This window comes from Mameliella sp. CS4 (assembly GCF_019392335.1).
Taxonomy (GTDB): Bacteria; Pseudomonadota; Alphaproteobacteria; order Rhodobacterales; family Rhodobacteraceae; genus Antarctobacter.
The window spans coordinates 1-53393 of the sequence record NZ_JAHXRQ010000027.1; the positions used below are offsets into that span (position 1 = coordinate 1).

Genomic DNA, 53393 nt, shown 5'->3' on the forward strand with positions numbered 1-53393 from the left:
TCTGTTCTCCTCGTCGTTTTGAACGTTACGAGAACAAACTCTACTTTTGAATGGCCCAGTTCTTTGGGGGCAGGTCACACTCACTACCCCTTCCTCCTCCGCTTCACATTCCCCCCACGCTGCCCCGGCTTCCCCGCCGTTGACCGCCCCTTGGACTTCACCGCCGCGTCTGACGCCCGTTCAACCGCCTGCTGACGCGCCAGCGGGTCGTCGTGGACGGCGAGGTCGACCGCCTCCAACCGCTTGATCTCGTCCCGCAGGCGTGCGGCTTCTTCGAATTCCAGGTTCTCGGCGGCCTTGCGCATGTCGGTGCGCAGCCCGTCCAGCACCGCCTGCAGGTTCGCGCCCTGTCGTTTCGGGTCGATCTGGGCGGTGACGCGGTTCATGTCCACGTCTCCTTTGTAGAGCCCTTGAAGGATGTCCTCGACGTTCTTCTTGATCGTCGCCGGCGTGATGCCGTGTTCCTCGTTGTAGGCGACCTGCTTTTCGCGGCGGCGGTTGGTCTCTGCCAGCGCGCGTTCCATCGAGCCGGTCACGCGGTCGGCATACATGATCACGCGGCCATCGGCGTTCCGCGCGGCCCGCCCGATGGTCTGGATCAACGAGGTTTCAGAGCGCAGGAAGCCCTCCTTGTCGGCGTCCAGAATGGCGACCAGCCCGCATTCGGGGATGTCGAGGCCCTCGCGCAGCAGGTTGATGCCCACCAGCACGTCGAAGGCGCCTAGCCGCAAATCGCGCAGGATCTCGATTCGTTCGATCGTGTCGATGTCCGAGTGCATGTAGCGGACCTTGATGCCCTGTTCATGCATGTATTCGGTCAGATCCTCGGCCATCCGCTTTGTCAGGGTCGTGGCCAGCGTCCGATAGCCCGCTGCCGTCACCCGCCGTACCTCGTCCAGGAGGTCGTCCACCTGCATCTCGACGGGGCGGATCTCGACCTCGGGGTCTAGGAGGCCGGTGGGGCGGATGACCTGCTCGGTGAAGACGCCGCCGGTCTGTTCCATCTCCCAGGCGGCGGGCGTGGCCGAGACGAAGACCGATTGCGGGCGCATGGCGTCCCATTCCTCGAACTTGAGCGGGCGGTTGTCCATGCAGGAGGGCAGGCGGAAACCGTGTTCGGCCAGCGTGAACTTGCGTCGGTAGTCGCCTTTGAACATGCCGCCGATCTGCGGGACGGAGACGTGGGATTCGTCGGCGAAGACGATGGCGCTGTCGGGAATGAATTCGAAGAGGGTGGGGGGCGGTTCGCCCGGCGCGCGGCCCGTCAGGTAGCGCGAGTAGTTCTCGATCCCGTTGCAGACGCCAGTTGCCTCCAGCATTTCCAGATCGAAATTGGTGCGCTGTTCCAGCCGCTGCGCTTCCAGCAGCTTGCCTTCGCCCACCAGTTGATCGAGCCGCTGGCGCAGCTCTTTCTTGATGCCGATGATGGCCTGGTTCATCGTCGGGCGCGGCGTGACGTAGTGGCTGTTGGCGTAGATGCGGATACGGTCGAATGTGTCGGTCTTTGTGCCGGTCAGCGGGTCAAACTCGGTGATGTTTTCCAGCTCTTCTCCGAAAAAGGACAGTTTCCAGGCCCGATCTTCAAGGTGCGCGGGCCAGATTTCCAGGGAATCGCCCCGCACGCGGAAGGACCCGCGCTGGAACGCCTGATCGTTGCGTCGGTACTGCTGGGCAATGAGGTCGGCCATCACTTTCCGCATCTCGTATTCGCGGCCCGTATGCAGGTCCTGGGTCATCGCGCCATAGGTTTCGACCGAGCCGATGCCGTAGATACAGGAAACCGAGGCCACGATAATCACGTCATCACGTTCCAACAGCGCCCGGGTGGCCGAGTGGCGCATCCGGTCGATCTGTTCGTTGATCTGGCTTTCCTTCTCGATATAGGTGTCGCTGCGGGCGACATAGGCCTCTGGCTGGTAATAGTCGTAGTAGCTGACGAAGTATTCCACGGCATTGTCGGGGAAGAAGCCCTTGAATTCGCCGTAAAGCTGCGCGGCCAGCGTCTTGTTGGGGGCAAGGATAATTGCGGGGCGCTGGGTTTCCTCGATCACCTTGGCCATCGTGAAGGTCTTGCCCGTGCCGGTGGCACCCAGCAGGACCTGGTCACGCTCACCCGCGTTCACGCCACCTGTGAGTTCGGCGATCGCGGTGGGCTGGTCGCCGGCCGGGGCGAAATCGGTCTGCATGACGAACCGCTTGCCCCCTTCGAGCTTTTCACGCTCTCGGACATCTGGGGCTGGCGCATGCAGCAGCGCGGGCATCTGTTCGGGGGAATTGTTGTGCATGGGGAGGCTCCGTTCCCTGCGGAATATGTCGCGCCAAGGAGGGCCCGACAAGGGGAGGCCCGCGTCCGGTGGAGAAACGGGCGCCGGATTGCCGTGGAAAAGCCTGCGCCCTGCAGGCCTGACCAAGTGGCCCTGAGGATGGGCTGGCGCGCCGGACAAATGCACTCGGTTCTGGAGAAAACCTCTTTCATGCGGTTATGCGTTTGCGGGCAGGCTGCGAAAACACCTGTCGACGCCGGGTAAGGTGCGCGGCGACAGAGGAAGATCTTTCAACCCTGGCGGGAGTTGGATAACCTTTGGAGAATGGGAGGCTCCCCTCCAAGGAGAGGGGGGCGCAATAAGGGGAACCGAGAATGGGTAGGTTGCCTGACTGCAGAACAGAGGCCACGGTCGAAGTTGCCGGGGCCGAAGGATCGGTGATCCTGATGGTCTGGCGGTTCGGCGATGGCCGCAGGCTTTTGCGCGGTCAGCCGACGGGCTACATGCGCCACGAAGAAGTGGCCGAGGCGATGAGATGTCTTGTCGAGGATCCTCGGTTCGGTCCCGGCCTTCCGACGCTATGGGACTTCCGCGGTCATGACTTCTCTTTCTATACGGCGTCGGAATTTCGCTCCCACGCCTTCATCATCCCCCGGTTTCCCGCCAGGTCCGGCGTCCGGCGCGGCTATTTGGTGGACAGCGAGACCGGTTTTGGAACCCTGCGGATGTTCCAGGGCACCGCAAGTGGCTACAATTTCGAGGATCAGGACAATCTGATGGTATCCTACAACCTTGAAGAACTGGTTGACTGGCTGCTGGCCTGACCCCGGCGGAGCGTCGCGCTGCGCAAGGGGGAAAGATAGATATTGCGTTAATGCGCGACCGAAATATATCTTTTCGCAAGGCAAGCAGAGCTTTTGATCCGGGCGGGCCCGCATTCGCCCATCCCTCGCTCCCCGCGTCCCTGTCCTGGTCATTGCCTGCTTGTCCCTTCCCGGAAAAATGTGACAAAGGGCGCGCTTGCAGACCTTGTGTCATCACCGCATATCACGCAGAAAGATGGCGAATGACAGGAGGTGCGCCATGCGGGCACGCATTTATCAGCCGGCCAAGACAGCCATGTCCTCGGGGCAGGCCAAGACCAAGACCTGGATTCTCGACTTTGCGCCGGAGTCTCCCCGGTCGGTTGATCCGTTGATGGGCTGGACCTCGTCCCAGGACACGCAGTCCCAGGTGCGCCTGCGCTTTGAGAGCAAGGACGCGGCGGTGGCTTATGCCCGGGAACACGGCATCGATGCCCAGGTGTTCGAGCCGAAAAAGCGCAAGCCCAACATTCGTCCGCGCGGCTATGCCGAGAACTTCGCTGTGGACCGGCGATCTGCCTGGACCCATTGAAGCTGAACAACGGGCGTGCCTGAGGACGTGATATGTCGGATGCTGCGTCCCTCCGGGTACAATCATCCTGAATGGCAAGATGACAACGCAGCGGGCGGCCCGAACGGTCGCTCCTTTTGTTTCACGCCCGACCGGAGGCCTTGGAATTGAGCATCACGCATCTTGTCACCCACTCCGGCGGTTTCCACGCGGATGAGCTTTTGTCCTCGGTGATTCTGACCCGGCTCTTTCCGGACGCAAAGCTGGTCCGGTCGCGAGACCCGAAGTGGATTTCGCCGGGTTCGGACAGGGTCGTTTATGATGTGGGGCGGGCCTATGATCCGGCAGCAGGCGTCTTCGACCATCACCAGAGACCGAATCCGCTGCGCGACGACGGCCAGCCCTACAGCTCTTTCGGGCTTATCTGGTGTCATTTCGGTCACGACTATCTGCGAGCGCTTGATGTGCCCGAAGCGGATGTCGAGAGCATTCACCGCGCGTTCGACCAGGGCTTTGTCCTGCCGATCGACCTGATGGACAACGGGGCGCTGGAACCTTCGGTGGCGGGGCCTCTGGCGGGGATGACCCTTCCTGTGCTGCTGGAAACCCTGAAGCCCACCTTCGACGAGCGAGGCGCGGACCTGGACGACCGGGCATTCCTGCGGGCGCTCGAGGTCGCGCGGGCTTTTGTCGAGGCAGCGGTCCGGGGCAAGGCCGCAAAGCGCCGGGCCGAGGCCATCGTCCTTGCCGCCATCGAAAAGGCGGGGGCCTCGCACATTCTGGAACTGCCAATGGGGATGCCCTTCCGCGCGGCAGTCGAGAAATCCGGCGCGGATCATTTGCTGTTCGTCGTCCATCCGCGCGACAGCGACTGGGCGCTGACCACCATCCGGAAAAGCGGCGACACCTTTGAGAGCCGCGCCGACCTGCCAGAGGCCTGGGCCGGTCTGACCGACGCGGCGCTTGAAGCGGCCAGCGGCGTTTCGGGTGCCAAGTTTTGCCATAACGCGCGGTTCATCGCCGTCGCGTCGACGCGCGAGGCCGTCATGCGCATGGCAGAGCGCGCTGTGGCCGAGGTGGCCTGAAGCACAGTTTGGGCAGGCCTTTCGCGGCTCAGGACACTTCCGTCGCAAGTTCTGGCGCGTTGACCGCGCTCTCTGGCTGCGGATCGGAGGGCGGGACAAAGGCGCCCGTCACGGTGCCTGAGGCAAAGTCATGATCACCGGTCAGGGCCTCGGCGGCATCAAGCGGTACGGTGGCGATCTCCGATCCCGTTCCGGCAAAGCCTGACAGGTAAGGACCCAACGGGCGATCAACCGGGTCCGCGCGGTGGATTGGCTTTCGCTTTGCGCTCTGCGATGCCTGCGCCTAGGCTGCCGCGAAACCGCGTCCAGCTGTCATTCCGCGCCAGGCCGGTTCCGATTGTCCCGACACAGCCCGAGGTTCCTTTGTCCCGCCTGACGTCCCCGAAACTCGCCGAAGTTGCCGGCCCCTCTGCGCAGGTCGAGGCTCTCCTGGCGGCCCATCATGCGTTGATGCGTGCGCAAAGCCCCGAAGAAAGCTGTCACGTCATGACGGGTGAGGATCTGCAGGCCGAAGGCGCCAAGGTCTTTGCCCTGTTCGAAGAGGACGGAACCGCCCTGGCGGTTGGCGCGCTCAAAACCGTGGTCGAGGGCGCGGCGCCCGCGTCTCTTGCAGGCTGCGGCCCGGTCGTTGAGCTCAAGAGCATGCATGTGGCTGCGACGGCCCGCAGTCGCGGGTTGGGACATCTGCTGCTGTCGGGAATGATGGACATGGCCCGCGAAGCCGGGGCCGGCGGCGCCTGCCTTGAAACCGGAACAGCCCCTGAGTTCGCGGCGGCACGCGCGCTCTACCTGTCACAGGGGTTTGAGCCGTGCCCGCCATTCGGCGGCTATCAGCTGGACCCGTTGAGCGTTTTCATGTGCCGATCATTGTGAATACTTGCCCTGCCCGGGGAAAGTCTGCAAAACCGGGCGCAGCGGTCCCTTAGCTCAACTGGATAGAGCAGCTGACTTCTAATCAGCAGGTTGAGGGTTCGAGTCCTTCAGGGATCGCCAAAGTTTCTGCAGGCATATGATGCGGCCTCATTTTTTGGCCTGTTTTCCGCCCGGAGCGAATTCGATGTGTTCCTGTGCCTCGGACAGCGTTTTGTGACCACCCCTGCCATGATGACCTGACCCGATGCGCCCTGATCGGGTGACCTGCCCCCCCCACGACGTTCTGAAACTGTCGCGAACCTGCCAGACCGGTTGCGCGGATGCGGGCGGCATTGCAGCTACTGGCTTTTCTTTCGAAACTGACGGATGCTGGCGCAGGGAGGAACGTCAGCGGATATGCGTCTGCTTCTGGTCGAAGATACTGCGGATGTCGCGGACGCCATTGTCGCAAGCTTCGGGCATCGCGGCGATGCCGTGGACCATGTGGGTTCGGTCGACGAGGCCGGAGGCGCGCTTGCAGTGCAGGATTACGACGTCATCATCCTTGATATCGGCCTGCCCGACGGGTTGGGCACAGAGGTTCTCGCAAGCCTGCGCAATCGCGGCAAATCAACACCGGTGCTGATGCTGACCGCACGTTCCGACATCGAGGACCGCGTCGCGGCGCTCGACAAGGGGGCGGATGACTACCTGATCAAGCCATTCGATCTGCGCGAATTGCACGCCCGTGTACGGGCGATGCTGCGTCGGCAGGACGTGGATCGCTCAGGCGTCATCGAGTTCGGTGACATCACTTTCGACCCCGCCGGCCTGACGGTCGAGGTCAAGGGCCGCCCGGTGTCGCTGGCCCGGCGCGAGATCAACGTGCTGGAAATCCTGCTTGCCAACCGCGAACGGGTGGTGCCGAAGGACAAGCTACTCGACCGACTGTATTCCTTCAACGATGAAGAGGTCAGCCCGAACGCTGTCGAACTTTATGTCGGCCGGTTGCGCAAGAAGCTCTGCAACAGCCAGATCACCATCAAGACGTTGCGTGGGCTTGGCTATCAGATGGTCGATGAAGACTAGGGCGCGGGCCGGAGCACGGCTGACCGGGTCTCTGAGTTTCCGGCTCGGCGTGGCGCTGGCCCTGGTGCTCGCCATTGGCGGCGTGGCGGTGTCGCTGGCGGCCTATGCCTATGGCCGCAGCGCGGCGCAGCAATCCTATGACAGGCTGCTGGTCGGAGCGGCCAACCAGATCGCCGGATCGCTGGGGCTGCGGGACGGCGAGGTGATCGTCGATATCCCGGTCTCGGCCTTCGAGCTGCTGTCGCTGGCCCCAAGGGACCGTGTGGTCTATGCCGTGTTCGATGACCGGGGGCGGCTGGTCACCGGCTATGACACGGTGGCGCTTCCCGAGGGCGACGGCCGGTTTTTCAGCGGCAGCTTTGCCGGGGAACCGGCGCGGTACGTGCATGTCAGACGGCAGATTGCCGAGCGCTCTTTCCTGGGTGCGGTGGACGTCGTCGTCGGTCAGACCACCGAAGCGCGCCGCGAACTGACGCAGCAGATCACGCGAAATGCGCTGTTGGCGGTGGCTGTGGTCGGGCTGGTAATTTCCGGGCTTGCGGTTCTGGCGGTGAACTCCGCCCTGCGTCCGCTGCACCGGATCGAGCGCGATTTCGCGCTGCGTTCCAGTCGCGACCTGACACCGGTCGACGTCGAGGTGCCGCAGGAGATTGCCAGCCTGGTCGCGGCTTTGAACCGCTTCATCGGACGGATCGACCGCCAGTTGCGGGTCATGCGCACGCTGATCGCCGACGCCTCGCACCAGCTGCGTACGCCGATTGCGGCGCTCCGGGCGCAGGCCGAGCTGGCGCGAGAGGCCACCGATGCCGAAGACCAGCTGCGTATCGTCGAAAAAATCCACGAACGGTCGCGCAACCTGAGCCGGCTGACCGACCAGCTTCTGAACCACGCGATGATCATTCACCGCGCCGACAGCGTCGACTTGGCGCCGGTGGATCTGCGGGTGGTGGCCAGTGACGCCGTGGACCAGTTCGATCAGACCCTGTCGGGGTCCGAACGGGTCGTGCGGATCGATCTGCCCGAGGCGCCGATGGTCTGTGACGGCGACGCATTATCGCTGGTCGAGGCCTGCAAGAACCTGATCAACAACGCGACCGCCTATGGCAAGCCGCCGATCACCGTCTTCGTGCGCGACGACGGCGCGGCGCTCAACATCGGTGTGCGTGATAGGGGCGACGGAATGGCGGAAGGTTTGTGGGCAGATGCGGGCAAACGCTTTGCGAAACGCTCCGGCGTGTCCTCGACCAGTGCCGGGCTTGGGCTGTCCATCGTCAGCGCGGTGGCCCAGGCGCATGGCGGTCGGATGACGATCCGGCGCCCCGCCGACGATCGCTTCGAGGTCTTCCTGGAGCTGCCGAAAGTCAGGGAGGCGGAGCCATGAAACGGATTGCCCTTGTGATTGCGATGCTTCTGGCTGGCGCAGCGGCGGCCCAGCCCGTCCCCGAAGCCTTGAAATCCTATGGCCCCGCCGATGCCGGGCGTCGTCTGCTGGTGCGCGGCACCACCGATATCGCCCGGTTCGAAACGGTGCTGCAACTGTTTGCGTCCCGCCCGGGCGGGCTTGGCATCGACTACGAGCAATGGGGCTCGAACGATCTGTTCGAGGTGACCCTGACGGATTGCAAAAGGGGCGGGCAGGCCGCCGACATGGTGATCAGCTCCGCCGTCGATCTTCAGGTCAAGCTCGCCAATGACGGCTGCGCCAGGGCGCATCGGTCGACCGGAACCGCCTCCCTGCCGCAGGTCGCCAACTGGCGTGACGAGGTCTTCGGCATCACCCGCGAACTCGCGGTGATCGTCTATAACAGGCGCCTGATCGACGACGCAGAGGTGCCGCGCTCGCGGTTCGACCTGATCGACCTGCTGCGCCCCGAGGACAGCCGGTTTCGCGGGCGGGTCGCCACCTATGATATCGAGGCCTCGGGGCTGGGGTATCTTTTTGCCTTTGCCGACGCGCAACAGGCCACGACCTTCGGCAGCCTGATCGAAGCCTTCGGGCGCAGCGGCGCGGTTGCCACCTGTTGCTCGTCCGAGATCATCGACGGCGTGGCCGACGGCACCTACCTGATCGCCTATAACGTCCTCGGCTCCTATGCGCTGGCCCGGGCCGAGGAAAACCCGGACATTGCCGCCGTGGCGCCCGACGACTACACGCTGGTCCTGTCCCGCGCCGCGTTGATCCCCCGGCAGGCCGCAGAGCCGGAGCTGGCCGGGGCGTTCCTGGATTTCATGCTGTCCGAGACCGGTCGGTCGGCCCTGGAGGCGGCACACCTGATCGTGAGAACCGACGACCGGGCACCTGCCGCCCTGCGCCTGCCGGAGACGCCGGAAACAAGCTTTCGGCCCATTGCCCTCACGCCGTCCCTTTTGGTGGGCCTCGACCAACACAAGCGGCGGGATTTCGTCGCGCTCTGGCGGTCGACCTTCCCGAATGAAACCGGCGGCACCGAGGCGCGGCCGAAATGATCACGACGACCGGTCTGGGGGTTGGCGGAAACGGAAGAACCCCTGCTGCCAGCAGATCGCCAAAGCCGACGGTAACCGTCAGATGACGACTTCGGGCCCCAAGTTGACATGTCAGGTAGTGCGGGGAATGCTGTCGCATTGGTGAACTCTTACCCTGATACGATCACTGGTAGATGTTACTGTGGCGCGATAACTTTCCGTAGTTCATCAAAACCGCAAGCCGTGGCTTACTGCCATTGCGACGATTGTCGCCGTGCAACGGGTGGACCCGTTGCGGCCTTCGCAGCATTTGATGTGAACGCGGTTGTGTTCAAACCGAACAGGGGAAAAGCGTCAGTATAAACCCAGGCATTTTACGGACTTTTTGCGACAGCTGCGGTTCGTCTCTGGCAGGCATTTACGACTATCTGCCAAATCAGGTTTTCATTTCACTGGGCGTTATTGATCAAGCGGGAAGCCTCTCACCCGAAGTCCATGCACACGAGGGCGAATGCCTTCCTTGGCTACATATCGATGATGATCTTGAGCGCTCGGATGCGACAGCGACTGCGTTCTTGAAAGCACCTTGAAATACGAGACGATGGTTTGAGTAGTGTCCCCTTCGTCCCGCGTAGCTGCCATACGCCAAAGCACCCCGCAGGCAATTCGGGACCTTTCGAATTGCCTGCGTTGTTCCCCTAGTTCTCGGCCACCGGCCTTGGCCGACCGTCCGTGTCCAGCGCGACGAAGGCGAAGGTGGCGCAGGTAACCTTCTCGCTGTCCTCGCTGGCGCGACTTCGTCGCCAGGCTGTCACGTGGATATTCATCGAGGTCCGCCCGAGGCGCGTGATCTCGGCATAGAGGGACACCTCATCGCCGACCCTCACCGGTCGATGGAACTTCATTCCATCGACCGCGACCGTTGCGGCCCGGCCGCGCGCGGTGAGTGCGGCAAGGTTGCCCGCCGCCAGGTCCATCTGTGACATGAGCCAGCCACCAAAGATGTCGCCCGCCGGGTTGGTGTCTGCCGGCATGGCGATCGTGCGGATCGCGGGGCTGCCGGCCGGCGGGGTGTCCACGCCCTCCATCAGACCACGTGCCCACAGGCCGAGGCCGGCGTCCGGGTGTCCATGTTCCGCCCCCGGTTCAGGTGGTCGTCGATTTCCGCAGCAGAGCCGATCATCCGGCCATAGAGGAACACCGTAAAGGCGGCGTTCTCCAGATCGTGCTTTTTCAGCGCGCCGGACTGGTAGTCCTTCCACAAGAGCGACAACAGCAAGGCGGCGATGACCGCGTCGACATTGACGCAGAACACATAGCGCGACGCGCCGGTATCGTAGAGCGCCTGCACCAGCTCACGGTAGAAGGCGTGGAAGATATTGTAGTCGCCCCGCTCTTTCATGAACCCGGCAATGAAGCGTTCGCGCGGGTCATGGTTGACCGGCTTGCCCTTGAAGATCGGGTGATGGACGCCAGGCAGCGCGCGCACCTCGGATCCAAGCTCCTTGGCCTCGGCCTTGGCACGCTTGTAGTCCTTGGCAAAGTCGCGGGCCATCTGTTTCAGGTCGATGCCGTGGTTCGGATCAGTCGGATCCGTCAGCCCCTTGCCCTCGAACTCTTGCAGCAGGAAGGCCATGCCTTCAAAGCCGTTGCCGCCGTGGCTGTAGCCGCAATGGCTGAGAAACCCGAGCATCGCCTTGTTGATCTGCACGCGATCGGGCGTTTGCGGGCCGTCTGCGGCCACCGCCCCCTTGGCGCCCTGGGCCGAGATCGAGCCGGGACCGTTGGAGATCAGAAGCCCGACGAGGATCTGCAGCGGCAGGGATTCCTCGGGCGTCGGTTTCTTGCCGGTCATCGCCAGGTAGCAGAGATCGGCCATGGTCCATTCCGAGAACCGCTCTTCACGGGGGATGCCGCAGAGCGATCCGGACTGGTGATGCGTCCCGGGGATCGTCGCGCCGACCATCACACCGTAGAGCCGCAGGTACCACGGCAGGGTATGCGCCGTCAGCTTGGTGATCCGCTTGCGCATCAGCGGCCCCCAGGAAATGGTCAGCGCAATCGCCGCCAAGATCGCATCGCGGTTGAGCCTCGCGTCGAGACCGCCGAGGAATTTCAGGAAGACCGACTTGCCGCCCCGTGCCGCGACCGCCTTCAGCATCGCCTCGGGACGTGGGTCGTCCTTGTCCTCGGGGCCGGCCAGAAAGAGCGCACGAGACTGTTCGTCCAGCGTGATGCCGGAGGTGTCGAAATCCTCGTCACTGCCGTCCTGCAGCCCGGAATGGGCGAAAAGCTCGATCAGCATGTCCGTGCAGTTCAGCGCGCGTTCCAGCCGGTTCGGCCCGACGATCGCCGCAGCCGTGGCCATGACGGCATTCGGCGCGTTTCCAGCCTCGCGGGCGGCATCCGCCGCCACCAGGATCGGATCGCCCACCAGGTTGACCTCTGCCGCGACGGCCACGTCCAGCAGCGCGCGGCCATTCTCGTTGGCGATTTCATGCACCAGCGGCAGCGCGAAATTGGCCTCCAGCGGCTCCAGCGCGAGATCGAGAACGGAATGCCCGTGCACGCTCGTCACCTGGCTTTTCGGGTCCATCACCGAGGCGCCGGATTTGTCCTTCATCGTCTGGCGAGCGACCATTGCGCCGATATGCTCCTTCAGTGCCTCGACCTGCTCGTCATAGGGAGCCGAGGGCTTCACAGGCTTCAGCGCCAGTTCCTCGGGCAGGTTCAGACCGCGATCATTGGCCATCCACGGTTTTAGCGCCAGACTGCCGGTCGACGGAAAATCGGGCGTTTCGCCGTTCAGCTCCATCACCGCCGTCAGGGCCGCCGGAATGTCGGAGATGTTGTTTACCACGGCGCCCTTTTTCGACACCACCGGGTTGTCGGGCGTGTAGACGCCTTCTGTGCCGAAGGCCTCGATAAACCAGTTTTCCTTGTCTTCGGCCTTGTCGCCGGTGCCGGCCATCGCCCCGGCATGTCCGACCGCACGCGTCAGTTTCGATTTCCAGCGTCCGACCACGCAGGCGACGGTCGGCTTGCCAAAATCAATGTCGTGCTCGTAGTAGCCACCCGGCTCGACATAAAGAACCGCCGCCTTGGTGCGGTCGTCGTTCTTCAACGCATGGGCGAAATCGCGGGCCGCGTAATGGATGTAAACGTCCTTGCCTGACGAGATCAGCGTCGTCGTGCCCCAGCCCTCAGTCGCGAGATACTGCGCGATGGTGGTTGTGAAGCCGCCGGAGTTGGAAAAGATCGACACCGATCCCTTGAGCAGCGACTCGTCCGGGTGGTCGCCACCAAGCGCGCCGCCGATCCGCACCCGGTTCCAGCTGTCGGCCACGCCAAGGCAGTTGCCGCCGACGATGTCGATGTTGTTGGCCTGCGCCATGGCGCGGATTTCGCGGGCGTCATGCACCGCGATCTTCTCGGTGATGATGACGATCTTTTCGAGGCCGCTGTTCACGCGGATCAGTTCGGCCACGCCGTCGCGCACCCCTGAGGGTGGCAGGTAGACAACGCCGACATTGAAATCATGCCCGGCGTCCAGCCCCTCACGCACGTTGTTGTAGACCGGTATGTCGCCTGCGGGCGTCTTCAGCACACTGCCCGCCTTGCCGGGGGCGGTGCCGAACACCACGTTGCCGCCGGAAAAGGCGTGGCTCGTCGGCGTCACCTGACGGGATTCGCCGCCCATGATATTGAGCACGCAAACGCGATCTTCGCGCGTGGCCATGTCGCTCAGCGCGTTGATGCCGAGATAATAGGGAAAGCCCTGAATTCTCTGCTTGTTCATTGTCTTTCCTCCCCCTCAGGCCGCAGCCGAAATGCCAAGGTGGCGCGCGATCTCTTCGCGTCCGCCATCGCGCATCCACAAATCGACGTCCTTGGCATAGTTCACCACTTCCGAAATCGCGCTGTCGAAGCCGAAGAACCGGTAGGGCAGGCCAAGGCTGTCGAGCGTATCGGCCAGGTTGCCAAAGCCGCGCACGAGGTTTGGCCCGCCGCGCCCCACCACGACATAAAGCGGAACCGGCCCGCGCGTCGCGAAATGCTCGCGCAGCGCGTCGCCCATGCCCCGGAGGGTTTCGAGAATGTCGGTGTTGTTCGACTTGCCGCCGATGATGAACAGGACGTTGGTCTGGGCAAGGAAATGCTTGTAGCAGATCGAGGCGACGGATTTCATCTTTTCATACGGCGGGTTGCCGCCAAAGTCTGATGAAATGATCGCCGCATCGCCCAGCACTTCGGTCACCAGGCTGTTGGCTCCGCCGCCAAAGGTGGGCGCAAGAATGGTGCCCTTTTCGTTGATCACGAAGACATCCGACTGCCCCTGGTGGGTGCGCAGCTGGTTGACCTCTTGTTCAAAGGGCGAAATGTCCGAGGCGAACAGCTGATCGGGCAGGCCGAGCCGCGCCACGCGCGGGTCGTCGCGGTCAAAGCCGCATTTGAAATCGCAGGCGACGGGCATCAGGCGACCGTTCTTTCCGGGGCGCATCCGGATCGGGTTCAGTTCCAGCGTGGTCATGCCGTAGTGGTGCATCAATTCCCAAAGCTTGGGCAGTTGCTGCACCAGCGGCGAGATGATCTCCTTCGGCGCGCCGATATCGGTCAGCGCATTGGCGACGACAAAAGCCTTGAGCCCGGTCAGCGCGTCGAAAGGCACCGTGACGATTTCGTCCTTGCCCAGTTCCTCGATATCGACCCCGCCGCGATGGGTGAGCGTCATGGTCGGCGCGCGAAACTGGCTGTCGTCGGTGATCGAGAAATAGACCTCGTGCTCGGCGGGCACACCGGCCTCGAAGGTCACGCCATTGGCCTTGGCGGTGACGTTGCCGTGCTTATGCTCGGCGAAATAGAGCCGCTCCTTCTCGGCCAAGGCCGATTTCAGATCACGCACCATGCCGACAAGGCCGGCCTTGCCTTTCTTGCCGATGGCGCCCTTGAAGATCGGTTTCACGAACACCAGCCCGTGCTTGTCCAGAAACGCCTGGATTTCATCCTCGCTCGCACCTGGTCCCAGCACCTCCGAGCATGGGAAATCCACGTGTTTCAAAAGTCGCGACCCGTGCAACAGTCCAGTGATTTGCATGTGACTCCTCCTCAAAGCCCGCGGCTCCCCACCGCGCCATTCGAGGCGCCTTTTAGGGGGCCAAGCTGTCGCCTACCTGTCAGGAAGGCTGACCCGCCGCTGTGGGGGCTGCAAAAGCGGAGGATGGGACAGACACCATGCAATCCAGATCGCACTCGGTTCTTCGGCGCAACCGTCCGGATGTCCCGCTGAGTTCGATTTGGCATGGGGAATCCTTCGCAAATCCAAGGGGATGCGGACGTAGGATTTTCTCAGCAAGAAACCTGAGGAGATTCTGATGAAGATGACGAGATTTGGCGAACCACGGATCCTTGCGATCCTGCGCCAAGCCGGGGCGGCGTTCCGGTTGCCGAGCTTTGCCGTGAGCATGGCATCGTTTTGCAAATGCCCGCGACGTATGGCGGCGTGGCCGCGTCGATGATCAGCCAGATGACGAGCCCGGAGGATAAGAACAGGCGATTGAAGGCCATGTTTGCGGACCCGCGCATGCAGGCGGAATAAACCTGGTCGATGGACTTCATGGCCGATCGGCTGACTGACGGACATGCCTTCCGGCTGCTGAACGTGCTGGACGCCTTCAACAGGGACGGTCTGGGCATTGAGGCAGATTTCTCATTGCCCGCGGAACGCGTCATCCGCAGCCTGGAAACATCATCGAATGGCGCGGCAAGCCCAAGACGATCCGCGTGGACATCGGCCCCGAATACATCGGTGGCACCTTGATGGAATGGGTGACCCACATCCAGCCCGGGAAGCCGCAACAGAACGCCTAGGTGGTGCGCTCGGACGGTCCGGTACGAAAGGTTGAACCTCTACATCTTCGAAACTATCGAAAAGGCGCAGCCGATTGCCATTGAGTGGCCCTGGTCCTGCGACACCGAATGCCCCAACATGGGCAACGGCGGCATGACCGCTCGCAGGGAAACTGAAGAGGGCAGCGAGAACTCCACGGCCAAGCCCCGGAAGAACCGGGGGATGACCGTGTGGCGGTCGGCCTTGAGGGCGGGAAGGTGCGGTGCCCCGACCTTGTCCGGATCGAGCCGGATGGTCGGGGAACCGCGCTTCCCCAGGGCCGCGTTTTCGGACGGCCAGATCCCCGTCCTTTGGCTCGGGGGCAGGGCTTTTACATATCCCCTACCACGCCGGGCACAGACGATGGCACGCACTTTGGCCTTTGTGCAACAGGGCCCCGACCGAGATCTCTGGGTGTGATGGCCTGTCCGTGCAAGATCAATCGTTCAGCACCGCCATGCTGTCTGCCTCCCAACCGATCCAGATCGGATCGCTGCCGACCGACTGGCCGATCTCGGCATCCACATATGCCTTCAACAGGGCGTCTCCCTTGTCTCCCACGGCAATCTGCATCGCCATGCGGGACCCGAGGAACGTCTTGCCGACGACGCGCCCCTGCACCGCGTTCGCGGTCTGCGGGCGATCGGCATGGAACCCCAGTTTCTCAAGCCGGACCGAAGCGGTGATCGGCTTGCCCTCGGTCGGGACGCCGCCGGGTGCGGTGCCCTTGAGCGTCGTGCCTTCCCAGTCCATGACAACCTTGTCGCCTTCGGTGCCGCGCATCCAGCCGGACAACAGGTTCGTCTCGCCGATGAACTCTGCCACAAAGCGGCTGGCCGGGCGGAAGTAGAGTTCTTCCGGCGTGCCGTCCTGTTCGACCCGGCCCTTGTTCATGACAACGATGCGGTCCGACATGGTCAATGCTTCTTCCTGGTCGTGAGTCACGAAGAAGAAAGTCTTGTTGGTGCGGCGCTGGATCGACTTCAGTTCCTGTTGCACCTGGCCGCGCAGTTTCGCGTCCAGCGCCCCCAGCGGCTCGTCCAGCAGCAAGAGCGAGGGGTCGGGCGCCAGCGCCCGGGCCAGCGCCACGCGCTGCCGCTGGCCGCCGGACAGTTGCACCGGGTAACGGTCGGCATAGGACTCGAGTTCGAGAAAGGACATGATCTCGTCCGAACGCCGCTTGATCTCGGACTTGCCCATTCCCTTGAGTTCGAGCCCGAAGGAAATGTTCTTGGCCACTGTCATGTGCGGGAACAGGGCATAGTCCTGAAACACCATGTTCACATGGCGTTTCTCGGGTGCCTGGTTGGTCACATCCTCACCGTCGAGGATAACGCGGCCCGTTGTCGGGCGTTCGAAGCCGCCCAGGATCCGGAGCGTCGTGGATTTACCGCACCCCGAGGGGCCGAGGAAGGTCACGAACTCGCCCCGCGCGATGTCCAGCGTCAGGTTGTCCAGCGCGACGGTCTCTCCAAAATGCTTGGACAGGCCCTCGATGCGCACAAGAGGTGTCTGGTCGGTCATGGATCAGGATTCCTTGTTCATGCGGCGCGTGAAACGCTCTGCCCAGACGCCGATCACGGCGGTCAAAAGCAGCGCGACGGTCGCGATGGCGTTGATTTCCGGGCTCATGCCCGATTTCAGCTTGGCAAAGATCAGCACCGGCAGCGTCGGTTCGTAGCCGCCCAGGAAGAAAGAGCGCACGAAGTCGTCGAACGACAACAGCAGGCAGAAGATCGAGGCGCCTAGGATGGCGGGTACGAGATAGGGCAACGTGATCCGGGCAAACGCGATGAAGGGATCCGCGCCCAGATCGCGGGCGGCTTCGATCTGGCTCTTGGGCAGGGTGGACAGGCGCGCCATGACCACCAGCACCACGAAGGGCACATTGTGCACCGCGTGCGCCCAGATGATCGCGCCCATGCCGGGCTCGATCCCCAGATAGCGGGCATAGATGCGGAAGGCGATGGCCGAGATGATGCCCGGCACCAGCGCGGGCAGCACCGTCAGGCCGAAGGTCACGCCACGGCCCACAAACTTGCGTCCTTCCAGGAGCACGGCGATCCATGTGCCCACCACGACGGAAATCAGCGTCGACAGAACCGCAATGGCGACCGAATAGCCGAAGGTCGACAGGACCTGGGCGTCCGAGAAGACACCGGTGTACCAGTCCAGGGTCCAGGACCGGATCGGGAAGCCGATGAACTTGGAGTCCTTGAACCCCATGAGCACCATCAGGATCAGCGGCACAAAGACATAGAGCACGAAGGCCCAGTAGACACAGCTCAGGAAGATGCGGTTGCCGCGAAACAGTTCGACACGGTTGTTCATTTCTTGTCTCCCTTGCGCAGGCTGTTCATCAGTTTCTGGAACACCGTGGTGATGATCAGGGCGGCCATGAACATGATCGTGGCGAAGGCGGCCCCGGTCGGCCATTCATCCCCGGCAACGTGGAAGAAGCCCGCGATGGTTTCGGCAAAGACCGTGGTCGACGGCCCGCCCAGCAGAACCGGGGTGGCGTAAAAGCCGGTCGAGATCAGGAAGACCAGTGTGCAGCCCGAGGAAATGCCCTCGATCGTCAGCGGCAGCGACACGCGGCGGAACCGTGTCCAGGCGCCCGCGCCCAGGTCGGCAGCGGCTTCGTTCATGCTTTTCGGAAGTTTCTCCAGCGCCGAATAGAGCGGCAGCAGCATGTAGAGTGCGGTCAGGTAGACGATGCCCACTCCCATCGAAAAGCTCGTGTACATGAAGGGGATCGGCCGGTCGATCAGGCCGAGCGTCTTCAGCGCCAGGTTCACGGCGCCGGTATTTCCCAGCAGGATCATGATGGCATAGGTGCGCACGATTTCACCGACCCAGAAGGGGATCAAGAGCAGCAGAAGGAACAGCATCTGGTTCTTGCGGCTGACGTGCCGGGCCAGGAAATAGGCCACCGGATAGGTCAGGACGAGCGTGCAGAAGGTAAAGACGCCGGCAAAGATCAGCGTGCGGAAAAACGGCTGCCAGAAGATGCTGTCACCGAAGAAACGGGCGTAGTTTTCCAGCGTGAAATGCTGCTCCACCCCGGGCGCGACCGGGTAGGCATCAGTCAGCGACACCCGCAGCATCTGCAGCATCGGGCCAAGGTGCTGGGTCAGGATCCAGAGGATCGGGAAAGCGGCAAGGATCAGGAACTGGCGGCGCGGCGAGGCTGTCGCCAGGTGCATCAGCGCATGGTACGGCCCCCAAGAGGCCAGCCGGCCCCAGAATGTCCTCTCCGAGGTCTCTTTAGCCATAGCTCGCCCGTCCTGCTTTTGCGCGGATGCGTCATAGGTCATGAGGTCGTCTTTCGGAAAATCAGGGTTCCTGACCCGCGACTTGCACGGGACAGGAACGGGTTTCGTCAGGGGATCAAGCGGCTTTGATGGCCTCGACGGCCGGATCGACCAGGCCGTATTTCATCTCGTTCGCCTCGGCGCGGAAGAACTGCAGGTTCGCCAGCTGTTCATCCGGGAAGGAGGTCGATTTCTTCTCAAGGTCGGTCAGATGGTTCGTCGCGTCCTTGTAGGTCGAGATGAAGCCCGACGCCTTGGTCATTGCGGCGCCGATTTCGGGCGACGACAGGATGGCATCAAGGAAGGTATAGGCGTTGTCCGCGTTCGGTGCGTTGTTGGCGATGTTGTAGGTGTAAACAAAGCCGTAGGACCCTTCGCGCGGGATGGTCATGGCCAGCGGGAAGCCGTCATTGATCAGCGCCGCAGCAGGGCCGTTCCAGGAATGGCCCAGCATGATGTCCTGGTTGACCATCATCTGCTGGAACTCGGCGCCGCCATCGTAGTACTTGCGCACCAGCGGCTTTTTCTCGATCAGGAACTGCTTGGCCTCCTCGACGATAGCGGCGGCCTTTTCCGGGTCATCGAGATAGGCGACCATGTTGCCGTCATATCCCTTCATCAGCATGACGATCGACATCATGTCCTGGATGATATAGGCGGTCTGGCCCTTGTACTTGTCGCTGAACAGCGTGTCCCAGGTCAGAGCCTCTTCTTCGGTGACATATTCGGTGTTGTAGGACAGCACCTCCATCCCCGACAGGATCGGCGCGCCCCACTTGTTGCCGTTGATCGTCGACCAGTCCGATTCCGAGAAGGTCGGGTTGATCTTGTTCCAGTTGGACAGGCGGTCGGTGTCTAGGGGCGCCAGCAATTCGCTGTCGATGAACTGCAAAAAGCGGTGCCCGGCGACCGTCATGATGTCCACGGTCGGGTTCGGCTGTTCGGCGGCCAGCAGGTTGAACTGCTTGCCCTGGTCATCCACGAGGCGGACGTTGACCTTGATCCCGGTCTCGGCCTCGAACTGCTCCTTGAAGGCGTCGGGTACGAAGTTGTTGTAGGTCCAGATGTTCACCTCGCCGCCCGACTGGGCGGAAGCGCGGCGCAGGTAGGCCGGCGAAGCCAGTGCAGCACCGGTCGCTGCGGCCGTGCCCAGAAAGCGGCGGCGGTTGAGGATCAGTTTGGTCATTGTTGGTCTCCTTGTTGGTCGGATGGTTTTTTTGATTACTCGTTACCGGAGTCAGGCGGTGTTTTCGGGCTGCCGTAGCAGGCCGGTGTTCGCCGCCTGTTTCAGATCGTCAAGGCTGTAGCTGTCCAGATCAAGTGCCTTTAGGATCTCGTTTTCAGCTTCGAAATCCCGTCCGTACATGGCCGAGAAGATGCGGATGCCCGCCTCGTGCAGCGGCGCGGGATGTCCGGTCAGCCGTCCCAGCGCTGCGGTCAGCACCAGCCCGTAGGGCACGTCCTCGGTCACGTAGCGGCTGTCGGCTGTCGCCGGTCCGGTTCCGCCATTGCCCTGTGCATGCATCTGCTGGTTCATCTCGGAAATCGAGGCGACGGGGACGTGAAACGACAGGTGGAAATGCTCGAAGATCGTCTTGACCTCCAGTCCCAGCGCCTTTGCGATCTCGAGCCGTTCGAGATCTAGCTCTTCCAGCAGGCGGCCGACGGTCGGCGTGACGTTCTGGCCCTGGCTCCAGGTTTCGCCGCGTTCCATCCGGGTGATGTTGCCAAGGGCAATCCCCATGTGGTTCTGCGGGTTGAGGTTCGACAGCGAGATCGCCAGCAGGCCAGCGCGCGGCTGGAACCGGTCGCCAAAAAGCGCCTGGCAAAGCTCCAGCGCCTCGGCCGAGCGGTCCTCGGGCACAGTGCAGAGGTCCACCTTGCTGCGCACGGTGTTGACCTTGACCTCGGTGCCCGATTGACGCCGCCCGGTGCAGATCGTCGTGCCCCAGGCGGTGATCGGCACGGTCACGCCACGCTCGGCCAGAAGCTGCATCAGGTAGACCGCGCCCAGCGAGGCATGAGAGGAGATGATCACCTGATGGCGCGGTTCGATATGCGGGGCCAACGCGTCCAGCACCGTCTTGTGGCCGTAGCCGGGCAGGGCGAGGATCAATACCTCATTCTCGCGTGCCAAGGTCTCGGCGCTGTCGGCGATCCGCGGGGTCAGCGAGGTCTCGGCCGCGCCACTCGCGATCAGCGGAGCGCCCGCGGCCAGATCGACCGTGCCAGCTCCCGAGGGCGACCACAGCATCGGATCATGTCCTGCCTCGTGCAGCACCGCTGCCGTTCCGAAGGCGATCGAACCCGCGCCCGCCAATCCAACTTTCTTGCTCACATCCACACCTTCATCGCTTGCGGTCTTTCATCCCACACTACACCGGTTTAGCGGAATGTCATCCGCTATCTGGGAATTCATGGATTATTTTCCGGCATCTTCGAGCCGCACAGGATCGCCCAGCACATGCATCAGCCTGTTGGCCCAGCCGAACAGCGAGGCAGAAAGGATCAGATCCAGCACCTCGGCCTCGTTCAGCCCGGCCTCCTTCAGCGCCTGCATGTGTTCCGGCCCGGCCTGTGAGGGGCAGTCCGACAGCGCCACGGCAAAGTCAAAAATGGCCCGGTCACGTGTACCCAGATCGGCCTTGGCCCCATCGCGGAACAGCTTGTCCGTCACCTCGGTCGATTTCTCGATCTGGGCGTGGCGCATGGCATGAACGGCGGCGCAATAGATGCAGTGATTGACCATCGAGGCGCCCAACGCCCCGAGTTCCCGTTCAGACCGGCTCATCCCGCCTTTGTCGTACATGATCGCGTTGAAGAGCGGCGAGCGCACCTTCAGGCTTTCAACGTCATGCGCCAGCGTCAGGACATACTCTGAAACCTTGGTGTTCGACGGGGTGACCTTCAGCGCATCCAGTTGCTCGTCCGAGGCTTCCTGCAGGTCGACGGGCTTCACGCGCGGCTGCCAGTGCGGCACGTTGCGGGTGAATTTCGTGATCACTTTGGTCATGCGGACATCCCCTTCATCAGGCGCAGCCCGGCAATGACCCGAATCTGGTAGGCGAGAAAGGCATTCAGCTCGGCCAGTCGGACGATATCGGCATCCGCCACGCCCGCAGATTGCAGCGCTGAGATGTCGGCACCCGCGACCCGGCGGGTGTCAGCGGCAACCTTGTCCATGAAGCCGACAACCTCGGCCAGGCCCTGCGCGGTGCCGTTCCCGGTGGGGTCGACCAGGGCGGCGAATTTCCCCGCATCGGCCGCATAACGCGCAGCAAGCTCGGCCTCATCGTTGAGTTTTGCGATCCGCGCGGCCAGTGCTGCGCGCAGATCATGGCTCCACGGTCCGGCATCCTTCGGGCGCAGCACCGCCTCTTCGGCGGCCTGCGTCATCTCGAAGATGTTGGCGCGTCCCTCGACAGCGGCCTGCACTGCCGTGCCTGCCCCGATGCCGGCGCTGTTCAATGCGGTCGTATCCAAAGCCATCAGGCCACTTTCCCTTTCTTGTCATCACAGGCCAGTTCGGTCGGCGTCCATTCGCTGCCGTCCAGTTCCGGCTTGTCGTAGGCCAGCATCGCCTGCCAGTGTTCCGCCACGTCCTCGGCATAGAGCTTGGCCGCCACTTCGCGTGCCAGCCAGCCGGCCCCCTCGGATATCCCCGGAATATCGCCGCTGACCTTGCCCAGACTGGCGGAGGCGCCGTAGTTGAAGCAGTAGACATTCGACAGCCAGGGCGCGGTGCCCGGCACCTTCTCGCGGAAGGTGAAGTCATCGTTCAAATAGGGGAACCGGCCCAGGTCGCGTGAGGGTTCGTCCGCCGGGGGGGTATAGACGTCCTGCCACAGCAGGATGTTCCCTGCCGCCTCACCGAATTCCGTCCGCGACAGCGGGTCGATGGTAAAGCCGGTGCCCAGGATCACGAAATCCGCCTCGTAAGAGGTGCCATCGGCAAAGCCGACCTGCACCGCCCCGTCCTTTTCAACCGTCGACTGCACAGCCTTGCCAAAGTGGAAATGGGCGTTCGGGTGACGGCTGACCCGGTTGGTCGAACCATGCGGCGGCGGCGTCTGGGTGGCAAAGGAGTACTGCATGAACCGCCAGCGCCATTCGTCCGGCAGGCTGGCATACCCGGCGGTGAAGCCAAAGCTGCCGATGCCCATCATCTTGTTGATTGTCGGCATCTCCTTGCGGCGGATCAGGTGGCGGACCTCGGCGGCGCCATGCTCCAGCGCCTCGGCGGCATTGTCCACGGCAGAGGCGCCGACCCCGACAACCGCCACGCGTTTGTCCTTGAGCGTGTCAAAATCGATCTCGTCGGCGCTATGCGCCCAGTATTTCCGGTCAAGCCCGCCGACAAAGCCGGGAATGTTGGGCTGTCCGGTGCCGTCGCGCCCGGTGGCAAAGATCAGCTTGCGGGTCAGGATCGACTCTTCTGCCGCGCCGGAGAGGTGCAGCCGCAGCAAGTCGCCCTCGGGTTCGACCAAATCGACGGAGACACCGTTTTCCGTCGGGATATTCAGCACCGAACGGTACCATTTCAGGTAGTCCATCCACATCGGGCGCGGGATCTTGTCCAGGTTTTCCCACTTCTCGGTGCCGAACTGCGCGCGATACCAGGCCTGAAAGCTCAGGGCGCCATGTCCGTAGGCAGGGCCGGTCAGCTCCTTGGGAGAGCGCAGCGTCTCCATGCGCGCATAGGTCAGCCAGGGGCCTTCCAGTCCCTCGGGGCTGCGGTCCAGCATGCGGATGTTGTGGATGCCGCCGGTCTTCAGCGCCATCCAGGCCACCATGCCGCACATGCCGCCGCCGATGATGACCACATCCGTCACGCTTTCACGCGGGGGGACCCAGTTCTTGCCGGGCCAGCAGAGGAATTTCAGGTCCTCGTGCAGGCGCGCCTCCAGAGAGGGCAGGCCCTGACCGTCGATCGGAGATGCAGATTCATGTGTCATTGCGTCATTCCTGTAAGTCTTGCCCGTTCCCCGGATCAAACCGGCCGCGTGCCGGTCCAATCGGGATGCAGGTCGTCGATGTGAAAGGCATGGGCATGCCTGTGCCGCGGCCCCCTTGCGGGCTCCTCGCGAAGATGCGGGTGCCCCTCGGGCAGCTCGGGGTGTTCATGTTCACGTTCCACCGGATCGGTCGCCGGCCAGACCCGGACGGCCACCGCCGCCGTGGCCACGGTCAGACCCGAAAGGATCAGCAGCGCCTGTTCCAACCCGGCCAGAGCCGCCAGTTGCCCGGCAAGCGGATAGGCCACCAGCCAGCCGGCATGGGACAGCGAGAACTGCGCCGCGAATACGGCAGGACGATCCGCCGCCCCGGCCGATCGGGCCAGCACCAGACCGCCCGGCGTCAGCACCAGAGAGGCCGCCAGGCCGAAACCCACCCAGAGCGTCATGTACCCTGCATAGCCCAGCGGCAGCACGATCCCCAGTCCGGCCAGGGCGTGCATCAATGCGCCCGCCAGCATGGTCCGGCGCTCGTCCAGCCGTTCGATCAGGCGGGGAACGACCACCGCTCCCAAAGCAGCGCCCAGGCCGTAGAAAGCCATCAGGATTGGATAATGCTCTTCCGCATCACCCAGCCGTGCACCCGCCAGGACCACGGAGTTCACCAGCACCCAGGCCATGCTCAGCGACAGCGCGAAGTTCAGCAGGAACAACCCGCGCAGGCGCGGGGTCTTGCGATAGATGTCCAGGCCCTTCAGGGCACGGCGCAGGAACGGACCCTTGCGCTGGTCCGTCTTGTCGGAGGGAAACCGGGTGGCCAGCAGCGAGACAATGGACCCGCAAAACGCCATCGCCGCCACCCAGAACAGATATTCTGCGGTGATCAACTGCAGGACCAGCGCCGCGATGATCGGGCTCAGCACAGATTCCAGCGTGTAGGCGATGCGCGACCAGACAAGGGCGCGGCTATAGACCTTTTCGTCCGGCAGAACGTCCGGGATCACCGACTGGAACAGCGGGGTGAACCCCGAGGATACCGCGAAGAATACCAGCGCAAGACCCGCGAATTGCCAGGTCTGTGTGGCAAAGGCCATCGGCAGCAACAGCAGCATCCGGCCGAGATCCAGCGCAATCATCACATGTTTGCGCCGCCGTCCGGCAAAGAGCGCCTCTGCCAGCGGTGCAACGCCCACATAGGCCACCATCTTTACCGCCAGCAGAAAGCCCATGATCTGCCCGGCCGCCACGACCCCGCCGATGCGGTAGGCGGCCAGCGACATCGCAACCGTCATCAGCCCGATCGCCAGCAGTGAAAAGACCTGTGCGGCAAAGAGGGTCCGAAAGGACGGATTGGCAAGCGGGCTGATCCGGATCTGTTTCATGACGCTAGGGAATCCTTGGGTGTTTGGACTGCGTTGAACCGAGCGGTGCCGGTATCGACGTGATAGTCCTTTATATAATCTGGTGCGATACGCGCCAGATTGTCCACCGCCTCGATGATCGATTTCGCCTTGGAATCGGTCATCAGCGCCGAAAGGTTTAGCCGCACCCAGCCCGGTTTTGCGGTTTCCTCGCCGCGCTCCAGGGCCGCAATGGTCTCGTCCGACTCGGCCCGGCCCAGGCCCAGCAGCCTATGGGCGTAGGAACCGGCGCAGGCGCATCCCCCGCGCGCCTGCACGCCGGTCATGTCGCTGAGCAGGCGGGTGAAGAACTGATGATGCACCAGTTCCTGTTGCCCGTCGCGGATGCGAAAGGAAAAGATCGGCAGGGCGTTTGCGTCGGTCGGCCCCAGCAATTCGATCCGGTCGTTTTGCGTCCAGACCGCAAGCGCGCGCTTGCGCAATTCCGCCTGGCGAGTGTCCAGCCAGTCCTGGCCCAGCGCCTCTTTCACCAGCATGGCCAGTGCCGCGCGGATGTCGCCGGTCACATTGGGGGTGCCCCCCTCTTCGCGCGCGGACAGGCTGTTCGAATAGACATGGCCCCAGGGCGAGACAAAACTGACCGTCCCGCCACCCGGAAGCGTCGGCACCCGACGGCGGGCGATCCCGTCTTGGATGACCGCGATACCGCTGGACCCGGGACCCCCGGGAAATTTGTGCGGCGAGAAGACGATGGCATCCTTCTGTGCATCGGTGCCTGTCTTCATGTCCATCTCGCAATAGGGACCGGCACAGCCGTAGTCCCAGATCGCCAACGCTCCGTGGCTCCGCAGTAACCGCGTAACCGCATCCACATCAGAGAGGATACCCGTCACGTTTGAGGCTGCCGAAAAAGTACCCACCACCATCGCGGCACCTTCTGCCGCCTTCAAGGCACGGGACAGGTCATCCATATCGACACCGCCCTTTTCGGCCTCGGCGATCTCGATCACCTCGGCCCCCGTCTCGCGCCAGGGCAGGATGTTGGAGTGATGTTCGTAAGGCCCGGTCAGGACGACAACGCGCTGACCTGCGGTGACAAGGCCAGACAGATCCAGAAGTCCGACAATCCGGTTGATCCCGGCGGTAGAGCCGGCCCCGGCAAAGATCACGCTCATACCATCGCCGGCGCCGACCATCCGGGCGATTTCGGCCCGTGCGGCCTCTCTCAGTCGGGTCATGTACTCGCCGCAGTAGGATGCCTGTGTGTGCGTGTTGGCGTAGTAGGGCAGCACCCGGTCGCGCACAAAGTCCTCAACCTGCGTCAGCGCCCGCCCCGAAGCGACATAGTCTGCGTAGATCAGCGGGCGCAGGCCGTAGGGACCTTCGATCTTTGCGTCCTCGCCGATCAGTCCGGCGCGGATCCGGTCGTGGATATCGGCGCCTGTCAGCGCGGCTTTGAAGTCTTCGAGCGGTGTCATGTCGTCCTCAGCAGATGAGGTTTGATTGTGACGCAGCTTTTGCAAAAATCTTCACATATTTTCCCTATTGAACCTCAAAATTTGGGTCGTATGATCGAAGAATGGCCCATGATCCAGATCAATTTGATTGTCGCATTCTGGAAGAGCTTCAGCGCGACGCGTCACAGTCGCAGCGGGCCTTGGCGGACACTGTCGGCCTGTCGCAGAACGCCTGCTGGCGCCGGCTCAAGGCGCTGGAGGCATCGGGGGCCATTCGTGGCAAAACGGTGGTCATCGACCGCGAAAGACTGGGCGCCGGTTTCGTCGTCTTCTCGCTGGTCAAGACGCGGCACCATTCGGCGGACTGGCTTCGCCACTTCCGCAACCATGTCTCGGCCATCCCGGAGGTGATCGACTTTTTCCGCATCGGCGGCGAGTACGACTACCTGCTGAAAATCGTCGCGCGGGACATGGCGGGCTATGACGATGTCTACAAGCGCCTGATCGAAAATATCGAGCTGGAAACCGTCACCTCGTTTTTCGCGATGGAAGCGATCGAGGAGCAACGCCCGATCCCCCTGCGCCAGGTGTGAAATCGCGTCCAAATGGGCGGGCCGTTGTTCGACGCGTATCGGACATGTCGCTGGCATGTTGCCAGTGCAGTTGATTTTCGTGCCGTGCCTCACCTCTGCTCATCAGTTCAGCCCGCCGGACGGGGCGGCGCTGCCGAAGGTACAACCGGTCACGGTCTGGCCGGTCCGCAGGCAATGAATGTCGCGCCCGGCGCTGTCTTCGCAGACGACGGTCCGGGCATGGACACGGGGACTGCCGCCTGACAGGCGACAGTCCTTCGTGAAATCCGTGATGCTGTAGGCCTGGCCGTTCGCGGGCCAGAGGGTCAGGGCGGCAACGGCCAGATGGGTCAGCATGATGTGGGTCCTTTCCTGTGAGGGTCCGGTTGCGGGGCCGCGCTCAAAAGCGCACGGCCTCACACAGGACGTCGGCGAAGTTCAGGCCGGCGCAATTGGCGGCCAGCATTGCCGGTTCGGCATGGGCGGGGGCCAGGGCGGCCAGTCCGCAGGCAAGCGTCGCGGCAAGGGCGAGGGGGGAGATCAGGCGTGTCATGTCGGTATCCTCGAAAGCGGGGTCCGTGCCTGCCACCTAGCGGTGGCAGGTCCAGGAGTAGGGATCGTTGCGGTTGCTGTAGGAGGCCTTGGGCAACCCGTGCTGTTCGCGACAGGCGGTCGAGACCGAGATCCCCCAACGGTTGTGCTGACCGGAGGCACACACCCAGTCCAGGGCGGTCTTGCCGACCAGCTTGGCGCGGGCGCTCTGTCCGAAGTGCTTCTTGCAGTAGCGCGTCAGGTCGACACCGGGGGCCTTGGGCTGCGGCTTGTAGCAGTACCAGGAATAGGGATCACCGGCCGAGGTATACCGGGATTTCGGCAGACCATGCTGGTCCTGGCAGGCGCGGTTCACAGAGATGCCCCAGGTCTGCGTCGGCGACTTGTAGCACTTCCATGCCAGTGCCGAATATGTGGTCAGCCGGGCATCGGCGCGGTGGTACTTCTGGCAGTATTCCTGCAGGTCCGGGCGCTTGACCTGGACGTTCAGGGGGCTGGCCTCGGCCACGGTGACGATGCTGCTTTCCAGCGAGGCGAGGGTCATCACGAGGGTAAGTGTCTTTTTCAGGGTATTCATTGTTCGTAATCCTTTGATCTTGTTCCGGCGCCATGTTCCGGGATGTTCGGGGCTGGCGCCGTTGCGTTTCGGTAAAATCGTTTTGCGGCCCGGGCGGCTGAAATGTCCTGACGGGGTCGGCGAAATGATACGAAACCACTCGAAATCCTCTGAAATCAGGGCAAAAACACCCTGAAATCCCGCCGAAACCGTGTAACCTGAGCCGAATGGGCCATGCGTTGCCGCCCTCGAACCCGCTGCGGAGAACCGGCGCCGATGACTGCGCAAGAGGTCATTTACTTCGACGAAAGGAGCCGGACCGTACGGCTGGGAGGCGGCGAACCGGTGGCGATCCGGGCCAAGAGCTTTGCCGCCTTCATGGTCCTTTCCCGGGCTTACCCCGGGCAGGTGTCCAAGGACGTGTTGATCGAAGAGGTCTGGGGCGGGGCGGCGGTGTCGGACGACAGCATCACGCAGGCGATCTCGACCATTCGCCGGGCCCTGGGGGACAAGGATCATGCGCTGCTGCAGACGAACCCCGGGACGGGCTATTGCCTCATGGTTCCTGCCTTGCCCGAAGGGGCATCGCCCGCTGCGCCAGAGCCGACAGGCGCGGCGTCCACGTCCCGGCGGACGCTGCCCTTGGTCGTGGCGGGCGTTCTGGCTCTTGTGCTGGCGGTCGGCGCGGGGACGTTCATGCTGTTCGGGCGTGCCGCAGCGCCGGCCCCCGAGATTCAGCCACAGGGAGAAGGTCCGGCCGTGGCCGTCCTGGGGTTCGAGGTGTTGGGAGGCGCGCCTGATCTGGCGGTTTTTTCACGCGGGCTGCAAAGCGACATCATCGTCGCGCTGAGTGAGCTCGACACCGTGTCCGTGCTTGCGCCCTCTGTTCTGGACACCGGGCCGGACGCGGGTCAGACACCATTGCGGGCCTATGCCGCGCACGGGGCGCGGTTTGTCGTCGGCGGGACGGTCCAGCAATCCGGGGCGGGCCTGCGCATTTCCAGCCACCTCATCGATACGCGCACCAGCCAGATCGTCTGGGTGCGGCGCTGGGATGGCCCAAGGGAAGACCTGCAGACCCTGCAGGATGATGTGGTCGCCGCCCTTGCCAATGAGCTGGCCAACCCCTGGAGCGGTCAGATCACCGGGCTGGGGATGGAGGTGATCGGAGACCCGCCCGAGAACGCCAGCCCCGAGACGCACATCCAGCTGGGGGGACAGCGGTTTACCGCCTTCAACGGTCCGGCCTTCACCGAGGCCGAGCGCCACTTTCGCGACGCGCTCGAGATCGACTCTGGGAATGCCGAGGCCTGGGCGGGGCTGTCCTTTGTTCTGGGCGGGATGATCCCGCTGGTCCAGGGGGACGAGGCCAAGGCGTTGCGCGACGCGCGCGCCAACAGTGGCCGCCAAGCCTATCACCTGGGCGCGGGATCCGGCAGGAGCCTGCTGGCCGGCAGCTGGACGGCGGCCCTGCGCGGCAACCGGACCGAGACGCTGCGCCGCCTCCGTGAGGCCGCGGACAAGCTTGCAAGCGATGCCGACGGGCTGGCTCTGGCGTCGATCCAGGGGGCCTTGATCACTGAAGACTACGCCGAGGCCGCCCGCTGGGGGGCCCGCGCGCTGGACATGAAAGGGGATGCGGCGCCCGACTGGTACTACCTTGGCCCCGCTTTCGCGGCATTGTTCCAGGGCGATACCGAGGCGGCGCGGGCCTTCCTGCACCGGGCCCCGCCGGGGTATCCCCCGGTGCTGGCCCTGCTGTCCGGCCTCGAGGCCGGGCGGGGGCAGCCGGATCGGGCGGTCGAGACCGCTGCGCGTTTGCGCATGTTGCACAATGACTTCACCGTCGAGGGTTATCTGGACGCAGAGCTTTTCTACCCCGAGAGCAAGCGCGAAACGCTGCGCGCGCTGCTGTCATCGTCCGGCGTCCGGATGCGCTGAAGTGTCGGTCCTGCAGGCGTGAACAGGCGCTGTGGATTTCAAAGCTCGCGCATGGTTGATTGAGACCGCGTGCAGTTGGATCGGTTCAGGTCCGGTTCAGATATCTGCTCTATGACGGTCAGAAACCCGTGCACTTACAGGCGTGGGCGTGACCATCCAACACGGCCAGAATTCCCCTGGCCCAACAGACGAGTCGAGAATTTCCCAATGATCCTGAACAAGAACTTGGCCGTGGCCCTGCTTCTTTGTGTCGCCCAGCCCGCCCTGGCCTACGAATGGTCCCATTCCGTCCCGAATGTCTATGGCAAGGGCGACTGCGCGTTGACCCTGGTGGACGCGGATGCCGACGTCTTCTTCAAACTTGTCTACGATGCCAAGACGCAGTCCCGCCGCCCCACCGACGACCATGAGATCCGCATTACCCTGACGGCGCCAAAGACGGCTTTCCATGACAGCGCGGTGTCGGAACCCGGCGGCGCGCTAAGCCACGGAGGCCTGCGCGCGACCTGGACCGAAACGCTGGACCACGCGGCGGCGCATCGATTCGTGACCTGGATCTACAACGAGATCTACGTTCGGCAGGCGGGCGACGGCCGCCGCTTCATGTCCCATGTTTCCGACTACGTCTTTCCCTTGCCCGGCTTCGACGGCCCGTTCGAGGAATTCGCCGCCTGCGCCCGAATGCATCGCGAGGGGATGCCCGAGGCCCCGGTCATCGCACCGGCGAAACCGGGCGAGCCTGGCTACGACGGGTACTAACGGCCCCGGGCGCGGCGGGTCACTTGGTCTTGCAACAGACCGAGAGGTTCAGCTCGCCGTGTCAGTATTCGCCGTTCCAGGTCACCGCGACGGAATTGTGCCCGCGGATGGAGGAGTTTCCGAACCGCTTCGTCTTGAGATACGAGGTGTCGCCGCCGTGGTACATGCGGATCGCGGCCATGCGCCCCTGCTGGCCTTTGAAGCCCGCCGGGCATTTTCTCGACCGAAAGATGCAATACGGCTCTGCGGGCCAGTCGGGTTCCTTTTTCAGCGCTGTGATCCGGTCACGCAGCTTGGCAAGCTCGTCTGCCAGCGCCTGTTGATCCTTCTTGACCGGTTCGGCAATTGCGCCGTGGATCAGGCTGCAGTCGATTTCGCCAAAGACGGCAACGATATCCGGTAAGCCCATCTCTTGCGCGATCTCCTTGCCAGCGGCACCGCGCAGAAGGGACAGCCCCAAGTCGTCGGCGGGCAGGGCGCGGTCATCGGAAAGGCCATGAAAGGCCTCGAACACCGGATCGAAATCGCCGGATGGAAAGGGGGCAAAGGGCTGTTGGATCATGTGCCGGAGAACCGTGGCCGGTGCGCCGAAACGCCCCTCACCCAAACGCGCCAGGGGGCCGCTTGGACGCGCCACAAAAACGCTGATACGCACATCCTCATGCAATACCTTGAACTCTGGCGGAGCAGCGGTAGCAGGCGTTGAGACTCCACGGGGAGCAGGTCAGGATCAATACACGCAGAAAAATGAACAAGGCCGAAGATTCTGCTCTGGCTTGATGGAGCCTTGATCTAACAACCGGGCAACACACGTGATATCGGGAGCGTCTGTTTCAGATGGGGTGTCAGTCCCTTCGGAAGATTGATCCTCCATGTACCTTTTTCTACCTTTACGGTATCAAGGCAGGACGCCTGCAGGGAGGCGTGACATGCACGCAAAACAAAAAGCCTTTTCCTACGGGGGGTTGCCCGAATGCCAGGCCTGCCCGGTGCGTGCCGTCGGGGTCTGTTCCGGTGCGGGCGCGTCGGATCTGGCCTTTCTCGCGCATCGCAAGAGCTATCGCTGCTTCGCACCAGGCGAACGGATTGCGCTGTCCGGGGCGGAACCGGCCGAGGTGGCGACGATGATGAGCGGGCTTGCCACGATGAGCCGGACGCAGGAACGCGGCACCCGGCAGATCGTCTGCCTCTTGCAGCCGGGGGATCTGATCGGCCAGCCTTGGCGCGATACGGTCACATTCGATGTCGAGGCGCTGACCCATGTCGAGACCTGCGCCTTTCGCTCTGATCTGTTCGAGGAGGTGCTTGACCAGGTCCCGGGGATGCGGGCGAGCATGATGGAAAAGGCACTGGCCGATCTGGACGAGGCCCGGCGCTGGCTGGGGGTGCTGGGCCACAGGACCGCGCGTCAGAAACTGGCCAGCCTGCTGGTTCTGCTCGCGATGCGTCAGACCGTGACGCCTCCCCCTGAAAGCGGCTGTGTCGTGGACATGATGCTGAGCCGCGAGCAGGTGGCAGACCTCTTGTCGATGACATTCGAGACCGTCTCGCGGCAGATTGCCGGGCTCGTCCGGGATGACCTGATCCGCCCGTTGTCCCGGCGTGTTTTCGAGGTTCCTGACCTGCGGGCCTTGATGGTGGTCTCGGGCGAGGACGCCGACGGCGGGCCCTACCAGGCCTGACCCGGTCGCCGGGCCGGATATGCTGGCTGCACAAGCAACGGGCAGGCCGTCCAGTTTCCCCTAATAAATGGGCATTTGCCTGTTTCGTCGGCATTGGGGGCGTCAGGCGCGTTCCTCTTGTCGGCGGCTTGCAGCAGCCTATCGTCCGGTTGCCAACAGGGAGAGACCAATGATCAAACAGACCTTCGCGGCCTTTGCCGCGACCGTCGCGCTGTCCGGTACGGCACTTGCGGAGACCGCAGTGCCCTTTGCGCTGGACTGGAAGTTCGAGGGGCCGGCCGCGCCCTATTTCGTCGCCATCGATGACGGATATTTTGGCGAACAGGACCTTTCGGTCGAAATCTCTGCCGGGCAAGGGTCGCTGGACGCGATCCCCAAGGTGGCGACCGGAGCCTTTCCGGTGGGCTTTGCCGATATCAACTCGCTGATCAAGTTCCTTGACCAGAATCCAGGCGCGCCGGTGACGGCGGTCATGATGATCTACGACAAGCCACCCTTTGCCGTGGTGGGCCGCAAGTCGCTGGGAGTCGAGGCGCCGAAGGACCTGGAAGGCAAGGTGCTGGGCGCGCCGCCGCCGGATGGCGCCTGGGCGCAGTTCCCGGCCTTTGCCTCGGCCAACGATCTGGACATGTCCAAGATCACCGTCGAGCCTGTGGGCTTTCCGACGCGTGAGCCGATGCTGGCAGAAGGCAACGTGGCCGCGATCACCGGCTTTTCCTTCTCGTCCTACCTGAACCTTGTGCGCCTCGGCGTGCCGGAAGAGGACATCTCGACCATCCTCATGGCCGACTACGGCCTGCAGCTGTACGGCAACGCGATCATCGTCAACACCGATTATGCCGCCGAAAACCCCGAGGTCATCACCGGGTTCCTGACCGCCGTGGCGGCGGGCTGGAAAGACGCCATCGCCGATCCGGCGGGCGCCATCGACAGCCTGATCGAGCGGAACCCGGCGGCGGACGCGGACCTCGAACAGCGGCGCCTGCAGCTGTCGATCGAGGCCAACGTGCTGACCGATTACGCCGAAGCCAATGGCATGGGCGGCATCGACCCGGCCCGGATGGACGCGGCGCTGGAGCAGCTGGCCGAGACCTACGAGTTCCAGAACGCACCAGATGCCGCGCTCTACTTCACCGATGCCTACCTGCCCGCTTCCACGGCGCGGATGCTGAAGTGATCGACTGACCCCGGCCCGCGGCGCAGCACGCCTGCGCCGCGGGTTTCTTGTGCAAGGAGCGCCGCGTGTCGCAACCGCTGATCGAGATCAAGGGCGTGAGGCACGCCTACAAGACCCAGGCTGGTCCGCTGCCGGTGCTGGACGGGCTGGAACTGAGCGTGCCCGAGGGCGGCTTTGTCGCCGTTGTCGGCCCTTCCGGCTGTGGCAAGTCCACCCTGACGCGGCTGGTCGCTGGCCTGATGAAACCCGACGAGGGCGAGGTCTGGCTGCACGGCGCGCGGGTCAAGGGGCCGCGGTCGACCGTGGGCATGGCCTTTCAGAACCCCGTCCTGCTGGAATGGAGGACGATTCTGCAGAACGTCATGCTGCCTCTGGAAATCGTTTCGACCAAGATGAACAGGCGCGAACAGGAAGAGCGCGCGCGGCACCTGCTGGCGCTGGTCGGGCTGGAAGGGTTCGAGGACAAGCGGCCCAGCGAACTGTCGGGCGGGATGCGCCAGCGCGCCTCGCTGTGCCGGGCCATCGTGCACAAGCCCGAGGTGCTGATCCTTGATGAACCCTTTGGCGCGCTGGATGCCTTCACGCGCGAGGACCTCTGGCAGACCATGCACAAGGTAAAGGCCGAGGAGCCCTTTACCGGAGTGCTGATCACCCACGACCTGCGCGAGTCGATCTTTCTTGCCGATCAGGTGGTGGTGCTGTCGGGGCGGCCGGCGCGGACGCAATACGTGATGGACGTGCACCTGACCGGGGATCGCGACATCGAACACCTTTACACACCACAAAGCGCCGAGGCGCTGAACGTGCTGCGGCATCAGATCCAGATCGCCCAGGGGCGGTCCCCGGCGGAGGCGGATCAATGACCCTGCAAAAGATCCTTGTCCCTATCGCCGCGATGATCGTCTTTGGCCTATTGTGGGAACTGCTGGTCTGGGCCAATGGCTGGCCCAACTACGTCATGGCCTCGCCCTCGGACCTGCCGCCGGCCTATGCGAAATACTGGGAGCTGTTCCTGGTGATGGGCTGGCAGACGCTGTGGCGGACAGTGGTGGGGCTGGTGGTGGCGATCATCTTTGGCGTGCTGGTGGGCATGATCATGGGGTTTTCGCGTGTGATGCGCGACGCGCTCTATCCCCTGCTGGTGGGGTTCAACGCGGTGCCCAAGGCGACGGTGGTGCCGATTGTCGCGCTGCTCTTCGTGGGGGCGCATGATTTCAACACGATCCTGATCGCCTTCATGATCTCGTTCTTCCCGATAGCCGTCTCGGTCTCGATCGGCCTGTCGACGCTGGAGCCGGAGTATCGTGACATCCTGCGCTCGCTTGGGGCCTCGCAGACGACGATCTTCTGGAAGATCGCCCTGCCCAAGACCCTGCCGGAGTTCTTTGGCGCGCTGAAAGTGGCTGTGACACTGGCCTTCATCGGGACCAACCTGATGGAGATCGTCTCGCCCCACGGGCGGGGTCTGGGCGCGCTGTTCGACAGCGGCAAGACCAACTCTGACTATCCGCTGATGTTCGCCGTCCTGATCGCGCTCGCCCTGATGGGGATCCTTTTGTATTATGTTGTGGTCGCTTTGGAAAAGGTCTTTGCCGGTTGGGCGGAGCGGACGCCCGGCTGATTGACGGGGTGGCGGGACGGGACTGTTTGCGGCTTTGCCGCAAAGGCGCCCGCCCACCAACCCGTTCACCCGCTTCTGGATCCACCCGCCAACGAGCTGAGAGCTGATCCGGGCACAGCCCTGGCCCCGCATGGGCGCCTGGGGGCATGTCGTCGGCGCGGCTGTGCAGACGCCTACGCGGTTCGATAGGGGCATGGTTCCATCATGGCATAGGGGCGCGGCGCGACCAGCCGATCAAACTGACGGCGGACGCGCTGACCGGGGCTGGCCCGGTCAAGCTGGACAGGCGGCGCCAGCGGTTCCTGCCGCGCAACAGGCAGCTTGAAGAGGCTCTTGCGCCCGAAGTGCGGGACGATATGTGGCCGGGATTGCAGCGCTTGGCGGATGTGCTGGGGACTGACGCAGGCTTTCGGGCTTTTGCGCGCGGCGGCGCTGTGCCAATGATCCGCTCATGTCACATCCTGTGTACCCTTACCTGATCGCCGTGGACGGGGGCGGCTCTGGCTGCCGTGCGGTGGTGGCCAGTTTCGATGGCCAGGTACTGGGAGAGGGGCGCGCGGGGCCGGCCAATGCGACGAGCGATCTTGACCAGAGCATCGCCAACACGCGCGATGCAATTGGGCGCGCGTTGGGCTCCGCCGGGTTGGATACGACGGACCGGGGGCAGTTCGTGGCGCACCTGGGTCTTGCCGGGGCGCTGACAGCCGAGGTGACGATGCGGATCGCCAAAGAGAGCGGCCTGCCCGATGTGACCGTGGGCGATGACCTTGAAACCGCGTTCGCCGGAGCGCTTGGGTTCGGCGACGGCGTTCTTGTGTCAGTCGGGACGGGATCGGTCTTGGCGGGGCGGCGCAACGGCGAAACCTCGCGGATCGGTGGCTGGGGCCTGCAGGTTTCGGACCAGGCTTCGGGGGCGTGGTTGGGGCGCGGCCTGATGGAACGGACCCTGCTGTGCCACGATGGGTTTGAGCCTCACTCGGACCTTACCGCATCGGTGCTTGCAGAGTTCGGTGGCGCATTGGAAATCGTGGCCTTTGCCGCGCGCGCAACCCCGGGCGACTATGCAAAATGGGCGCCGCGCGTTGTCGCCGCCGCAGATGCCGATGCGCAGGCGGCCGCACTGCTGACCTCTGGGGCGACCTATCTGTCGCGGGGCGTCGCCGTTCTGGATCCTTCGGGGCGGGCACCGATCTGCCTGACCGGTGGGCTTGGCCCGGCATACGGCCGGTATCTTCCCGATTTACAGCGGCGCCTCGTGTCGCCCCGGGGCACGGCGCTGGACGGCGCGCTGCAGCTGGCCCGGGCCTCTGCTGAATGCAGGACGCGATCCGGCGGCTAGCGGTATGGTTGTTTGTGTCGGCGGGTCAGGGCTGACGGGTGCCAAAGTCGTGCGCATGCACCATTCGCCTATGGCGTGTGCGATGCTCCCTGATGCAGGCGATGGCCTTGAGGCCGTCGCCTGGAATGCGCGGACAGGAAACCAGGCGCAGCCCCGGCCCGGCAGCGGCGAAACAGCGGCATCGGACTGCGTCGGACCCTGCCAGCTTTCTTGGTCGGGATGACGGGCCGTTGTTCCCAGCGAAAGAGAGTTCGGCGAGGCGCGAAAACCGGCCTGACATGTTGAATGAAAGTCAAGCATTGCGATGGTGACGCTTGGGAAGGCTGGGGATTGTGACAGTTATTAGCGCACTTTGATGGTCAAATTGGCAAAATGGGTTACAAACTACGCTCAAAGTTCGGTCTTGGGAGGCTGATTTCATGGTCAAGGAAATTCGTATTTTCCGCTGCAGCTGCAATCATCGCCTCCGCTATGGCGCGAGCTCTTGCAGTTACTGTTTCCGGCCCACCCCGATCTGGAACCGCTGGTGGCTGCCACTTGTTCTGGTGGCCGTGATCGGCGCCGGGATCTGGTTGAATCGGCTCTGACCCGCGCTCGGCGGGATCCTGCCTGACACGCGGTTGCAGTTGGTCCGGGTGCCGGTCTAGCCTGCGCCCAACAACAGGGCAGGAGACAGGACATGCGCCTTTCCAGACGGGGTTTTGCGCTGGGCGCTTCGGCGATCTGGCTGGGGGGATGCCTGCCGGGCGGCGGGCTGCCAGAGGTGGCGCGACCCGATCCGGCGTTGGAGCCGGGGCTACGCCCGCAGCCCAATCCCGCCTACGATAGCTGGGTCGCAGAGTTCCGGGCGCGTGCCCGGGACAGAGGGATCACGGACACGACGCTGGATCGTGCCTTTCGCGGGCAGGGGTTTTTGCCGGGTGTGATCGAGCGGGATCGTAACCAGACCGAATTCAGCCGCACGCTGGAGGACTACCTCGCCATCGTCGCGCCAGAGGACAAGGTGCGCTTTGGTCGGGGCGAATTCGCCAGGCAGCGCGGGGCGCTGCAGAGGGTCGAGGCAGAATATGGTGTCCCGGCCAAGATCATGGCCTCGATCTGGGGGGTCGAAAGCTATTTTGGCACCAAGCGTGGCAAGATCCCGGTGATCTCGGCCACATCGACCCTGGCCTGGGAGGGGCGGCGCGGCCGTTTCTTCGAGTCGAACCTGATGGATGCCTTGCGAATCGTTCAGACCGGCGATGCCCGGCCAGAGCAACTGGTGGGCAGTTGGGCGGGCGCGATGGGCCACACACAGCTCATTCCGAACGCCTACCAGGAGCATTCGGTCGATTTCGACGGTGATGGTAAACGCGACATATGGTCGGACAATCCGATCGATGCCTTCGCCACCACGGCGCGCTTCCTGGCCCGTGCCGGCTGGCGCCGGGGTCAGCCCTGGGGCATCGAGGTGCGCCTGCCGCAGGGGTATTCCGGCCCCCTGGGACGCAAGAACCGGGCGGCGGTTTCGCGCTTTCGCGACCTGGGGGTGCGCCCGGCCCGGGGGGGATCGCTGCCCGATCACGGCTCTGCAGCGGTGCTGGCACCGATGGGGGTGGGCAAGCCGGCCTTCCTCGTATTCCACAACTTCAACATGATCCTGCGCTACAACCCATCCGAGAACTACGGCTTGGCCGTCGGGTACCTCGCGGACCGGCTGGACGGGGCAGGGCCGCTGGTGGGCGACTTCGGGCGCGACAGCTATGGATTGACGCTGGAGGATCGCAAGGCGTTGCAGCGCGGGCTGACACGGGCCGGTTTCGACGCGGGCACCCCGGACGGGGTGATCGGCAAAAAGACCGAAGCGGCGATCACGGCTTACCAGCAGTCAAGGGGGCTGGCCGTGACCGGAGAGCCGTCGCGCCCCCTGTTGCAAGCGCTGGGATGAAACCTCGGCGGCCCCGGTCAGGGGCCGCCGCTCAGTCACGCCGCGAGCAGCAGGCGTGCCTGTTCCGCCTTGAGCGAGGCCCGCGCGGCTGTATAGGCCTCTCGTCCGGGCGCATTCGACAGTTCCGGGAACAGTGCCAGCAATTCCGCGCGCGGCTCTGCATCCAACCCGGCAAGAGACAGGTCGCCGGGCTGAAAGCTTTCTGTCCAGGCGCCGTCGGACATGACCAGTTCATGCGCGTCGAACATGAAATGCACATAGGTGACGCCCTCGGCCGGACAGATCCGCGTGATGCCGGGGCGGCCGACCAGGTGGCTGGCGGCCACCAGCACCTCATCTTCGCCGAACAGCAGTTCGATCGCGGCGCCGGTCATCACCACGCGGTGCTGCGGTGACACCAGCATGTCGCGTTCCGGCACGCCGCGCCCCAGGGCGCCGGCCGCGATCCGGACCGGGCGCAGGTCCGCCGTGGTGGCCAGGTCGGCGGCGCCGACCGTCTTGGATCCGGCCCAGAGTACGCGCTTGTAGCCGTTGTCGCGGGTCAAGACCCGGTCGCCGGGCGTGATATCGGCCACGTCGACCTCACCCTTGTTGGTCTTGATCAGGGTGCCGGGGGTGAAACAGGGCGTGTAGTTGACGTTCTCGATCTCCGAGAAGGTCAGGGTGGACCCGTCCAGCCATTCGACCTCGCCGGATTCGGCGCCGGTCATGGTGATCTTGGCCGGCCCCGTGATATTCAGCGTGTCGCCTGCGGTCTCTCCGCTTTCGCCGCCGGTCACGGTGAGATTGGCGCCGTTCATGTCGTCGGCACTGGCGGTGAAGACATCGTCGCCACCGTCGCCGGATGCCACGTCGCCCGACCCAACGGAAACCGTATCGGCCCCATCGCCGCCGGTCAGGCTGTCGGCGCCTGAACCGCCAAAGAGGGTGTCGTCCCCGGTGCCGCCCGCCAGCGTGTCGTCCCCGCTGCCGCCGATCAGACTGTCGTCGCCGCCATCGGCAAAGACGGTCACCCCCGCGCTGTCCGCCGTCGCATCGACGGTATCGTCGCCGCCGCCCAGGGTCAGCGCCTCGATTTCCGAGAATTCGGCGCTGTCCGTGCCGTCACTGATGGTTCCGGCCTCGTCGCCAGTGTAGGTCACGGTGACGTTGCCGGGCAAGGTCGAGGCATCGAGCGTGTCCTCGTCCTTTCCCGTGGTGACAGTCTCGCCGCCGGCAATCGTATCCGCGCCGAAACCGTCCTGCAGAACAACCCGGTCCGCATCGGCGCCACCGGACAAGAGATCACCTCCGGCGCCGCCCAGGAGGAGATCGGCGCCATCGCCGCCGTCCAGCGTGTCGGCACCCGTGCCGCCGTCGAGCGAATCCTTGCCCGCGCCGCCCAGAACGCTGTCGTCGCCCAGGCCCGCCTGCACGATATCGTCGCCACCGTAGGCAAGGACGGTGTCGTCCTGCGAGCCGCCGATCCCGTCGCCAGTGTCGATGAAATCGCCGTCGGGATCGCCCGCATAGCCGGTGTCGATGGTCTCTCCCAGGGCCGTGCCCTCGACGATGTAGTCGCCGGTGAACAGGGGGATCCCCATCGCGGCCAGTTGTTCGGGGTCTTGCACATCAGCGACGGGAACGCCCACCAGAGTGATGCTCTCGCCGTTGGGAAAGGTCAGGATCGCATGCCCCGAGCCGTCCCCGACCGTGTCGGTCACGGTCACGTCCTCTGTCGACACAGGGTTTCCGGACAGGTCCGTCAATGCGCTGACGTCCAGCAGGTCGTTGCCCGCGTAGGCGCCGCCGCCCAGGTCCGTCGGGGTTTCAAAGCTGGACACCACGTCCTCGCCCGACCCGTCCGCCAGGACAACCACGTCCGCCTCTCCATCGCCCGCGCCGACGTCGATGGTGTCATCGCCCGCGCCGCCCTCGACCGTGTCGGCGCCCGAGGATGTCAGCAGGCTGTCGTTGCCCTCTCCGCCGGACACGCTGTCATTGTCGAAGCCGGAAAAGATGGTGTCGTCGCCGCCACCGGCAAGGATCGTGTCGTCGCCGTAGTTGCCGATGATGTGCTCTGCGCCGTCCGACCCGATCACGCTGTCGTTGCCGGTTCCCATCTGGAACCGCTCGATCTCGGCGAAAGTCGTCGTGCTGGTGCCGTCGCTGAGCGTGCCGGTCTCTTCGCCGGTGAATGTGACCGTGATGTCGTCCGAAATGGCCGAGAAGTTGATCCGGTCGCCTTCGGTCTCTCCGGTCTCGCCACCGATGATGCTGTCGTTGTCCAGACCCGCGTCAAGAAAGATCTCGTCATCTCCGGCCTCGCCATAGACCGTGTCGTCACCGGCGCCCGCGTCGATCGTGTCATCGCCCGCACCGGCGAGGACGACGTCGTCGTTGTCCCCAGTGGCATTGTCGGCATTGTCGATCCGGTCGCCTTCGGGGTCGCCGGTATAGGCGTCGTTGATCAGGTCATCGCCGATGCCGCCAGAGACGACGTAGTCCGGCGGCACTGGCGGAATGCCCATCGCGATCAGTTGTTCCGGGGAAGACACGGCCGAGGCGCTGACGCCGACGAGGATCAGTTTTTCGCCGTTGGGAAAGAGCAGGATCGCGTCGCCCGAGCCGTCGCCGACCGTATCGGTCACGGTCACGTCCGCCACGTTGACCGGATCGCCGCCCGCGTCGGCCATCCCGGACACGTCCAGCATGTCCTGGCCTGCATAGGCGCCGCCGCCCAGATCGGTTGGTGCGGCAAAGCCCGTCACGATGTCTTCGCCAGAGCCGTTGCCAAGGACAAGTGTGTCCTGGCCGGACCCCAGGACGATGGTTTCGATTTCGTTGAAGTTGAGAGTATCTGTCCCATCCGTGACGGTGCCGATCTCGGGGTTCACATGGGTCAGGTCGATGGTCAGATCGTCGGTGACGGCGGAAAGGTCCAGCACATCGCCATCGGTTTCGTCCACGCCTTCGGCGTCCACGGTATCGTTGCCGAAGCCATTTTCGATGTGAAAGGTGTCGTCGCCCCAGCCGCCCCAGAGATAGTCGTCCCCGGCACCGCCATAAAGCGCGTCCTTGCCATAAGAGCCGCGCATCCAGTCGTTGCCATCGCCGCCATAGAGCGTGTCGTTGCCTTCGTTTCCCTCGACCGTGTCGTCGCCACCGCCGCCGGACACATAGTCGTCGCCGGTTTCGCCGTAGATCGAGTCGCTGCCCTCGCCGCCGGAAATGGAGTCGCCACCCTCATTGCCGTAAAGGCTGTCGTCCCCGGTGCCGCCCGTGAGGGTGTCTGCGCCGTCGCCACCGCGCAGCGTGTCGTTGTCGTCGCCGCCGTCGATCACGTCGTCGGCCTGGGTGCCGACGATGGAATCGTTCCCGGCCCCGCCTTCGACCGTGATACCGGTGCTGGCCGGACCGTACTGGCCAAAGAAATCGTCGTCCTGGTCTGTCAGGACCACATGCTCGATCTCGGAAAAGCTCAGCGTGTCGGCGCCATCCGTGGCGGTGCCGGCCTCGTCTCCGGTCATGGTCACGTCGATGCCGATGCCCAGTCCCGAAAAATCCAGCGTGTCATGGTCTGTGCCGGTGCTTACCGCCTCACCGCCCTGGATCACGTCAGCGCCAAAACCATCGGTGACGACGATCATGTCGGCATCGGCGCCGCCGTCGATCGAATCCGCATCGGCCCCGCCATGCAGCGTGTCCTTGCCCGTGCCGCCGGTTATCGTGTCCTTGCCCGCCAGGCCATAGACCAGGTCGTCGCCGGCACCGGCGTCGATCAGGTCATCCTGGGCTTCCGGGGTGGCGGAAATGACGGTTGGTGCGTCGGTAAAGCCGGTGGTGGTGAAGGCATAGTTTGTCCCGGCACCACGGGAAGTCACGACAAAGACCAGCTCTTGCTGTTCGGAGTAGGCGAACTGGGCCCAGTGGCTTTGGTCCACGTTGGCAGAGCTGGTGCTGTCGGACTGTGCGGCCAGCTCTTCCCCGCTGTCGGTGGCAGTCAGATTGGTGCTGGCAGAGGAGAGACCCACGCTCTCCACATCTGCCGTCTGCGCGGTCACGCTTTCGGCGGTGGTGTCGATATCCTGGAAGGTGAAGGTGCCGGTGATCTTGATCGGCTCACCGGTGGCCTGATCAAAGAATTCGAACCCCAGGGTGACGCCGGTGCCCGCGTCGACGGCGCCGTCGCGGTTGATGTAGACGGAATTGGCGTTGAACTCCAACTGGATGTTAGGATCGTCCGCATCCAGGACCGTCAACCGGGCCTGCACGACGATGCCCTCGTCCGTGACGCCGATGTTGTCATAGACGGCATAACTGCCCACGACGCCGCTGCCGAGGTCGCCGGTCTCGCTGACCGTTGCGAAATCGAAAGAGGACAGGGTGCCGGCGTTGGCGCCCACGTCGCTGCCGTCGCCATAGATCACGTCGTCACCGCCGCCGGCGCTGATCGTATCCTGGCCCGATCCGCCTGTGATCACGTCCGCGCCGTCGCCGGTGGTGATGCTGTCGGCGCCTGTGCCGCCGTCGATGGTGTTGTCGCCGCCCAGGGCGTCGATCACGTCGGCGCCTGTGCCACCGAACAGCACGTCCGACCCGCTGTCCGAGCCAAGCGTGTCATTGCCGTCGCCGCCGAGGATCGTGTTGTTGCCGCCCGCGGCGCTGGCGACGTCGGCACCGTCGCCCAGATTGACGAAATCATTGCCGTCGATGCCGCTGACAGTGTCATTGCCATCAAGCGAGAAGATGGTGTCAGTGCCGCCGCCAAGGTCGATGTTCTCGCCCCGGTCGCTGCCGGCATAGGCATCCGAACCGTCGGGCAGGATCATGTTGGTGAAGGATTCGAACTGGGTGCTGCCGCCCAGCCATGCATCCGGCCAACCGCTGTGCCAGATATCGCCGACGGTATAAGTGGTCGAGCCGTTGGAGATCTGCAGTTCGCCGGCACCGGCATTGTAGGACACCGAATAATTCGCGCCCAGGTTCGAGAAATCCAGCGTGTGGCCCGAACTGCTCTGGTAAATGCTGCCCCAGAAGAAGGGCGAATTCCAGTTCGAAACTGTAACCAAATACGTCGCCATACCAGCGATCCTCACCTTTGCCGAATGGCCCCCTCAAATGGGTCCGTTCCGCGGAAAATTTTCGGCGCTTAGCGCTTGACGCCAAAGACCGCAGAAATGTGGCCGCAGTTGGCCGGAACGGGGGAATTGACGCCCAGTTTGATAGCCTGAGCAGGGTTAAGACAGCCTTTCCGCCATTATCCGGTCGCAATTGTTCTGCGCGGGGGGACTCGGATCATGCAGGCGGGAGTGGCTTTGGCCTGAAGGCTCTCTGGTGAAGGTCCGGGTGGGCGGTGGCGGTGCCCGTAGGGTCAGAGCAGCGCGCGGATCGGTTCCAGCAGGCCCTTGTTGCGCAGCGTGCGCACCGGGTAGCTGTCGTCGTTCACCAGCTTGTCCAGCGAGAACCCCGGCTCGATCTTGGCCAGCTTTTCGGCCACGGCCTGGGCCTTGTCCAGCTGCCCCTCCAGCGCATAAAGCGCCAGAAGGTGCCGGTGCCCGGGCCGGGACAAGGGGGCAGAGCGTACGGCGGCCTCTCCGGCCTCGATCGCTTCTTGCGGACGGTTGCAGGCAATGGCCACGATGCAGTGGCCGGTGTCCCAGTAGTGCTTGAAAGGCGAGGTCCGCGCGATCCGGCAGGCCCGTTCCGAGGCGGTGAACCCGCCCTCCATGTCACCCGACAGGATCAGGGCCTCTGACAGGGATTTCCAGGCAAAGGCGTTGGCCGGGTTCCGTTCCACCGCGTTCTGCGCAAGATCCAGAACCCCGGCCGTATCGCCCAGTGCGGTGCCGCGCACCTTGGAGATGATCGCGTGGACCAGCACATTGTCCGGGCTCAGCTCCATCGCGCGATAGTGCAGGTCGACGGCCTCTTCCAGCAGGCCCTCCTGGTCATCTTCGGCCATTTCCATCATCTGGGTCAGCCGGATCATGCTGGCCCAGGCCAGGTAGATGCCGTTTTCATCGCGGCGAAAGGCCTGGTCCATCAGCCCGTAGGCCTCGCGCAGGGCATCCTTTTCAAAGGAAAACATCCGGTAGAGGCCCAGCCGTGACAGCGCCGTGGCCCGTGTTTCGGGGCGGTCCTTTTCCAGGACATGCGGCAGCTTGCCGATGATCTGGTCGGCGGCCTCGAAGACGGTGCGCGAAACGTCGATCTCGGCGTTCAGGATATCCTCGAGCCGGTCGAGCTGTTGCAGCTTGGAATAGAGGATGCGGGCGCTGGGCTGATGGGTGGCCTTGATAAAGAGCGCGTGTCCGCCGTCGCCGTTTTCCATCAATTGAGTGCTGACAGAGATGTCGCTTGCCGGGGCGCCCTCCGGCAGGGGTATGTCAGAATCCGATTGCCGCCAGGCGCGGACCTGCTCGGCGATGTTCTCGCCGATCTGGTTGGCCAGCACCTCACCCAGCATCCTGTCACGCCCCGGGGCCTCTGTGCTGGCGCGGCAGTTGATCAGGATGCCGCGACTGTCTGTCGGGCTGGCCGACGCCAGTTTCGACAAGAGCGCGGCCCGTTCCTGCCTCAGCCAGTCCTCGAACTCCGGGTCGCGTACGTCGATGCCCTGCAGCAGCTCGACACGGTCATCCTCGGGCACCACCTCTTCGTGCAGGTCGACCGTGATGGCGCGCGTGTCCAGCGCGACAGACGACCTGTCCGCACGGATCACCTCGGCCGCGGGGCCAAGTGCATTGCGCAGCTTGGACAGGGCCTGGCGCAGGTTGGCGCTGGCCTGCTCGGGGCCGAAGGTCGACCACAGCTTGTCCTCCAGCCAGCGGCGCGGACGGCTCATGTCGGGGCTGAGCGCCAGCATCGCCAGCAGCGCCTGGTTCTTGGCCCCCTTGATGGGCAACGTCACGCCGTCTCCATCCCGGACCAGGAAAGGCCCGAGCACGGTGATGGTGATCCTCTGGCATTCAGGCACTGCCATGCACTCTCCTCGCAACTCGCGAAAATCTAGCACCGCCGTGACAGCGCGGCAACGGACGTGAAATTTCCGTTAAAGAAAGCCGGGGTTGGCAGTTAGGCTTTGACCTGTGGCAGGCTGTGCCAAAAACTCCGTTTAAAATTTCATGAGGATGCCATGCCCGTTTCCGGTCTCTACAATTCACAGAACTCTCAGAACAGCCAAAATTCCCAGAACAGTCAGAATTCCCAAAACTCCCAGAATTCGCAGAACAGCCAGGCGGCGGAAAACTCGCAGGCGGGGCCGGACAATACCTTTGCCAGCACCGCGCTGGGCCAGGCGCGGGACGGAACCGTGGGGTACTGGAAGGGCACGGCGGATCGCGTCCCGAAACAGGATGGCCGCAGCGGCTGGGAGGCGCTGACCGCGATGGCGACCGGCCCCCGGCGCGCGGTGATGGATGCCTGCCTGCAAGGGCTGTTCAAGGTGACCCTGGAGCCTGCGGCCAAGAGCAAGCCAGCCACGGGAACCGTGGCGTTGGGGGGCGACCCGCTGGTCACGCTGGAGGCGCCGACAAGCACCCACCTCGCGGACAAACAACTGCATTACCTGCGCACCTATGCCGACCTGCGCGGGGATCGCCTGAACGAGATCATCATGCAGACCGGCGACATCCAGAGCTTTTTTGGTCTTGTTGGCTACATGGCCCCGGATGCGACCAAGTGGACGCTGGCGCTGAACCAGGCGATGCTGCGGCTCTGCACCGTGATCGAGATGCCCTTGAAACACGGGTTCGACGTGGCGCGCCCCATCGCCATGTCCCGAAAGGTGCAACCACTGATCCAGACGCCGGGGCATGGATCGTGGCCCTCGGGCCACGCGACAGAGGCCTTTGCCTGCGCCACGCTGCTGTCGCGGCTGTTCCTGAACGCGCCGGTCGATCCGGTCGAGCAGATCGAGGCGGGCAGCGAGTTGTTCCGCCACGCCGAACGGATCGCGATGAACCGGACCGTGGCGGGCGTGCATTTCCCCACCGACAGCATGGCAGGGGCGGTGCTGGGCGTGACCGTCGCCGAGGCGTTGATCAATCTTCTGGACGGGACACCGCAGACCCGGACGCGCGTGTTCCACGGCGCGGGTTACGACGGGGACTTTACCCTGGCCCGCATGGCCGAGGCACTGGATACCACCCAAGAAATCGACACGGGCACCTTGTCCCTGCCGACAGGGCTGGTGCCCGGTTGGCTGGCCAAGATGTGGGACGAGGCCAAGGACGAGTGGTGATCCGGGCCTAGTTGGCAGGCAGGAGGTCCGGCACGTTGACCAGCGCCTCGCCCAGCCGCGCGTCCTGCGTTCCGGTCGGCACCAGGTAGGCGGGATCGATATCCTCCAGACGGGTCGAGTCCGGGTTCTGCGTATTGGCGATGATCCGGGTCGACGACAGGGCCAGGGCCCGGGTCAGGCAACCCGCCGCGGCACTTGTCCCGGCCAGTCGCCGCGTGCTGCCGCTCAGCGTTCCGGCTGCCCGAATGCCGGTCGAAAATGGCCCGCTGCCAATGCGGGCCGCGACGCTGGGTCCGGGCAGGGACCACGATGCGCCCTCGCCGCTATAGGGGGCGGGACGATAGTTTCCGACCTCCGGCAAGGCTGTCCGGGCCGATTCCTGTGCGGCGCCGACGCTGAACACCTGCCGACAATCCGCCGCGACATAGGCATTGTGACAGCCCGCATCGCTGATCGGGCCGGTGCCGGGCGCGACATAGGCGGCGCGGCCCGCGTCCCAGTCATAGGCGGCGGGGTGATCGAGATAGCTTTGTCGTCCGCGCGCCTCGGCCCCGCGGATTGCGTCGTCGCGCTGAACCTGCATCAGGACCTCTCCTGGGCCTTGCACCGAAACGGTCCAGGCGCCGGCGGGGGCCTCCGGCTCTCCGGCCTTCTGGCCGCGCGTGGGGGCCAGCGCCAGAACGTAACAGGCCTGTTGCTCTGTCTCCTTGTCCCGTTTGCGCGCCGGGACATGATAGATGCGGGCCAGCGCGGCCCCGTCGCGCCGTTCAAGTGACCGGATCTCACCCGGTTGCAGCTGCGTCAGGCCCGAGGCTGTGCCATCCGGCGCCGTCAGGCCCACCTGCAGATCGGCAGAGGTGCCGCCCCGGCAGTGGATTTCGATGAAACTGGCGGTCTCGTCGTCGGGCTGTACGTGCCAGTCAAGGTGTTCGGGCGTGTCGCTGGGCATAAGCCGGGCGACCTGGCTGCTGCGATAGCTGTTGCCAAAGGCCCAGACCAGGCGAACCGGCTGGCCGGTGGCCTCTTCCCATGTCTGGACCTCGCGGGCCATCTGGTGCTCGACGAAATGTGTGCCGTCCTTGGGGCCCGCCAAGACGCCCAGAGAGACGTTTACGATGACGGGTGCGGTTGCGTCCACCTTGGCGGCCTGCCGCAGGATCCAGCGTAGCCCCATGACCAGGTAGCTTTCGACCCAGGTGCCAGAGGTGTCGTCGATGCTTTCGGGCGGCAGTTGCACACCAAGCAGCGGCCAGTCGCGCGCCGGGTCAAGGCTGTCCTCGGGGTCGGCCCCGGCGGCCAAGTCAAGGACGTGGGTTCCGTGGGTCGTGGCAAATCCGGTCTCGTCGCGGGTCTTGCCGGGGTAGATCTGGGCATTCAGCGCGGCATAACTCGCGCTTTCGTCGCCGCGCGCCAGCATGTCGTCGATTTCGGCGGTGTCCAGGATGCGCCCCGCCAACGTGCCTTTGGGCGTGGTGGCCTGTTGTTCCAGCGCCTGCAGCCAGAGGGCATGAAACCGCGTGCGCCGGGGGGCTGTGCCCCGGCAGAACCGCGCATTGAGAAAGCCGATCCCGTCGTCGATGATCCCGACGATCGGCGCGCCGGGGGTGGGCGAGGGCGGCACCGGCCCGGCGGGCTCTGGCGGCATGGGAGCGTCCGCCATCTGAACCGGGCAGCCCGAGTCGATCACCTCGAACAGGTCGTCATGCAGGTTGTCCGCCGTGCCGATGCGCCGGTACAGCATGTAGTCGTCCGGCAAGTTCGGATTGGCCTGCGGATCGTCGATGCGCGCCACAAGCGCCGCACGTTCGGTATCGTCCATGCGCAGGGGTGAGTCGTCCTGCCCGACGAGATCGCGCAGGCGGCGTCGGGCGGCCTGCATGTCATCGACGGGTTTCAGGTGCACGAAAATCGGGGCGTAGTCCGGGCCGCGGTCCGGACGCTCCGGCGGCAGCATGTCCCGGCGCAGGCCGACAAGGCGTGACCAATCAAGGCAGGCATCGCGAAACGCGTGCTCCCTGGCGTCCGTCCAGTTGATTGCCATGTCGATCCCCCTGATCCTGAACGCGAAATCCTTCGGCTCAGCAAAGGGCCTTTTCTTCTTCCGGTCAAGGAAGCCGGGTCTGCGCCTGTCGGGATTGCGGAGAATTCACGCCACCCGGATGAGCACACCGCCAATTTTCGTCGGAATTTCATGCCCGTTTCACGCGGGAATTGCGCAGCATTTGCGATCCGTTCACGGGGGCATGCGCATGGTCAGGTTAACGTACGGTCAAGTCGTGCAACAGGATGCTTCGCGCTGGGGGAATGACCATGAAACGCAACGGGACCGGGACAAGGTTCGGTGTGATCGACGGAGGCGGTCGGGGGAGGTCCCTTCGGGACCGAATTGCCATGCCGGTGCCACACGATCTGTCGGCGCCGGAACTGGCGGCCGACATGGCAGAGCTTTTTGCCCTTGGGCTGGTTCAGGATCTGCGCGCAGAGGCGCTGCTGGACCCGCATTGCGCCGTCAGGATCGACGGGGCCACGCGGTTTACGATGCACGAACTGCTCTGCGAGCTACGCAATCTCAGCTGGTTCGATGCCCGTGTGCCCATTGCCGGGACCGTGCCGGACAGATTGCCGGATGCGCAACCCGGGCAGATGAACGCCGACCAGCGCCGGGCCTTGCGGTGTAACGGGGATTTTCAGCTGACGCTTGAAACCCTTTTTCGCGGCGGTGTTGTCCTGCGCGGTGGCGGTCCGGTTCTGTCGGCCTTCTGGGACAGCGACCACATGGCACCGCCCGCAAAGCGCGAGGCCGGGGGCCAACCCTCCGAAAAGGCGGCGATGTCGGACTGGATCGGCTGGTGTGCCGAGCACAGCCAGGCCGGTCTGCGTCTGCCCTGGGCGGTGGTGCGCCCTCAGCAGGACCCGAGCCTGGGTGACCGGGCCGAAACACTGCACAGGACGCCGCCCGCGCGGCCCTTTCACAATGCGGCATTGGTTGCGCTGGCGCGTGGCACTGAAATTGCGCCGGGTCTGCCCGGCACATGGACTGGTTCGCGTCTCTTTGCACTGATGGCCGAGGGCGAGGCCCTGGCCAGCCGGTTTGCCCATGCCCAGGCGTCCGAAAAGGGCCGGATGCGGCGCCCGGCTGTCACGGCGGCGCGGATGACCGTCTGGCTGGGGAGCGAAGAGGGTGCCTCTGCTTCGGACAGTGATACCCATCGTGCGGCAGCCGAGGAACTTGTCAGTGCTGCCCCCAATCTCGTTCACTGGGTCAGCCGCGCCAACCGCGCGCGGCGCGGTCCGCAGCGGTTCGAGGCCCCGCTTTTTCTACCGTTGGCCGGCCCCGAGCGGCAGCATCTGACGCCCTCGGACCTGAGCACGCATGCGGTTGTCGCGGGCGTCCTGGCCACGCTGGTCAAGACCGTCTTCGACACGTCGCGGCGAGCCCAGTTGCAGGCGGTCGGGCAGGGCGGCCCCGTGCTGGCGCTGGAGGATCAGACCGACCGGCTGGCGGCGAATATCGGGCTGATGCGATGCGTGACCGGGGGGTACTTTCCGGCCGAGAACATCCAGGACCTGCGCTTTGGGCAGGCCGTCGCCCTGCACCTGTTGCGTGACCGTCTGGAACTGGACAACCGCAGTGCGCAGATGAGCTTGCGTGATTTCGACGGGCAAAGCCTGCAGCTGGTTTCGCATCCGCGCCGGTTTGGCCGCGGCCATGCCGAACTGCGCCGCGATGGCGAGCCGATCGCCTGGCCGCAGGAAGCGGGCCATCCGGCGGCGCATCTGACGGCGGTCATCTAGGGATCAGCGGCGCGCGACCTTTCCACCCGGCAGGCTGCCAGAGATTTCCAGGATCAGCTTGCGCTTGACCGCCTCGGCGAAACTCTCTCGGCTTTCGGCGGTGACGACAAAGGCGCCGGGCCCGCCGATGATGCGTTCGGAATAAAGCGCCTCCAACCCGCCATGCGCGCGGCCGGGATCGCCCGGGCGCAGGATCGGCAAGGCGTTGATCGTGACGCCGGCGGCCAGCACCCGGTCGCGCGCCTCGGCAATCGGCGGGCCAGAGTAGGAATTGACGCTGTCGCCGGAAAAGTCGATCACCCGCCGCCAGCCGTCGAAATCGTTGCTGTCCATAAGGCGCAGCGCCTCGTCCAGCGCGGCGCCGATGGCGTTGCGTCCATAGGCCTGGCGTGGTTTGCCCATCAGCTCGGCGGCAAATCCCGCGGCGCTGTCCGGCCCGTCGATCAGCGTCCAATCCGCGACAACGGCCTGGTTGGCGGCCCATTCGACATAGGTCACGGCGATATGTCCGTAAGCGGTGTTGGCGATGGCGGCCAGGACCTCGGGGTCAGTGATCGCCTCGGCGTAGCCCTGTCTCTGGAACTGGATTTCGCGCTGGTCGATGCTGCCAGAGGCATCCGCCAGCAGTACCAGTTCAAGGTCCGTGTCCTGGGCCTGCGCCATCCCGGCCCAGACCAGCATCATCGCCAGGATTACCCGCATCGTCACCCTCCGTTTGGGGATGAGATAGGGCGGGGCGACTCCTTGCCCATATTGACCAACGTCATGTTCCTGCCCGCCGGGCTGTGGCAGAGTTGCGTTACTGCTGAACAGAAGGATACGTCATGATCGCCCGCCTTGCCCTGCTGTGCCTGATGGCCACGCCCGCATTCGCCCAGGATGCCGACATCGGGCGCGCGCATTTCTACACCCATTGCGCCACCTGCCACGGTCTGGAAGGCAAAGGCGACGGACCGATGGCCGGCGTTTTGACCATCCCGCCGACAAACCTGACCGAACTGACGATCCAGAACGGCGGTGTCTTTCCCTTGGCACGGGTGATCAAACGGATCGACGGGCGGGATCCGCTTGTGGCGCATGGCTCTCCGATGCCGGTCTTTGGCGATTTCTTCGAACAGTCTTTCGACGTGCCGATGAAGACGCAGGCGGGCCAGCCGATCCTTACATCACAGCCGGTGGTGGATCTGGTCGCTTACCTGATGGAACTGCAGCGGATCGAGCAGGACTAGCCGCCGGTGCCGCGGCAGATGCCCGTTGTCTGCGCACCTTTCCAGGGCAGGATCACCGAGGGCCGGTCGATTGCCGTGTCCAGCCGATCGATGGGCATGTATTTCCCGATCATGCCCCGCAGCCGCGCGGTGCGGGGGGCGTTCGGGTCCAGCAGGCGGCAACAGACGTATTCCTCGACGATGCTGCCCTGCTGTTCATAGCCGAAGGACAGGAAATCGCGCGTCGCCTCTGTGTCGAACAGATAGGGGTCTTTCGAGGCGCTGTGTTCCTGCGCGGCCTTGAGCGGGTGATAGCCGGTCAGATTGCGGTTCTGCCATTGCCAGACATGGGTCGCCTCATGGGCAAAGAGCATCGCGTCGAACAAGTCGATCCGGTCGGGATAGCCCGCCAGGAGATCCTTTCGATAAACATCCTTGCGCAGCAGGATCTTGTTGAAAAGCACCGTGGCCGCCGGAGAGACAGTGACCGTGCGGGTCTTGGCGATAGGCGGCCAGATTCTTTCCTGGCAGGTCGTGCGGGGGCGAACGGGGATGTCATAAGTGACGGCCCCGGCCGGGTTGCCATCGATCAGGCGGATTCGTTTCGGGTCGATGTCGTCGCCGTGAAAGGCCTTCAGAAAGGCGGCCTCGTTCGGTGTGGCGGACCGGCCGCAGGCGGTCAGGATCAACAGGGCAAAGAGGGCAAGGCGCATGAATCGAGATTGGCCGGGGGCAGAGCGGTTGGCAAGCGCCAATGGCCTGTCCTGGGCCTGTCGGGCTTCGGTCGTGCCGACGCAATCGGCGGCAGCGGCAAATGACCGTCCGTCAGGATGGGGAGGTGTCCCGAACAGGGCGTGGTGGGATCCGGGGCCCGCAGTGTCCGTGACGGGTGCGTGCGGACACGCACCCGGTGGGGTTCGCGCCGCCTAGTGTGCGCGCGGGGCCTTGCCGCCGGATTTGCCGCTGGGCCCGCCGCTCACAGCCTTGCCGCCGATCACCGGGTCCTTGCCGGCGTTGCTGTTCGAGGTGGCCAGCACCTTGACCTTTTCCTTCTTGGGCTTCTTCGCTTCGCGGTTGCCGCGGTTCTTTTCCTTGGACATGGGAGTACCTCTTTCGACACCGCGCGGCGGAATACCGGGCGGGTGGACGCTCAGAGGGGGCAGGGTTGCCTGACGGGGTCAGGGCGATGTCACCGGTGAGGCATCGTGGAAGATGCAATTCATGATGTGTGCGGGCGCGGGCGATATGCAAGGGGTTGGACGGGGGAGGGGGTAATATAGTTGGCGAAGGTTGAGCGGTTTGCCCAGACGGGTTGGCGGGGTGAACCCCGCCCTACGGCGCTTGGGCAACCTGGGCGCGGGACAAGGCCGAAGGCCGCCACGCCAGAGCCGACGCGCCCCGTCGCCCCGGAGGGGCGCCGACTATCAGGGCTCGCCTCCGGCGAGGCTTGGGTGTAATTCTAGAGCGCGCTCTTTTCCTCACAAAATCTTACAAGAGCACGCAAAATTCTGTCCGCATCTTCAGTCGCTTCCCGGACCAATTCTGATGATACATCAAAAATGCGATCTTGTCGGCTCCCTTTCTCTGCAGCGTCCAAGTAGACAGTTTGTCCAACCATGATATGACGCCCGTGGATAGCGAGGTGCCTGTTCTCGACAAACCTATGCAGATGACCGGCCAATTCTTTAAAATAGGCAGCCCACGGATCGCCAATCATGTATCTTTTTGCTGCGCTACTGAGCGCCGTAATTAGGCGCTGTGTCGGCATTCTTCGAAGACAATTCAGCCGATTATGCCAGTCTTCGGAACCTTCAGCCAAATCATCCAAAAAGCAAATTGCGCGACATGCGTAGAATTCGATTTGAGCACAGGTTTGAACGTAGGGTCAGGACCCATTGATTTGGTTTGACGTGCATGATTCACCGTTCGAAAACGAGTGGTGACCATGTCTGATCTT

The 53393-nt window shown here is 64.0% G+C and carries 46 protein-coding genes, 1 tRNA gene and 1 pseudogene; 23 read left to right on the top strand and 25 right to left on the bottom strand.

The features are described from left to right. Window positions 1–83 precede the first annotated feature (83 nt). A complete protein-coding gene (gene uvrB, locus KZZ07_RS22715; protein WP_219517685.1) occupies window positions 84–2285 on the bottom strand; it encodes an excinuclease ABC subunit UvrB in 2202 nt (733 codons plus the stop codon). A 353-nt stretch (window positions 2286–2638) separates the two neighbouring features. Here uvrB and KZZ07_RS22720 point away from each other — a divergent pair, with 353 nt between their 5' ends. The 3 genes from KZZ07_RS22720 (at window position 2639) to KZZ07_RS22730 (ending at window position 4723) form a co-directional block, all read left to right on the top strand. Then, a complete protein-coding gene (locus tag KZZ07_RS22720; protein ID WP_219517688.1) occupies window positions 2639–3088 on the top strand; it encodes a hypothetical protein in 450 nt (149 codons plus the stop codon). A gap of 259 nt (window positions 3089–3347) precedes the next feature. Further along, window positions 3348–3659 carry an ETC complex I subunit gene (locus tag KZZ07_RS22725; protein ID WP_219517689.1) on the top strand — a complete coding sequence of 104 codons (312 nt, stop codon included), beginning with the start codon at window positions 3348–3350 and terminating at the stop codon, window positions 3657–3659. Between the two features lie 146 nt (window positions 3660–3805). Continuing rightward, on the top strand, window positions 3806–4723 hold the full coding sequence (locus KZZ07_RS22730) for an MYG1 family protein (protein WP_219517692.1): 918 nt from the start codon (window positions 3806–3808) through the stop codon (window positions 4721–4723). Window positions 4724–4751: 28 nt separating this feature from the next. Here KZZ07_RS22730 and KZZ07_RS22735 read toward each other — a convergent pair whose 3' ends face one another. Beyond that, window positions 4752–4943, bottom strand: coding sequence for a hypothetical protein (locus KZZ07_RS22735; protein WP_219517693.1), 192 nt, complete (start codon window positions 4941–4943; stop codon window positions 4752–4754). Window positions 4944–5086: 143 nt separating this feature from the next. On the opposite strand from KZZ07_RS22735, the gene KZZ07_RS22740 reads away from it, so the two are divergent. The 7 genes from KZZ07_RS22740 to KZZ07_RS27830 all read left to right on the top strand — a co-directional run bounded on the left by KZZ07_RS22740 (window position 5087) and on the right by KZZ07_RS27830 (window position 9699). Next, window positions 5087–5596: a GNAT family N-acetyltransferase gene (locus tag KZZ07_RS22740; RefSeq protein ID WP_255564534.1), complete on the top strand. Its 510-nt coding sequence runs from the start codon at window positions 5087–5089 to the stop codon at window positions 5594–5596. A gap of 43 nt (window positions 5597–5639) precedes the next feature. Next, window positions 5640–5716, top strand: a tRNA-Arg gene (locus KZZ07_RS22745). 276 nt (window positions 5717–5992) lie between these two features. Further along, a complete protein-coding gene (locus tag KZZ07_RS22750) occupies window positions 5993–6664 on the top strand; it encodes a response regulator transcription factor (protein ID WP_255564535.1) in 672 nt (223 codons plus the stop codon). Continuing rightward, a complete protein-coding gene (locus KZZ07_RS22755) occupies window positions 6654–8045 on the top strand; it encodes a sensor histidine kinase (RefSeq protein WP_219517699.1) in 1392 nt (463 codons plus the stop codon). Before KZZ07_RS22750 ends, KZZ07_RS22755 begins: the two co-directional genes overlap by 11 nt. Then, on the top strand, window positions 8042–9130 hold the full coding sequence (locus KZZ07_RS22760; protein ID WP_255564536.1) for an ABC transporter substrate-binding protein: 1089 nt from the start codon (window positions 8042–8044) through the stop codon (window positions 9128–9130). Before KZZ07_RS22755 ends, KZZ07_RS22760 begins: the two co-directional genes overlap by 4 nt. Before the next feature lie 108 nt (window positions 9131–9238). After that, window positions 9239–9472: a GFA family protein gene (locus KZZ07_RS28285; RefSeq protein ID WP_500862244.1), complete on the top strand. Its 234-nt coding sequence runs from the start codon at window positions 9239–9241 to the stop codon at window positions 9470–9472. A gap of 65 nt (window positions 9473–9537) precedes the next feature. Further along, window positions 9538–9699 carry a hypothetical protein gene (locus tag KZZ07_RS27830; RefSeq protein ID WP_500862245.1) on the top strand — a complete coding sequence of 54 codons (162 nt, stop codon included), beginning with the start codon at window positions 9538–9540 and terminating at the stop codon, window positions 9697–9699. A gap of 108 nt (window positions 9700–9807) precedes the next feature. On the opposite strand, the gene KZZ07_RS22770 is transcribed toward KZZ07_RS27830, so the two are convergent. From KZZ07_RS22770 to KZZ07_RS22780, 3 genes are read right to left on the bottom strand one after another with little or no spacing between them, the layout of a single operon-like run. Next, window positions 9808–10197 (bottom strand): acyl-CoA thioesterase, encoded by a 390-nt coding sequence (locus KZZ07_RS22770; protein ID WP_219517709.1) that lies wholly within the window; start codon window positions 10195–10197, stop codon window positions 9808–9810. Next, window positions 10197–12908 (bottom strand): hypothetical protein, encoded by a 2712-nt coding sequence (locus KZZ07_RS22775; RefSeq protein WP_219517712.1) that lies wholly within the window; start codon window positions 12906–12908, stop codon window positions 10197–10199. Before KZZ07_RS22775 ends, KZZ07_RS22770 begins: the two co-directional genes overlap by 1 nt. Window positions 12909–12923: 15 nt before the next feature. Next, entirely contained in the window at window positions 12924–14204 is a 1281-nt protein-coding gene (locus tag KZZ07_RS22780) for an ATP-grasp domain-containing protein (protein WP_219517714.1), read from the bottom strand. A gap of 504 nt (window positions 14205–14708) precedes the next feature. Here KZZ07_RS22780 and KZZ07_RS28135 point away from each other — a divergent pair. Beyond that, a pseudogene (locus tag KZZ07_RS28135) lies at window positions 14709–15116 on the top strand (DDE-type integrase/transposase/recombinase); the annotation flags it as partial. Between the two features lie 318 nt (window positions 15117–15434). Here the strand turns inward: KZZ07_RS28135 and KZZ07_RS22790 are convergent. The 10 genes from KZZ07_RS22790 to KZZ07_RS22835 all read right to left on the bottom strand — a co-directional run bounded on the left by KZZ07_RS22790 (window position 15435) and on the right by KZZ07_RS22835 (window position 26104). Beyond that, window positions 15435–16520 carry an ABC transporter ATP-binding protein gene (locus KZZ07_RS22790; protein ID WP_219517716.1) on the bottom strand — a complete coding sequence of 362 codons (1086 nt, stop codon included), beginning with the start codon at window positions 16518–16520 and terminating at the stop codon, window positions 15435–15437. Between the two features lie 3 nt (window positions 16521–16523). Continuing rightward, entirely contained in the window at window positions 16524–17309 is a 786-nt protein-coding gene (locus tag KZZ07_RS22795) for an ABC transporter permease (RefSeq protein WP_219517813.1), read from the bottom strand. Window positions 17310–17323: 14 nt separating this feature from the next. Beyond that, a complete protein-coding gene (locus KZZ07_RS22800; protein ID WP_219517718.1) occupies window positions 17324–18313 on the bottom strand; it encodes an ABC transporter permease in 990 nt (329 codons plus the stop codon). A 73-nt stretch (window positions 18314–18386) separates the two neighbouring features. Continuing rightward, window positions 18387–19496, bottom strand: coding sequence for an ABC transporter substrate-binding protein (locus tag KZZ07_RS22805; protein ID WP_219517721.1), 1110 nt, complete (start codon window positions 19494–19496; stop codon window positions 18387–18389). A 51-nt stretch (window positions 19497–19547) separates the two neighbouring features. After that, window positions 19548–20648, bottom strand: coding sequence for an NAD/NADP octopine/nopaline dehydrogenase family protein (locus KZZ07_RS22810; RefSeq protein WP_300534740.1), 1101 nt, complete (start codon window positions 20646–20648; stop codon window positions 19548–19550). 84 nt (window positions 20649–20732) lie between these two features. Continuing rightward, the gene (locus KZZ07_RS22815) at window positions 20733–21323 is read right to left on the bottom strand and encodes a peroxidase-related enzyme (RefSeq protein WP_219517730.1); all 591 of its coding nucleotides are present in this window, start codon (window positions 21321–21323) and stop codon (window positions 20733–20735) included. Next, on the bottom strand, window positions 21320–21799 hold the full coding sequence (locus tag KZZ07_RS22820) for a hypothetical protein (protein ID WP_367181451.1): 480 nt from the start codon (window positions 21797–21799) through the stop codon (window positions 21320–21322). Before KZZ07_RS22820 ends, KZZ07_RS22815 begins: the two co-directional genes overlap by 4 nt. After that, the gene (locus KZZ07_RS22825) at window positions 21799–23265 is read right to left on the bottom strand and encodes an NAD(P)-binding domain-containing protein (RefSeq protein WP_219517732.1); all 1467 of its coding nucleotides are present in this window, start codon (window positions 23263–23265) and stop codon (window positions 21799–21801) included. The genes KZZ07_RS22820 and KZZ07_RS22825 overlap by 1 nt, the downstream gene beginning before the upstream one ends. 35 nt (window positions 23266–23300) lie before the next feature. Further along, window positions 23301–24647, bottom strand: coding sequence for an MFS transporter (locus KZZ07_RS22830; protein WP_219517735.1), 1347 nt, complete (start codon window positions 24645–24647; stop codon window positions 23301–23303). Next, on the bottom strand, window positions 24644–26104 hold the full coding sequence (locus tag KZZ07_RS22835) for an aminotransferase class V-fold PLP-dependent enzyme (protein WP_219517737.1): 1461 nt from the start codon (window positions 26102–26104) through the stop codon (window positions 24644–24646). The genes KZZ07_RS22830 and KZZ07_RS22835 overlap by 4 nt, the downstream gene beginning before the upstream one ends. A gap of 101 nt (window positions 26105–26205) precedes the next feature. On the opposite strand from KZZ07_RS22835, the gene KZZ07_RS22840 reads away from it, so the two are divergent. Further along, a complete protein-coding gene (locus KZZ07_RS22840; RefSeq protein ID WP_219517739.1) occupies window positions 26206–26676 on the top strand; it encodes an Lrp/AsnC family transcriptional regulator in 471 nt (156 codons plus the stop codon). A gap of 102 nt (window positions 26677–26778) precedes the next feature. Here KZZ07_RS22840 and KZZ07_RS22845 read toward each other — a convergent pair whose 3' ends face one another. Genes KZZ07_RS22845 through KZZ07_RS22855 form a run of 3 tightly spaced genes read right to left on the bottom strand, consistent with a single transcriptional unit; the run spans window position 26779 to window position 27784 of the window. Next, window positions 26779–27012 (bottom strand): hypothetical protein, encoded by a 234-nt coding sequence (locus KZZ07_RS22845; RefSeq protein WP_219517741.1) that lies wholly within the window; start codon window positions 27010–27012, stop codon window positions 26779–26781. Between the two features lie 43 nt (window positions 27013–27055). Next, on the bottom strand, window positions 27056–27208 hold the full coding sequence (locus KZZ07_RS22850; RefSeq protein ID WP_219517743.1) for a hypothetical protein: 153 nt from the start codon (window positions 27206–27208) through the stop codon (window positions 27056–27058). Window positions 27209–27244: 36 nt separating this feature from the next. Beyond that, window positions 27245–27784 carry a hypothetical protein gene (locus KZZ07_RS22855; protein WP_219517750.1) on the bottom strand — a complete coding sequence of 180 codons (540 nt, stop codon included), beginning with the start codon at window positions 27782–27784 and terminating at the stop codon, window positions 27245–27247. Window positions 27785–28039: 255 nt separating this feature from the next. On the opposite strand from KZZ07_RS22855, the gene KZZ07_RS22860 reads away from it, so the two are divergent. Beyond that, window positions 28040–29704, top strand: a complete 1665-nt coding sequence (locus KZZ07_RS22860) for a winged helix-turn-helix domain-containing protein (RefSeq protein WP_219517758.1) — start codon at window positions 28040–28042, stop codon at window positions 29702–29704. Window positions 29705–29911: 207 nt separating this feature from the next. Further along, window positions 29912–30463, top strand: a complete 552-nt coding sequence (locus KZZ07_RS22865; RefSeq protein WP_219517760.1) for a hypothetical protein — start codon at window positions 29912–29914, stop codon at window positions 30461–30463. A gap of 61 nt (window positions 30464–30524) precedes the next feature. On the opposite strand, the gene KZZ07_RS22870 is transcribed toward KZZ07_RS22865, so the two are convergent. Continuing rightward, a complete protein-coding gene (locus tag KZZ07_RS22870) occupies window positions 30525–31025 on the bottom strand; it encodes a hypothetical protein (RefSeq protein ID WP_219517762.1) in 501 nt (166 codons plus the stop codon). Between the two features lie 367 nt (window positions 31026–31392). Here KZZ07_RS22870 and KZZ07_RS22875 point away from each other — a divergent pair, with 367 nt between their 5' ends. The 6 genes from KZZ07_RS22875 to KZZ07_RS22900 all read left to right on the top strand — a co-directional run bounded on the left by KZZ07_RS22875 (window position 31393) and on the right by KZZ07_RS22900 (window position 38209). After that, window positions 31393–32145: a Crp/Fnr family transcriptional regulator gene (locus tag KZZ07_RS22875; RefSeq protein WP_219517765.1), complete on the top strand. Its 753-nt coding sequence runs from the start codon at window positions 31393–31395 to the stop codon at window positions 32143–32145. Between the two features lie 169 nt (window positions 32146–32314). Then, window positions 32315–33322 (top strand): ABC transporter substrate-binding protein, encoded by a 1008-nt coding sequence (locus KZZ07_RS22880; RefSeq protein WP_219517767.1) that lies wholly within the window; start codon window positions 32315–32317, stop codon window positions 33320–33322. A 65-nt stretch (window positions 33323–33387) separates the two neighbouring features. Further along, window positions 33388–34185, top strand: a complete 798-nt coding sequence (locus KZZ07_RS22885; RefSeq protein WP_370631232.1) for an ABC transporter ATP-binding protein — start codon at window positions 33388–33390, stop codon at window positions 34183–34185. Next, the gene (locus KZZ07_RS22890; RefSeq protein WP_219517769.1) at window positions 34182–34943 is read left to right on the top strand and encodes an ABC transporter permease; all 762 of its coding nucleotides are present in this window, start codon (window positions 34182–34184) and stop codon (window positions 34941–34943) included. Before KZZ07_RS22885 ends, KZZ07_RS22890 begins: the two co-directional genes overlap by 4 nt. Before the next feature lie 451 nt (window positions 34944–35394). Further along, a complete protein-coding gene (locus KZZ07_RS22895) occupies window positions 35395–36282 on the top strand; it encodes a glucosamine kinase nucleotide-binding domain-containing protein (RefSeq protein ID WP_219517772.1) in 888 nt (295 codons plus the stop codon). Between the two features lie 679 nt (window positions 36283–36961). Beyond that, a complete protein-coding gene (locus KZZ07_RS22900) occupies window positions 36962–38209 on the top strand; it encodes a lytic murein transglycosylase (protein ID WP_219517775.1) in 1248 nt (415 codons plus the stop codon). Between the two features lie 35 nt (window positions 38210–38244). Here KZZ07_RS22900 and KZZ07_RS22905 read toward each other — a convergent pair whose 3' ends face one another. Together KZZ07_RS22905 and KZZ07_RS22910 are read right to left on the bottom strand one after the other, a co-directional pair. Continuing rightward, window positions 38245–43272, bottom strand: a complete 5028-nt coding sequence (locus KZZ07_RS22905; RefSeq protein ID WP_219517777.1) for a Hint domain-containing protein — start codon at window positions 43270–43272, stop codon at window positions 38245–38247. A gap of 290 nt (window positions 43273–43562) precedes the next feature. Further along, window positions 43563–45173, bottom strand: a complete 1611-nt coding sequence (locus tag KZZ07_RS22910) for an AfsR/SARP family transcriptional regulator (protein ID WP_219517779.1) — start codon at window positions 45171–45173, stop codon at window positions 43563–43565. A gap of 153 nt (window positions 45174–45326) precedes the next feature. On the opposite strand from KZZ07_RS22910, the gene KZZ07_RS22915 reads away from it, so the two are divergent. Continuing rightward, window positions 45327–46433, top strand: a complete 1107-nt coding sequence (locus KZZ07_RS22915) for a phosphatase PAP2 family protein (protein WP_219517789.1) — start codon at window positions 45327–45329, stop codon at window positions 46431–46433. A gap of 7 nt (window positions 46434–46440) precedes the next feature. Here KZZ07_RS22915 and KZZ07_RS22920 read toward each other — a convergent pair whose 3' ends face one another. Then, window positions 46441–48474: a S8/S53 family peptidase gene (locus tag KZZ07_RS22920; RefSeq protein WP_219517791.1), complete on the bottom strand. Its 2034-nt coding sequence runs from the start codon at window positions 48472–48474 to the stop codon at window positions 46441–46443. 350 nt (window positions 48475–48824) lie between these two features. Between KZZ07_RS22920 and KZZ07_RS22925 the strand changes: the two genes are divergently transcribed. Further along, on the top strand, window positions 48825–50228 hold the full coding sequence (locus KZZ07_RS22925; RefSeq protein WP_219517794.1) for a bromoperoxidase: 1404 nt from the start codon (window positions 48825–48827) through the stop codon (window positions 50226–50228). A gap of 3 nt (window positions 50229–50231) precedes the next feature. Here the strand turns inward: KZZ07_RS22925 and KZZ07_RS22930 are convergent, their stop codons facing one another. Continuing rightward, the gene (locus KZZ07_RS22930; RefSeq protein ID WP_219517796.1) at window positions 50232–50930 is read right to left on the bottom strand and encodes a DUF1194 domain-containing protein; all 699 of its coding nucleotides are present in this window, start codon (window positions 50928–50930) and stop codon (window positions 50232–50234) included. A 122-nt stretch (window positions 50931–51052) separates the two neighbouring features. Here KZZ07_RS22930 and KZZ07_RS22935 point away from each other — a divergent pair, with 122 nt between their 5' ends. After that, window positions 51053–51457 carry a c-type cytochrome gene (locus KZZ07_RS22935; RefSeq protein ID WP_219517798.1) on the top strand — a complete coding sequence of 135 codons (405 nt, stop codon included), beginning with the start codon at window positions 51053–51055 and terminating at the stop codon, window positions 51455–51457. Here KZZ07_RS22935 and KZZ07_RS22940 read toward each other — a convergent pair. Continuing rightward, a complete protein-coding gene (locus KZZ07_RS22940; protein WP_370631233.1) occupies window positions 51454–52191 on the bottom strand; it encodes a hypothetical protein in 738 nt (245 codons plus the stop codon). The two genes, KZZ07_RS22935 and KZZ07_RS22940, sit on opposite strands and share 4 nt — an antisense overlap. Before the next feature lie 171 nt (window positions 52192–52362). Beyond that, window positions 52363–52536 carry a hypothetical protein gene (locus KZZ07_RS22945; protein WP_219517801.1) on the bottom strand — a complete coding sequence of 58 codons (174 nt, stop codon included), beginning with the start codon at window positions 52534–52536 and terminating at the stop codon, window positions 52363–52365. Window positions 52537–53393 lie beyond the last annotated feature (857 nt).

Coding starts and splice junctions, on each gene's coding strand:
- uvrB (WP_219517685.1), bottom strand. CDS start 2,285: ATGCACAACAATTCCCCCGAACAGATGCCCGCGCTGCTGCATGCGCCA.
- KZZ07_RS22720 (WP_219517688.1), top strand. CDS start 2,639: ATGGGTAGGTTGCCTGACTGCAGAACAGAGGCCACGGTCGAAGTTGCC.
- KZZ07_RS22725 (WP_219517689.1), top strand. CDS start 3,348: ATGCGGGCACGCATTTATCAGCCGGCCAAGACAGCCATGTCCTCGGGG.
- KZZ07_RS22750 (WP_255564535.1), top strand. CDS start 5,993: ATGCGTCTGCTTCTGGTCGAAGATACTGCGGATGTCGCGGACGCCATT.
- KZZ07_RS22755 (WP_219517699.1), top strand. CDS start 6,654: ATGAAGACTAGGGCGCGGGCCGGAGCACGGCTGACCGGGTCTCTGAGT.
- KZZ07_RS22760 (WP_255564536.1), top strand. CDS start 8,042: ATGAAACGGATTGCCCTTGTGATTGCGATGCTTCTGGCTGGCGCAGCG.
- KZZ07_RS28285 (WP_500862244.1), top strand. CDS start 9,239: ATGTCAGGTAGTGCGGGGAATGCTGTCGCATTGGTGAACTCTTACCCT.
- KZZ07_RS22770 (WP_219517709.1), bottom strand. CDS start 10,197: ATGGAGGGCGTGGACACCCCGCCGGCCGGCAGCCCCGCGATCCGCACG.
- KZZ07_RS22775 (WP_219517712.1), bottom strand. CDS start 12,908: ATGAACAAGCAGAGAATTCAGGGCTTTCCCTATTATCTCGGCATCAAC.
- KZZ07_RS22780 (WP_219517714.1), bottom strand. CDS start 14,204: ATGCAAATCACTGGACTGTTGCACGGGTCGCGACTTTTGAAACACGTG.
- KZZ07_RS22790 (WP_219517716.1), bottom strand. CDS start 16,520: ATGACCGACCAGACACCTCTTGTGCGCATCGAGGGCCTGTCCAAGCAT.
- KZZ07_RS22800 (WP_219517718.1), bottom strand. CDS start 18,313: ATGACCTATGACGCATCCGCGCAAAAGCAGGACGGGCGAGCTATGGCT.
- KZZ07_RS22805 (WP_219517721.1), bottom strand. CDS start 19,496: ATGACCAAACTGATCCTCAACCGCCGCCGCTTTCTGGGCACGGCCGCA.
- KZZ07_RS22815 (WP_219517730.1), bottom strand. CDS start 21,323: ATGACCAAAGTGATCACGAAATTCACCCGCAACGTGCCGCACTGGCAG.
- KZZ07_RS22820 (WP_367181451.1), bottom strand. CDS start 21,799: ATGGCTTTGGATACGACCGCATTGAACAGCGCCGGCATCGGGGCAGGC.
- KZZ07_RS22825 (WP_219517732.1), bottom strand. CDS start 23,265: ATGACACATGAATCTGCATCTCCGATCGACGGTCAGGGCCTGCCCTCT.
- KZZ07_RS22830 (WP_219517735.1), bottom strand. CDS start 24,647: ATGAAACAGATCCGGATCAGCCCGCTTGCCAATCCGTCCTTTCGGACC.
- KZZ07_RS22835 (WP_219517737.1), bottom strand. CDS start 26,104: ATGACACCGCTCGAAGACTTCAAAGCCGCGCTGACAGGCGCCGATATC.
- KZZ07_RS22840 (WP_219517739.1), top strand. CDS start 26,206: ATGGCCCATGATCCAGATCAATTTGATTGTCGCATTCTGGAAGAGCTT.
- KZZ07_RS22845 (WP_219517741.1), bottom strand. CDS start 27,012: ATGCTGACCCATCTGGCCGTTGCCGCCCTGACCCTCTGGCCCGCGAAC.
- KZZ07_RS22850 (WP_219517743.1), bottom strand. CDS start 27,208: ATGACACGCCTGATCTCCCCCCTCGCCCTTGCCGCGACGCTTGCCTGC.
- KZZ07_RS22855 (WP_219517750.1), bottom strand. CDS start 27,784: ATGAATACCCTGAAAAAGACACTTACCCTCGTGATGACCCTCGCCTCG.
- KZZ07_RS22860 (WP_219517758.1), top strand. CDS start 28,040: ATGACTGCGCAAGAGGTCATTTACTTCGACGAAAGGAGCCGGACCGTA.
- KZZ07_RS22865 (WP_219517760.1), top strand. CDS start 29,912: ATGATCCTGAACAAGAACTTGGCCGTGGCCCTGCTTCTTTGTGTCGCC.
- KZZ07_RS22870 (WP_219517762.1), bottom strand. CDS start 31,025: ATGATCCAACAGCCCTTTGCCCCCTTTCCATCCGGCGATTTCGATCCG.
- KZZ07_RS22875 (WP_219517765.1), top strand. CDS start 31,393: ATGCACGCAAAACAAAAAGCCTTTTCCTACGGGGGGTTGCCCGAATGC.
- KZZ07_RS22880 (WP_219517767.1), top strand. CDS start 32,315: ATGATCAAACAGACCTTCGCGGCCTTTGCCGCGACCGTCGCGCTGTCC.
- KZZ07_RS22890 (WP_219517769.1), top strand. CDS start 34,182: ATGACCCTGCAAAAGATCCTTGTCCCTATCGCCGCGATGATCGTCTTT.
- KZZ07_RS22895 (WP_219517772.1), top strand. CDS start 35,395: ATGTCACATCCTGTGTACCCTTACCTGATCGCCGTGGACGGGGGCGGC.
- KZZ07_RS22900 (WP_219517775.1), top strand. CDS start 36,962: ATGCGCCTTTCCAGACGGGGTTTTGCGCTGGGCGCTTCGGCGATCTGG.
- KZZ07_RS22905 (WP_219517777.1), bottom strand. CDS start 43,272: ATGGCGACGTATTTGGTTACAGTTTCGAACTGGAATTCGCCCTTCTTC.
- KZZ07_RS22910 (WP_219517779.1), bottom strand. CDS start 45,173: ATGGCAGTGCCTGAATGCCAGAGGATCACCATCACCGTGCTCGGGCCT.
- KZZ07_RS22915 (WP_219517789.1), top strand. CDS start 45,327: ATGCCCGTTTCCGGTCTCTACAATTCACAGAACTCTCAGAACAGCCAA.
- KZZ07_RS22920 (WP_219517791.1), bottom strand. CDS start 48,474: ATGGCAATCAACTGGACGGACGCCAGGGAGCACGCGTTTCGCGATGCC.
- KZZ07_RS22925 (WP_219517794.1), top strand. CDS start 48,825: ATGCCGGTGCCACACGATCTGTCGGCGCCGGAACTGGCGGCCGACATG.
- KZZ07_RS22930 (WP_219517796.1), bottom strand. CDS start 50,930: ATGCGGGTAATCCTGGCGATGATGCTGGTCTGGGCCGGGATGGCGCAG.
- KZZ07_RS22935 (WP_219517798.1), top strand. CDS start 51,053: ATGATCGCCCGCCTTGCCCTGCTGTGCCTGATGGCCACGCCCGCATTC.
- KZZ07_RS22945 (WP_219517801.1), bottom strand. CDS start 52,536: ATGTCCAAGGAAAAGAACCGCGGCAACCGCGAAGCGAAGAAGCCCAAG.